The following is a 56,333-nucleotide window of genomic DNA, read 5'->3' on the forward strand; positions in this document are numbered from 1 at the left end:
CACATGGCGTCACGTCGGGCATCTCGTCCAGACCATCCCATCCGACGAATGCGCCAACTACTTCCAAAACGCAGGATACGCTTCCGTCACAAAATGACACGCTCTAAGTCCGTACGGTCCGTGCGGATTTAGGAGTTCATGACCTAGACCGCTTCCAGACCGAGTGGAAACCGGGTGGCCGCTCTTGCCGCTCGGATGGAAACATCCGAGCGGAAAAGGCTCTATTGGACGGTAGCCATCGCCTGCGTGATGTAGAGGTGGGGGATGCCCTCGAACCGGTCGGTGCGCCAGCCGGAAACTTCGTCGGCGAGGCGGCCGGTTCCGCCCATGCGGGCGTGATGAACCGTCACGATCTCCAATTCGCCCTGGCGCGGATGGGAGAGCCAGGCGAAATCCATGGTCCGCATGCTGGACTCCGCAATCAGCAGACGGGAGTCGGACCGGTCAGGCGGGCCGAAGAAGGTGGCCGTCGGATCGAGCTCGCCCGAGCCGTCGCCATCGGCCAGTCCGGCCGTCAACGACGTCGGCACGGACTTCGCGCGCGCCGTGTCGGGGCCGACGATCGCGGCCGTCGCGCTCAACACGTTGTCGGCGGAAGCGTCCGGCGTTCCGCCATCGGCGTAGCCGAACACCGGCAGTTCGCTTTCGGTTCCCGACCGCGCGTCGAGGCTCGCCCTGAGAGAGGCGACGGCTGCCTCGGCTTCCGCGGAGGTGCCGCCGGCAACCTCAGACGAGGCCACGGCGGCTGCCGTGGTCGGTCCGACGGACGGGCGCGGGCGCGGCAAGGAGGCGACCAGCACCTGTTCCGGCGTCGGAGTTGCGGTCGGCTCGCTCTCCGGAGAGGGCAGCGGCACGGCGGGCGCGGCCGGGCTTGCAAACTCCGGACGGATAGTCGGGACCGGCGGCGCAGCGGCAGGCGCCGTGACGGACGCGGTGGCGGTCGTTGTTGCCGGAGCGGGCGTCGGGGTCGGCGTGGGGGCTGCGCGGGTTGCGATGGCCGGCGGCGTGTCGGCGGTGGGCGCGGTCAGATTGACGCCCGGCAGCGACGAGGAGGACGGCCGGCTCGGCGCGCCGCGCTCTTCTGCCGAGACCTGACGCTCCACGGTGTCCTCCACATCGTCGTCATCGCGCTTCAGCAGCGCGGCGATGATGTTGGAGCCGGAGCCGGGTTCGGGCTTCACGCGGGTTTCGCGGCTGCGGTCGCCGCCGGCCGCGCCGCCGCCACCGCCGAACAGGCTGCCGAGACCGCCCCCGGTCCGCGCCGAGGCGACCTGAGTGCTGGAGCGGCGATCGCGCGCGGCGAGTTCGGCCTTGGCGACCTCGTAGCCTTTCAGCGGCTTGCCGTCGCTGGGCAGGTGAACGGTCTTGCCGTCGGGGAACAGGGCGAGAAGCTGGCCGCGGGTCATGCGCGGCCAGGAGCGCACGCTGCCGGTGTCGAGATGGACGAACGGCGTGCGCGACGTCGGGTAGTAGCCGACGCCGCCGATCTGCATCTTGAACGCGGCCTTGCGGATATCGGAGGTCGACACGCCGGGAATGAAGAAGTCGCAGGCTTTGCCGCGCATGTGTTGGCTGAACTTGGCGACCCCGCGCGAGCGTTGGCGCAGCATGTTGTTGGTCGCCGGCGAGCGGTAGCCGGACACGACGTGGATCTGGCGTTTCTTGCCGACGCCCTGCTGGATCTCCCAGAGCAGGTCGAACAGCTCCGGATCCATGTCGATCGATTCGTTGCGCCGCCAATCGCGCAGGAAGCGGTTCAGGTCCTTCAGCGCGGACGGGATGTAGCGACCGTTGCGCTTGTAGGTGATCTTGAGGCTTTCACCGGTGTGGGTGAAGAAAAGGTCGAGCGTGCGCTCGTTGAAAGCTTGCGCGGGGGCGCCGCCGGCCATGAGGCCAAGCGCGACGGCGAAAGCCGCGGCCATGGTCCGCAAGCGGTGCGTCAAGCGCAGGTGAGAAGAGATCCCGTTTGATTGCTGCTGCAAGATGCAGTCCTTAGCTCGCAGGCCACAGCTTCAACCCCGAACCTGGGAGATAGGTCGGAACGGGTTAAGGAGGATTTACCGTAACGAGCCCTTAATGAAAAGGCGAGGGTCGGCACTCTTCCCGCATGGTCGCTTCGGCCGCAGCGCCCTGCTGATGATGCGCTATTTCCCGCGATAGGGGCCGTTTTATGGCGCATGCGCCAAAGGCTTGCGCGACAATTGCGCCGCGCGCGTGCCGGGGCTCTGCAATCGCTAGTTCGAGAGCGCCTTTTCCACTCGCCGGTCGTAGCCGTAAACGTCGCCGAACGCGTCGAGCGTGCCATCGTCTTCGGCCCACAGCGTGAAGTAGGCGAGATGGACGGGAATGTGCCGATCGAGCGTGATGTAGCGTTCGCCGCCGCCGATCAGCTTCTTGATCTGGCTGGCGTTCCAGTGCGGCTCTTCGGCCAGCAGCGCGTCGGCGAAATCGAGCGGCTGGTCGACGCGCACGCAGCCGTGGCTGAACGCGCGTACCGGTTTGGAGAACAGGTTCCGGCTCGGCGTGTCGTGCAGGTAGACCGCGTGCTCGTTGGGGAACATGAACTTGATGTTTCCAAGGGCGTTGCCGCGGCCGGGCTTCTGGCGAATGCGCACGTGGCGCAGGGCCGCCGGCGACCAGGAGATCGACGAGGGGCTGACGACCCGGCCGTTGGAGACGACCTCGTACCCGCGCGAGGCGAAATAGCCCTCCGGATTCTTCTGGATGGAGGACAGCATCTCCTTCGACGCAATCGAATAGGGCACGTTCCAGTAGGGGTTCACCACCAGGTGCTCGATCTCGTCGGAGAAGGTCGGCGTCGGGTTGGACGATTTGCCGACCACCACCCGGCCCTCGTAGGCCAGCGCCCCTTCGCGCTGGATGCGGACTTTGAATTCGGGAATGTTGACGAACACGTAGGTCGCGCCGAGATCGCGCGGCATCCAGCGCCAGCGTTCCATGTTGACCAGGATATCGGCCTCCCGGTCGCGCTCTAGGCCGCGATTCATGACGGCGAGGGTGTTCGGTCCGACAATCCCGTCCGGCCTCAGGCCGTGCTCGCTCTGAAAGGCTTTGACCGCCTCGACCACGCCTTCGTCATAGACGGAAACGTCGCTGCCGCGGTGGAGCGTCGCGCCCAGACGCTGGCGCAGCAGGCCGACCCGCGGATCGCTGTCGCCGAGGCGAAGATTGCGGCCGCTCGGAACCGGTTCCGGTCGTTCGATCTCGGAGGCGCGCTCGGCGGCAAGCGCGGCCTTGAGCGCGCGAAATTGCGGATGGGGAGGGTTGAAGGCATCGAGGGCGTCCACCGGGTTCGACGACGAGGCGACCCGCTTCAGCGACACCAGCGGATCCGGCACGGGCGGTGTCAGCGTGATGATGGACGAGATCCGGCGGGGATCGATTCGCCCGGATTGGGCATCGTGGGCGAAGGCGATCACCGCATCGGAGAGCGAGAGCTCGGTGGTCGCCAGATCGGGGGCATCGGGATGCGGCCCGGTGTCCAGCATCGCCCGGTCGACCTCGTAGGCCTTCGGGTCGAGACCGTCGGTGTCGGCCTTGCTGAGACGGGCGATGACGCTTTCGGCCGCCGGGGTAAGCGCCCCGTCCACGATCCAGACCGGCCGGAAGTCGCGGTCTTCGTAGAAGGCGAGAATCGCATCGCGATAGCGCAGGTCGCTGTCCGCCGCCGCTGTCGGTTCCGTCAGCAAGGCTTCGATCGCGCTCTGGTCGGAGGAGCGCGGGACCAGGTCGACGGCTTCCGGTTCGCGGGTCTCGCTCGCCGTCGGCAGCTCGGCCGGGCCGGTCGGAAGCGCGCTGGCGGCGCTCGGTACGAGCAGCAAAGCGGCCAGGATGCCGGCCCAAATCCCGATGCGCATGGACACGCTCCTCCTCAGGATCGTCTGGATCACGACGAGGTTGGGCCTCAAGGGCGCGTCTTCCCGAAACGTGATCGATTCACATAGGCTTGAGCGGCAGGCGGATGGAAAATCGGCGCCGACTTTTCCACGATCCCACTCAAATCAAACATTGAATAGGGCCTAAGGAGTGAACAACTAGCAACCACTGCATTTTGTGGTGCCGGGGGTTATCGGTCAGTTCTTCGTGAGCATGCGGCTGCTTTCGTCACAGAGTCGGGAAGGAACCGGTCCGTTTCGGACGGGACGTTGGACGCGCGATCGTGCTACCGGATTCACCACCCATCGCATGAGGAAGATTGCAAGATGACGTTGGTCCATCCCCGTTCGCTCGCCGCCTCCGATGCCGCACTCGCCGCCGGCGACACCGGGCGGCTGCCGGAATGGAACCTCGCCGACCTTTATCCGGCGATCGACGCGCCGGAGGTGACCGACGACCTGGCCTCGGTCGCGTCCGATTGCGCCGCCTTCGAGGAGGCCTACAAGGGCAAGCTCGCCGAGCTTGCGGCAGGGCCCAATGGTGGCGCGGCGCTTGCCTCCGTGATCGCCGCTTACGAGGCGATCGACGAGCGTCTCGGGCGTCTTTTCTCCTATGCCGGTCTCGTCTATGCCGGCGACACCACCGACGCCAAGCGGGCGAAGTTCTATGGCGACGTTCAGGACAAGCTGACGGCGGCCACCACCCATCTGCTGTTCTTCACGCTCGAGCTGAACCTGATCGACGAGGCGGTTCTGGACGCCGCGCTGGCCGACCCTGCGCTGGCGCACTACCGGCCTTGGATCGAGGACGTCCGCAAGGAGCGGCCCTACCAGCTCGACGACAAGCTTGAACGGCTGTTCCACGAAAAGTCGGTCACGTCGCGCGGCGCCTTCAATCGGCTGTTCGACGAGACCATGGCGGGCCTGTCGGTCGAGGTCGATGGCGAGACGCTGACCCTGGAGCAGGCGCTCAACAAGCTGCAGGACACCTCCGGCGCGGTGCGCAAGGCGGCCGCCGAGGCGCTGTCCGGTGTGTTCCAGGACAACATCCGCACCTTCACGCTGATCACCAACACGCTCGCCAAGGACAAAGAAATCTCCGACCGCTGGCGCGGTTTCGAGGACGTGGCCGATTCCCGCCACCTCGCCAACCGGGTCGAGCGCGAGGTGGTCGACGCCCTGGTCGCGGCCGTACATGAGGCCTATCCCCGGCTGTCGCACCGCTACTATGCGATGAAGGCCGGCTGGCTGGGCAAGGACAAGCTGGACTTCTGGGACCGCAACGCGCCGCTTCCCGACGCCGACGACCGCATCATCCCCTGGAACGAGGCGCGCGAGCAGGTGCTGTCGGCCTATGGCCGCTTCTCGCCGGACATGGCGGCGCTCGCCGAGCGCTTCTTCGAGAACGGCTGGATCGATGCGCCGCCGCGGCCGGGCAAGGCGCCGGGGGCGTTTGCGCACCCCACGGTGCCGAGCGTGCACCCTTATGTGCTTTTGAACTATCAAGGCCGGACCCGGGACGTCATGACGCTCGCCCATGAGCTCGGGCATGGCGTGCACCAGCTTCTGGCGGCGCCGAACGGGGCGCTGATGGCGCCGACCCCGCTGACGCTTGCGGAAACGGCGAGCGTGTTCGGCGAGATGCTGACCTTCCAGAGCCTGCTCGCCTCCGCCGAGACCAAGGACAAGCGGCGCACCATGCTCGCTGCCAAGGTCGAGGACATGCTGAACACGGTCGTGCGCCAGATCGCCTTCTATACGTTCGAGCGGCGCATCCATCTGGAGCGCCGGGAAGGCGAATTGACCGCCGAGCGGATTGGCGAAATCTGGCTGGAAGTGCAGCGCGAGAGCCTGGGGCCGGCAATCCGCCTGTCGGAAGGCTATGAGACCTACTGGTCCTATATCCCGCACTTCATTCATTCGCCGTTCTATGTCTATGCCTATGCCTTCGGCGACTGTCTGGTGAACTCGCTCTATGCGGTCTACGAAAAGGCCGAGGAGGGCTTCCAGGAGCGCTATTTCGACATGCTGCGCGCCGGCGGCACGAAGCATCACTCGGAACTTCTGGCGCCGTTCGGGCTTGATGCGCGCGACCCGTCCTTCTGGCACAAGGGGCTCGGCGTGATCGAGCGCATGATCGACGAACTGGAAACGGACCGGACCTGACCGATCGGCGGCGTCACCGGGAAATCCTCCGGGGCTGGCGAGACGGGGCTGAAGAGGAGACCTTGAGATGCCGCTGCTTTTCTTCCTGATCCTGATCATTCTGATCGCGACCGTCGGCTTCTGGAAGACGCTGGGTGCGATCATCGGCGCGGCCGCCATGGTCGTGCTTTTGATCTTTTTGGCGGTCGTCGCCGTATTGCTCGGCGGGATCATGCTGATGCGGCGCTAACGGTCGCTTTTCTTGAAGAATCGGCCGGCGAGGACACTGCCAGCCGGCGCGCATCTTTGGTAAGGACGATAGCCAATGTCAGCCGACGACGGGCGACGCGACAGCGAGCGCAATCGCTTCTCCAGCCGGGCCGCGCGCTACGCGCGGGTCGGCACCGGCATGTCGGGCGTCGCCGCCAAGATGATCGGGGCGCGCTTCTTGGGCATGGATCTGGAGCGCGGCGAGCATGCCGGCGAGCTGGCCGCCGCACTTGGCAATCTCAAAGGGCCGCTGATGAAGGTGGCCCAGCTCCTGTCGACCATTCCCGACGCGCTGCCGCCGGAATATGCCGCAGAACTCTCCACCCTGCAGTCGGACGCCCCGCCGATGGGATGGGCGTTCGTGAAACGGCGTATGGCGGCGGAGCTCGGACCCGGCTGGCAGAAGCGGTTCGCCTCTTTCGAGCACGAGCCGGCGGCGGCCGCCTCTCTCGGCCAGGTGCACCGCGCGTTCGCCCACGACGGCACCCGGCTTGCCTGCAAGCTGCAATATCCCGACATGGATTCCGCCGTCGAAGCCGACCTCAAGCAGCTTTCTTGGATCTTTTCCCTGCATCGCCGGATGCGGCCTGCGCTTGATACCACCCAGATCGCGTTCGAGATCGGCGAACGGCTGCGCGAGGAACTCGACTATACCCGGGAAGCTCGCCACGCCCGGCTCTATCAATCGGTGCTATCGGACGAGCCCGGCATCGTCGTGCCGGATGTTCATGCCGATCTCTCCACGCGCCGTTTGCTGACGCTGACCTGGCTCGACGGTCGCCGGCTCCTGGAGTTCAAGGAGCATTCGCTGGAGGACCGCAACCGGCTGGCCGAAACGCTGTTTCGCGCCTGGTGGCGGCCGTTCGCCCGCGTTGGCGTGATCCACGGCGATCCCCACCTCGGCAACTACACCGTCTATGAAGAGGAGGGCTGCCCCGCCGGCATCAACCTGCTCGACTACGGCTGTGTACGGATCTTCCCGCCGGCCTTCATCTCAGGGGTGCTGGAACTCTATCACGGGCTTGCGACCGATGACCGCGACCGCATCGTGGCCGCCTACGAGCGCTGGGGCTTCAAGGGACTTTCCAACGATCTGATCGACGTCCTCAACATCTGGGCGCGTTTCATCTACGGCCCGCTTCTGGATGATCGGGTTCGCACCATCGCCGACGGCACCCGGCCGGGCGAATATGGCCGGCGCGAAGCCTTTTCCGTGCATCAGGCATTGAAGGAAAAGGGGCCGGTGACGATCCCGCGAGAGTTCGTGTTCATGGATCGCGCGGCCATCGGGCTCGGCGCCGTGTTTCTGCACCTCGATGCGGAGCTGAACTTCTGCCGCCTGTTCCAGGACGCGATCGAAGGCGTCGACGAGGCCGGCATCGCGGAGCGTCAGCGCGCGGCGCTGGCCGAAGCCGGACTGCCGAAGCCGGAATGGGATCAGGCCGCGTGACGCTTAGCCGATGGCGTTGAACCGGTTTCCCGTGCGGGATTTGCGGAGCCAGCGCGCGACCGCGCGCCGGCCGGAGGCCGCTCCTGCAGAGCCGCGAGCGTGAGCTCGCTCGCGCAGATTTCTAAGGCTTCCTGGGCGGCAGCGGCGGATAGAAGGATTGGGTGGCGTTCGCGGTCGCGCTGGGTTCGGCCGTTTCCGGCGGGCGGGTCAGCTCCACCTGGGGCGGTTCGCGAAAACGCTGCTCGAACGCCTGTTCGTCGAAGCGTGGCGTGCCGCTGACGGCCTCCGGGGCCTGTCCGGCCTGGCTCGGCGTCGGAACGATTGCGTTCATGGTTCCGTCGCTTCCGCTCTCAGGGGCCGGCACCAACTCCGGGCCTTCGCGCGGGGGTGCGGGCAGCGAGGGGGCTGCCGCTTGCTGGGTGGTCGCCTGCGGGGAGGGCGTCTCGGTGGCTGGCCCGGTGTCGGCCGTGCTGGGCGCCGGTGCGGTCAGAAACAGTGCAATCAGCCCCACCGTGCCCACCACGATGCGCCAATAGGCGAACGGCGCGAAGCCGTGGCGGGTCACGAACGTCAAAAGCGTGCGCACCACAATGATTGCGGCGATCAGCGCGGTGACGAAGCCGACCGCGATCACCACGGCCTGGTCCATCGAGATCAGGTCGCGATTCTTATAGAGATCGTAGGTGAAGGCGCCGGCCATGGTCGGCAGAGCCAGGAAGAAGGAAAACTCGGCGGCCGAACGTTTGTCGGTGCCGAGTACCAGCGCGCCGCCGATGGTGGCGCCTGAGCGCGAGACGCCCGGCACCAGCGCCAAGCACTGGAAGCAGCCGATCGCAAGCGCCAGCCACACCGGATAGGTGTAGGCGTTGGTGTAGCGCGGCCGCAGCGGCATCCGGTCCAGCACGAGCAGGATCACCCCGCCGACGATCAGCGTCACGCAGATCAGCGTGGGTGATTCGAACAGCACGGTCTTGATGAAGTCGTGCAGGAGAACGCCGGCGAAGGCGGCGGGCAGGAACGCCACCACGATGCCGATCAGGAACCGACGGGCGTTCGGATCGGTTGGAAACGCGATCACCATGTGCCACAGCCGGCCGAAATAGACCGAGAGGATCGCGAGGATGGCACCGAGCTGGATCAGAACCTCGAAGGTCTTGCCCTTGCTCTCGAAGCCCAGAAAATGGCCGAGCAGCAAGAGATGTCCGGTCGACGAGACCGGAATGAACTCCGTGAGGCCCTCGACGAAGCCGAGGATCACGGCGTTGATGATGGTATCTGCCTCCATGGGGGCTCCGGACTGGCGGGTGGGGCGATGGAGACCGAGACGGGGCCAGGAGCGAGCTCGGGCCGGTCCTCTATAACGGTGCGCCAGGATCTTCGGTAGCCCATCCGGGCTGCCTCATCATCGCCACCCAAGTGTGGGTTCGATGCAACTCAATTCCTTCTTCTTGGTCTCGCGCCGCGTCGCTAACGGCGCGTTAACGCGTTAGCCCGGATCGATAGGTTCGCTGTCTTCCCCCCAATCGCGACGAGACATGTTCACCCTTTATCACCACCCTTTTTGCCCGACTTCACGCTTCGTCCGCGTCGCGCTTGCCGAGTATGAGGCTCGTTTCGAGCTCGTGGTCGAGCAGACGTGGGCGGGACGGGAAGCCTTCCTGCGCCTTAACCCGGCGGGCGAGGTGCCGGTGGCGATCGAGAACGACGGACCGGCCTTGTGCGGCGCGACGGTGATCATGGAATATCTGGAGGACACCCGCGGCTATGCCGCCGGCAAGCATCGCATGATGCCGGACAATCCCAACGCCAGGGCCGAAGTGCGCCGGCTGTGCGAATGGTTCTTGTTGAAATTCCGCGACGAGGTGTCCGGGCCGTTCGTGTCGGAGCGCATCTTCAAGCTGGAGATGCCGGCCGGAGCAGGGGGCGGTGCGCCCGATTCGGCCTCGCTCAGGACGGCGCGCGCCAACATGCGCCATCATCTGCGCTATCTCGGCTATCTCGTGTCCGAGCGCGACTGGATCGCCGGCGATCAGATCTCGTTCGCCGACCTGGCCGCTGCCACGGCGCTCTCCGCCGTCGACTATCTGGGCGAGGTGCCCTGGCACGAAGACGGCGCGGCCCGGGCCTGGTATGCTCGCATGAAGTCGCGGCCTTCGTTCCGGCCGCTGTTGGCGGAAAGCGTTCGCGGCGTACGTGCCGCCACCCACTACGCCAACCTGGATTTCTAAAGCGATTTCAGGAGGCTGGGAAACCGGCTTGCCGGATCTCTGCCGAAGCGCACCTTGCGCGGTTGTGGCGCAATCCTCACCTTTGGGCCACGAACAACGGGGCGGCGCGCAACCGCCGAACCTGATGACCACACTTGCGGCAGACATGTCCGACCCCCGCCCCGAGCGCGACGACGGCGATCTAGCGGATCTCGTTCGCGAGAAGGCGCGGGCCCAAGGGTTCGATGCGGTTGGTATCGCGTCCGCCGATGTGCTGGCCCCGGAGGTGGCCGAACGCCTCGACACCTTCCTGGCGCTTGGTCGCCACGGCGATATGGGCTGGCTGGAAGACAAGGCCGACCGCCGGCGCGATCCGAAAGCGCTGTGGCCCGAGGCCCGCACGGTGATCATGCTCGGGCTCAACTATGGACCCGAGGAAGACCCGCTCGCCGTTTTGGCCAAGCGCGACCGGGCGGCGATCTCCGTTTATGCGCGCCATCGCGACTATCATGACGTCATCAAGGGCCGGCTGAAGACGCTCGCCGGACAGATTGTCGCCCGTGCGGGCGGCGACGTGAAGGTGTTCGTGGATACCGCCCCGGTGATGGAAAAGCCGCTTGCGGCGGCAGCCGGGCTCGGCTGGCAGGGCAAGCACACCAATCTGGTCTCCCGGGAGCTGGGGTCCTGGCTGTTTCTGGGTGCGATCTTCACCACCGTGGCGCTCCCCCCGGATGACGCGGAGATCGATCACTGCGGCTCCTGCCGGCGCTGTCTCGACATCTGCCCGACCGACGCTTTCCCCGCGCCCTATCAGCTCGATGCGCGCCGCTGCATTTCCTATCTGACGATCGAACATGCCGGACCGATCCCCCGCGATCTCCGTCCGTTGATGGGCAATCGAATCTATGGCTGCGACGATTGCCTGGCCGTATGTCCCTGGAACAAGTTCGCGGCGGCCACGGCGGAAATGAAGCTGGTTGCCCGGCCGGATCTGGTGGAGCCGCCGCTGGCCGAGCTGGTGCGTCTCGACGACGCCGCCTTCCGGGCGCGCTTTTCCGGCTCGCCGATCAAGCGGATCGGCCGCAACCGCTTCGTTCGCAACGTATTGGTCGCCATCGGCAACTCAGGCGACGCCGCACTAGCGCGTGCGGCCGAGCCTCTGCTTGCCGATGACGACGCGATTGTGCGGGCAACGGCGGCTTGGGCGATATCGAGGCTTTTGCCTCGCGGCCAAGTTGCCGCATTATGGGCCCTTCATGCATCCGCAGAAACCAACCCGATCCCGTGCCAAGAATGGGAGGCCGTCCGTTTTGACCACGAGCTCTGAGACCGAGATCGACCCCGCCGTGACCCGCGCCGCACCGGAGATGCGCCTCGTCTGTCTCGGGCTTGGCTATAGCGCACGCGCGCTGGTGGAGCTGCTTGATACCCGCAAGGTCGACGTCACCGGCACGACGCGCTCGCCGGAAAAGGCCGATACGCTGCATCGGCGTGGTATCCGCACCATCGTGTTCGATGGCAAACAGCCGTCCGCCGCGCTCTCGGACGCGATCCGCACCGCCACCCATATCGTCGTGTCGGCGGCGCCGACGTCGGAAGGTGACGCCTTCCTGTGGCATCACGAGCGCGACATCGTGCATGCCGACGGGCTGAAATGGATCGGCTATCTCTCCAGCGTGGGGGTGTATGGCGACCATGACGGCGCCGTCGTGGACGAACGGTCGGTGTGCCGGCCGGCGTCGGAGCGCTCCATGTGGCGGTTGGCGGCGGAGACGGCGTGGACGGCCTGCGGCCACCGCACCGGCGTGCCGGTGAGCTTGCTCCGACTGGGTGGCATCTACGGGCCGGGCCGCAATCAGCTCAAGCAGCTCGCCGACGGCAAGGCCCGGCGGATCATCAAGCCGGGACAGGTGTTCAACCGCATTCATGTGGACGACATCGCCCAGACCGTCGAGCGCGCCATGGAGCGGCCGGCAGCCCGCATTTACAACGTGGTCGACAACAAGCCGTCGCCACCTCAGGAGGTGATCGAGTTCGCCGCCGAACTGATGGGGGTGGAGCCGCCGCCGGCCGTGCCGTTCGAGGAGGCGGATCTGACGCCGATGGCGCGCACCTTCTATGGCGAGGTCAAGCAGGTGTCCAACCGCCGCCTGCACGACGAGCTTGGTATTCATCTCCTCTATCCTACCTATAGGGAAGGCCTTCGGGCGTTGTGGGAAAGCGACCGCTGGCGAGGCTAGACAGCGTTTCCAGGCGAAGTGGGAACCGGTTCGGCGTCCGGAAACGCGCCAAGAGGCTAGACAGCGTTTCCAGGCGGAGTGGGAACTGGTTCGCCGTTCGGAAACGCGCCAAGATGACAGGTTCGAGCCGCTCCGCGCTGCAGTGAGAAGCGGGCCGGCTCTCCCTCGGTGGGAATGGCTCCGGGAAAGGAGTGGATCGTGATGAAACGGCTGGAGAGAAGTGTAAAAGGGCTGGTTCTTGCGGCGGTGATGGCCGTTGCGGTCGCGTCGGGGAGTGCTGAGGTTACCGCGCAGGGCTACGAGCAGCAGCGCATGCAGACTCAACAATATCGCTCTCAGCAAGGGCTGCAGCGCTCCAGCGACCAGTTGAACCAGAGCCTGCGCCAAACCCAGAGCGACCTGAACAACCGAGCCAACACGCAAGGCATGCAGCAGCGCCAACAGATCGAAAACATGCAGCAGCAGCTTCAGCCGTCGCCGCTCAACGGAGTGAAGATCGAGTAGGTGCTGCCGGTCTCGGCTTGGTTGCTTCGCTCACGCCAGCTCGCTTCGCAAGCGCATCGATTGGCCGCTGACTGAGAAATGCGGCGAGGTCGCTTCAGGCTCGTCCATCCTCCGCCCATTCCCGAGCAAGCGGGAATGGGCGGAGTTTGAGGGTAGAGCGTTTCCAGGCGAAGTGAGAACCGGTTGGCCGTTCGGAAAGGCGTCGAAACAATAACTTAGACCCGCTCCGTGATGCCGTGATAAGCGGAAGACGCCGATTTTCGGCGCTTTAAGTCCGGTGATACGAGGCACGAAAAAGCCGCCGCGGAGGCCGCGGCGGCTTTTGTTTTCAGCCAGACTGTTGTGGCGGTGATCAGGACGCTTCGCGGACGCCTTGGGCGTGGATGCGCTTGATCGACAGCTTGTTGAGCGCGGCCACATAGGCCTTGGCGGAGGCGACCAAGGTGTCGACGTCGGCGCCACGGCCGGAGGCGATCCGCCCGTTGTCCTCCAGCCGGACGGAGACCTCGGCCTGGGCGTCGGTGCCCTCGGTGACGGCGTGCACCTGGTAGAGCGACAGCCGGGCGTCGTGGGGCACGATCTGCTTGATGGCGTTGAAGGTCGCGTCGACCGGGCCGGAGCCCTGGGCTTCCTCGGTGATGTGGCGGCCATCCATCTCCATGGTGATGATGGCCTTCTGCGGCGCGCCGGTGCCGGCAATCACCGTCAGCGAAATCACCTTCACGCGCTCGCCCGAGGTCGTGATCTGGTCCTCGACCAGCGCTTCGATGTCCTCGTCGTAGACGTGCTTCTTGCGGTCGGCGAGTTCCTTGAAGCGGTTGAACACGTCGGTGAACGCGTTCTCGCCCAACTCGAAGCCCAGCTCCTTCAGCTTCTCGCGCAGCGCGTGGCGGCCGGAGTGCTTACCCATCACCAGCGAGGTCGCCTTCACGCCCACGTCCTCCGGGCGCATGATCTCATAGGTTTCGGCATTCTTCAGCATGCCGTCCTGGTGGATGCCGGATTCGTGCGCGAACGCGTTCTTGCCGACGATCGCTTTGTTGTACTGCACCGGGAAGCCGGACACGGCGGAGACGAGCTTGGAGGCGCGCGTCAGATAGCTCGGATCGACGTTGGTCTTGTAGGGCAGCACGTCGCCGCGGGTGCGGATCGCCATCACGACTTCTTCCAGCGAGGCGTTGCCCGCGCGCTCGCCCAAGCCGTTGATGGTGCACTCGACCTGTCGCGCGCCGCCGGCGATCCCGCCCAGCGAGTTGGCGACGGCCAGGCCCAAATCGTCATGGCAGTGGACGGAAAAAGTGACGGCGTCGGCGCCGGGCACTTTCTCGATCATCGTGGCGAACATCTGCCGGTACTCGTCGGGCGTGCTGTAGCCCACGGTGTCGGGCAGGTTGATGGTGGTCGCTCCGGCTTTGATGGCGGCCTCCACGCAGCGGCAGAGATAGTCGAGCGGCGTGCGGGTGGCATCCATGCCCGACCACTCGACATCGTCTATCAGGTTGCGCGCGCGGCCGACCGTGGCCGTGATGATCTCCAGCACCTCCTCCTGGCTCTTCATCATCTGGTGTTTCAGATGGATCGGGGAGGTGGAGACGAAGGTGTGGATGCGGCCGCGACGGGCGTCGCGCACGGCCTCGCCGGCGCGGTCGATGTCGGCGGGAATGGCGCGGGCCAGGCCGGCGATGACGGAGCGCTCGGTACGACGCGCGATGGTCTGCACGGCTTCGAAGTCGCCGTTGGAGGCGATCGGGAAGCCGGCCTCGATGATGTCGACACCCATGGCGTCGAGTACCTCGGCGACCTGGATCTTCTCCTCCAGCGTCATCGACGCGCCGGGCGACTGTTCGCCGTCGCGCAACGTGGTGTCGAAGATCTTGATCTCGGCCGGGTCGGCGACCGTGGGGGTTTCGATGGTCATTGTCTGTCCCTCTCGGAAATCGGCCCGCGCAGATCGATGTCCATGCGGCGTGGCCGAAGTGTCTGGGCTTGCCTCGTCAATCCTCCCCTGAGAGCCTGCCCGAAACCGGGCCGCCAGCGCTCAGGGGCAGCTAAGGAGAAGGAGACGGCCGAGCGGAAGGGTCCGGGCGCGGGGAGCGCCCGTCGTCAATGCGGTCCGGAGCTTTTGCGTCTGCTCGACGGTCACGCCGACTTTCCCATTTCGGAGGCCCGGTTTCCGCAACTGAACGCCGCGGTCCAAAGCTCCACTCAATCGCCCGGATGTCAGGTTTCCGAGCATCATCATCCGACATCTACGCAAACTGCACGCAAAGTGCAACAGGCGCGTGCGGCCGGCCCCGAAACTCACGGGTTGTTCGCCTATCCTCGCTCCCCTAGGCTTGTTGTAGTAGATCGAGCCATTTCGCGGGTTTGGCTGAGGGGGAGCTATGTCGTCGATCTTTGCGCACTGGTCCAAGAAAACAGTCGCGGGTGCGATTGGTAATACTCTCGAATGGTATGATTATGCGATCTACGGTTATTTCGCGACGATCATTGCCAAGCAGTTTTTTCCGGCGGGGGATCCGAGCGCGGCATTGATTGCGACCTTCGGCGTTTTTGCTGCCGGATTCTTGATGCGCCCATTCGGAGGCTTGGTGATTGGGCATATCGCCGACAAGCTGGGGCGCAAGCTTGCGCTCACTTTGTCGGTCGCGATGATGGCGATCCCGACCACGCTGATCGCCTTTCTCCCGACCTACGAGCAGATCGGCCTGGCCGCACCCCTGATCCTCACCTTCCTGCGCTTGGTCCAAGGGCTCTCCGTCGGCGGCGAGTACACCGGTTCCGTCACCTACCTGGTGGAGAACGGTCCCAAGGATGGCCGTGGCCTCTCCGGCTCCTTCGGGCTGGTCGGCGCCAACTTCGGCATCCTGATGGGCTCGGCGGCGGGCGCGATCGTTACCGCGCTGGTGCCGGACAGCGAGATAGCGAGCTGGGGTTGGCGGGTGCCGTTCCTGTTCGGGCTCGTGTTGGGCGTCGCCGGAATCTATTTCCGCAGCCATCTCGACGAGGCCGAGGTGGAATGGTCCGATCCGCACGAGGCCGAAGAGGTCGAATTTCCGATCGTCGACGCGATCCGCCACTATTGGCGCGACATGCTGCGGGTGGTCGGCGTCAACGTCCTCAACGGCGTCGGCTTTTACGTCTCCTTCGTCTACCTCACTACCTTTATCGTCGACTTCGACAACGTGAAGGAGGGGACCGCCCTCGACATCAACACGATCACCATTGCGGTCCTGATTTTCCTGATCCCGTTCTTCGCTGCACTCTCCGACAAGATTGGCCGCAAGCCGGTCATGCTTGCCGGTGCCGCCGGCATGATCCTGCTTTCCTATCCGCTGTTCCTGCTGTTGGCGTCCAAGAGCTTCGCGCTCATTCTTCTCGGTCAGCTCGGATTTGCGCTCGTGATGGGCTGCTTCACGGGCCCGCTGCCGACGACCATGACCGAACAGTTTCCGCGCAAGGTGCGGGTGACGGCCTATTCGGTCGCCTTCAACATTCCGCTGGCCCTATTCGGCGGGACCGCACCGATGGTGGTGACCTATCTGATCAGCGAGACCGGCGATCACATGGCCCCGGCCTTCTACGGCATGGCGGCTGCCGTCGTCGCCTTCGCCACGCTTCTGACCATGCGGGAAACCAAGAACCTGCCGCTCAAATAGCGCGGTTCCGCCTTCGAGAGGGTGGCGAACGAGAGGGTGGCGAACCGGGGGGGCATCGGGCCCCGATCCCGTATCGCCTGATGCGCAATCTAAAATTGACAATCGGATTAATCTCGCCAAATTGGATTGCTGCTCTGCACACGGAATCGGATCTCGGACGCGCGCCGTCAACGCGGAACGAGCGGCCGCCGCCAGGGCCTCCGATGTCGAAAACGCCGCTATCTGCCGCAGGTTGACTATTACCGATGCACACTCTGCATGTCAGGCATGCAGGGTTGCTTCTTGTTTGTGCAGCGCAAAAGGTTCAAATTCCTCGCAGCTGATGGATGACACGGGACGCGCTCCTCCCTGCGACCCGTTGATGAAGGCAGCTGTTCCCCTCTGGAAGGTGACGCAGGCGCTTGTCGCTTGCGAAACTGCCGGGCTCTTCGGAGCCCGGCTTTTCTTTTTTCTGGCCTCGAAAAATCGCCAACTTCATGGCCTTCCGGAAAATGGCGGCCTATCCATGCTTCGCCATCGGCCCCCGCTCCCCGGTTCCCGTCGCGACCGGGGTCCCCAGGCTCCTGTTGGCGCTATTCGCCCTACCGTCAACTCTCTATCCGTTGTCGCGGTTGGTCCGTTTGGAATTGATCGCATTCCAGATTTTCGTCCAGAATGGTTGAGGACGAATCCGGGCCGGCCCGATCGTGCGATCGGCACGGGCTCGAGAGGCCGTCTTTTTTGCAAAGCGGAGACGATCGTGACCGGCATGCGGCTAACACTCACTCTCGCCATCGGCCTGCTTTTCTCCGGGAGTGCGCTCGCCGCCGGCGATCCTGCGCACGGCCACCAGCTTGCTCAGCAGTGGTGCGCAAGCTGCCACGTGGTCGATCAGGACCAGGCCACGGCCAGCGCCGACGTTGCGAGCTTCTACACGATCGCCAAATCGGAGAACCTGACCCCGGACGGGCTCTCCGCTTTTCTGGCCGACCCTCATCCGGTGATGCCGAACATGAGCTTGTCGCGCGGCGAGATCGCCGACCTCGTCGCCTATATCGTTTCGCTCAGGGAAAAGTAGCCGGGCATTTGCGCGCGCAACTGCGCAGTCGGGTGCGCAGGCGCTACGCGGGTGCGCAAACCTTGCGCAGAATCAACAGCGATTCCCGCGCGCTCGCCTGGATCGGTAGCCGGCCGATCACGCTGTCGGCGATCTCGCTCGCAAACCGCTCAAGCGTATAGGCGCTGGCGAAGACTGGCTCGTAGCCGCCCTGCAGCAGCGGGGCGATCGCCTGCTGCTCGTTGTAGCAGTCGAACGGCCAGGCGTCCGGGTAAGGGGCTGGCAGGAAGATGTCGTGGAAACCGACATAGGTGCCGGCCGGCAAGGCTGGGAGAATGCGGTTCAGCACGATGTCGACGTCCGTGCCCGGCATCATCACGTGGCTGGAATCGCAAAACAGCAAATCGCCCGCCACCAGCTCGCGGCCGGCAAGGTCGCCGGCTTCTTGAAGCGTCCGCCGGTCGACGGCCACGGCAAGCTTGGAAATATCGGCACGGGGCTTGGGGTCGATCGACCCGATCCAGCTCTCCAACCCGCCGTCACGCACGGCGCGGGTCAGAAAGCGGGTGGAGTGGCCGGAGCCGATCTCCAGGATGCGGCCCGGCCGGCGGGTGCGCACGAAGGTGTAAAGCGCGGCCGCATCGAGCCTCGGAAACCAGTCTTGCTCGAAGCGCGGCTCCGGCGGCGCAAGGCCCGAAATCGCTTCCAGATCGGGGGCGAGCCGATCGATCTCACCGAGAAACGCCGCGAAGGCTTCGTCGTGGGCGGCAAACACTCTGGCAAGCGCATCGTAGCGTTCGCGGCTTGCGCGCCGGGCCAGATCGGCATGGCGATGGGGAATGAAGAAGCCCTTGTCGGCGAGCCCGAGCACTGTTTGCAGGCCGAAGCTCAACCGGCGACGTTCGGACCGTGCCCTAAAATTGCGACGGCTCATCGCTGAGAGGGCCCGCCCGGCTGTTTGGCCGATAGGTAAGGTTCGCAGTAGATCTCGGCGAGATGGTGCATCAGTTGCCTCAGGTCGTCGGAGGCTATGGAATAGTACACCGTCTGGGCATCCCGGCGTCCCGCGACGAGACCGAGCGCGCGCATCTTGGCCAGATGCTGCGACATGGCCGATTGGCTGAGACCGACGTCCTCGGCAAGCACCGTCACCGAGCGCTCACCTTCGAGCAGATGACACAGAACGAGCAGCCGCTTTTGATTGGCGAGCGCGGCCAGCAGCGCGGCAACCTCTTCGGCGCGCTCGGCCAGCACAGATTCCAGGGTGGTTTGCATAGATCATCTCGCCTTGGGCGGAACCGTTGGCGAAGGCGGTAATCGCCATCGGGCCCCGACCGGATCGACTCTGCCTCATGACCGGTCGATCGGAGGGCGTCAAGCCAGACCACGAAAAAACTGTCGGAAATGCTGGGTTGGCGCCTGTCCATTACCCAAAGATTGTCTCGTTCAAGTCAGCTCAATTTGAACGAGAAGGGCTTGCTCGATCGATCGTCTGGCCCCGGCACCGGTCCATGATCTAGAGCGAGGGGACAGGCACTGAAGATGGGCTGGGGAACGAAGTGCCGCCCTCCAGCCCATCCAGATTGACGTCGTCAGGCAGAGACGCGCGGCCGTTCCATCTCGCGGGAGGCCTTCTGCACCGATTTCTGCACCTTTTCGAAGGCGCGGACCTCGATCTGACGAACCCGTTCGCGCGATACGCCGAACTCTTCCGACAAGGTCTCCAGCGTGATCGGATCTTCCGAGAGCCGGCGCGCCTCGAAAATCCGGCGTTCGCGATCGTTCAGGACGCCGAGCGCATCCTTCAGGAGCTGGCGCCGGTTGTCGAGCTCCTCGCTCTCCGCCAGCGTCTGCTCCTGGCTCTGGGAATGATCGTCGACCAGCCAATCCTGCCATTCGCCGGAATCGGCTTCCTGGCGAATCGGCGCGTTAAGCGAGGTATCGCCGGAGAGCCGACGGTTCATCGAGATCACGTCGTCCTCGGTCACCCCGAGGCGCTCGGCGATCTCCGCCACCTGCTCGGGCTTCAGATCGCCCTCTTCCAGGGCCTGGATCTGGCCCTTGACCTTGCGCAGGTTGAAGAACAGCCGTTTCTGGTTGGCCGTGGTGCCCATCTTTACCAGGCTCCACGAGCGCAGGATATATTCCTGGATCGCGGCCTTGATCCACCACATGGCGTAGGTGGCGAGCCGGAACCCTTTTTCCGGATCGAACCGCTTCACGGCCTGCATCAGGCCGACATTGCCTTCCGAGATCACCTCGCCAATTGGCAGGCCGTAGCCGCGATAGCCCATTGCAATCTTGGCAACGAGGCGCAAATGAGAGGTGACCAGCCGCTGGGCGGCATCGGGATCGTCATGCTCAAGATAGCGTTTGGCGAGCATGTACTCTTCCTCCGGCTCCAGCATGGGGAACCGGCGGATTTCTTCAAGATAGCGCGACAGCCCGGTGTCACCGGACGCAATCGCGGGAAGCACGGGTTGGGCCATAGCTATGCGCCCTCCTTCGTCTGGATCGGCGGGGCCGTCTTGCCCCGGACCGACCGGTCGTCATGAATGAAACGCGGCACCTCCCGTGCCGGGTTCCAGCAGGATCCGTCCCCCGAGACGCCTGGAGCCTTCCCGTTCGGATTGGTCCAATCCGAACCAAGGAAATGCTCGGCCTCTTCACGTTCGAGCCGTTTCTTGTCGATCAGGTGAGGTCGCCTGAACGGAAACGGATCTGGTCGCCAAGCGTCCCTTTTGCGGCGAGACGGTGTCTTCGGCGTCTTCTGCAACGCACGCCGAAGAAAAACACTACTCCGAAATGGGTCAAAACCGAGACCGGCCGGGTGCATCGGCCGGCAGTGTGTCCAGCGCCGCCAGCAGCGCGTCGAGATCTGGCGGCAACGGGCTTTCGAACCGGAGCGTCTCTCCCGTCACCGGATGCGCAAAGCCCAGAACGGCTGCGTGTAGCGCCTGACCCGAGAGGGCATCGATCCGCTCGCGTACCGCCGCGGGCAGTCGGTTCGCCTTGGTGCGAAAGCCGGCCCCGTAGAGCGTATCGCCGAGCAGAGGATGGCCTTTCGCGCTCAAGTGCACGCGAATTTGATGAGTCCGCCCCGTTTCCAGCCGGCACGACACCAGGCTTGCAATCGGATCGGACGCCGGAAAGCGCCGGTCGGTGGAATAATGGGTCACGGCAGGCTTGCCGCTGGCGACGATGGCGAAGCGTTGGCGGTGGTTCGGCGCGCGACCGATCGGTGCGTCGATCCGGCCTTCCACCGGCTTCGGCGCGCCCCACGCCAGCGCACGATAGGTGCGCTCCAACGGCCCGGTCCGGCCGTGGTCGGCGAACTGGGCGGCGAGCCCTTGATGGGCGGCGTCGGACTTGGCGACGACGAGCAGGCCTGAGGTTTCCTTGTCGAGACGGTGGACGATTCCCGGTCGCGCAACGCCGCCAATTCCCGAAAGCTCGGACCCGCAATGGGCGAGAAGGGCGTTAACCAGCGTTCCGCTTGCATGGCCGGCGGCCGGATGGACCACCAGACCAGCGGGCTTGTTCACGACGAGGAGATGGGGATCCTCGTAGACGATTTCAAGCGGGATCGCCTCTGCCACCGCGTTCGACGGCTCCGGTGCCGGCAGGGCGACGGCGATCGCAGCGCCGGCCTTCACTTTCCGCTTGGGTTCGGTGACGGTCGCCCCGTCGACATCGACGTGGCCGGCCCGTATAAGCCCCTGCAGCCTGGCCCGGGACAGTTCCGGAACTCGCCGGGCAAGGCATTGATCGAGGCGCTGATCATCATCGGCGTCGTCGACGACGAGAACCACCGGATCAGCGCCCGGGACGAAAGCGGCATCACTCATGACTTCATCCGCACTCGATGACGGACCGGAACCGCCGCTCGATCCGGCGATGGAACGCGTCCAGCGCAAGCTGCGCAAGCTCGTCCTGGTTTCGGGATTGATCATGGCGGCCGGCCTGGTGGCGGTGTTCGCCGCGATCCTCTATCGGCTCTCGGAAGCGGAGAACCGCCGCGCACCGGCCACTGTGACGCTCGACCTCCCGCAGGGGACGACCGTCCAGTCCGCGACCGGCACGGCGGACCGGCTCACATTGGTGGTGGAGAGCCCGGACGGCAAGACCTCGATCGTCGTTTTCGACGCCGCGACCGGCCAGCCCCTGACCACGTTCACGTTGGGCACGGCCGGCCAACCTTCCGTCAAGATCGCCGAATAGGTTGGGTTTTTGGAGCATGTGCCGTTCAAATTAAGTGATCTTGAACGAAAAGGAATGGCTCAAGCTATTGAATCCGGGACCATTTCTTTTCGCTCACATGATTCTATCCGAGCGGAAAGGGCTGCAAGGTCGCTCCCGTTTTGGGCCCATGACACCGTTCTGGACTCGCCCTATCTTCTGCCGAAGCGCAAAATGCAGCGAACCTCATGTTCCCTCGCGCGCGTCTGGAGGGGGCCGGTTTTGCGCCTGGCCGACGGCACTTGTGGGCCAACGTCCATACGAGGGCTGGGTCTCGCAGTTGTGGATTCTCCCGCCACCAATGCGGCATCCGCAATGAGCATCTTGCGTCGCCGCTGTGGCTTCGCTATATCCGCGGTCGGTTTCGAGCGGCAGTGCCGCCGAGAAGCCCCCATCGTCTAGCGGTCCAGGACGCCGCCCTCTCACGGCGGAAACAGGGGTTCGAGTCCCCTTGGGGGTGCCATTCGCACTCATAATGCGCGAATGTTCCGCCGCGATAGCGGCCTCCATTACATCTTTTGATCCGATGATGCGAATGAGGCCGAGCGGCGTTCCACGTGGCCTGAACAGGCTCGCGTATGTTGCGGGCGTGGCTCCGGGAGTTTTCCGCATAAAGGCGTTGAGACAATAACTTAGACCCGCTTCATGAGTCTGAGAAAAGAGGAACGGGTCTAGCCACGCATGTGCGACGTCTGCTCGACCGGTTCCGACCGAGCGCGGGAAAGATCGACGACGTCACCCGTCGACAGTCGCCTCGAACAGACCTTTTCCACCGTGGACGATATCGTAGCGGATGGCTTGCTCGGCCTCGTTCGCATCGCCTGATTTGAGCGCGTGGATGACCTGCTCGTGCGGATGGGTGCCCGAAAAGGGCGAGCCTCTATCGTAGAGGTGCGACAGGATTGGGCCACACCGCATCCACAGCCCTTCAACGATCTCCAGAGTGATCGGAAGTCGGGCCATGCTGCACAGTTTCAGGTGGAATTCCGTGTTCAAGTGGACGGCCTGCAGGAGATCGCCGCCGCTTTGATGCTGCTCGATTATGTTGGCATGGATCTGTTCGAGAGCGGCAATTTCGGCGTCCGTGGCCTTCTGGGCGGCCGATGCGGCGCAGCGGCCTTCCAGGTCCATGCGCAGATCGCGAATTTCCTGTAGCTGGCTGGTGAAGAGCTGCGGAACGACCACCGTGCCGCGGGCATCGAGGGTCAACGCTTCCTTGGAGACGAGGCGCAGCAAGGCTTCGCGCATGGGCGTCGCGCTGATGCCGAAGCGTTTCGACAAAGGGCGGAGTTGCAGCTTTTGGCCCGGACGAAGTTTTCCGTGCATCAGCGCATCGCGGACGCCCTGGTAGGCCTGTTCGCTCAGACTTTCCCGGGAGATCGAGCCTCCCCAATCCTCTTCCGAGGCGGCAGTTTCGGACAAGGCAATCGGCCGCGACGTTGACATGATTTTTTCCGTGTTATAACGAATAACATATTGCAGGTATCGCCATTCAGTGTGACGAGGCGGAAGCGCCTGCGCAAGTCAGTCTTAGGCGACGTCAGATCGCTTGCAATGTCAGGGAGGAATGGCGTGACCCAGTTCCCAAACTTCGTTGGGGGCCAATGGCTGTCGTCCGATGATGCCGCGGAAAACCGGAATCCCTCTGACAAGTCGGACGTAATCGGGCTCTTTGCCAAGGCGGATGCGGAGACCGTTCGTGACGCGATCGGGGCTGCGCGGTCGGCGCTGCCTGAGTGGGCGAACGCCTCGCCGCAGCTTCGCCATGACGTGCTGCTTGCGGCCTCAATGGAGATCCTGCAGCGCCGGGACGAGCTGACGCAGATCCTCTCGCGAGAGGAAGGCAAGGCGCCCAAGGACAGTTTCGGTGAAGTCACGCGCGCCGCGCACGTGCTGTCTTTCTTTGCCGGCGAGGCGCTGCGCCTGAACGGTGAGTTCGCCACCTCGACGCGGCCCGGTATCGAAGCCCATGTGACCCGGGAGCCGGCTGGCGTGGTCGGGATCATCACGCCGTGGAACTTCCCGATTGCGATCCCTGCGTGGAAGATCGCGCCCGCCTTGGCCTACGGCAACACCGTCGTCTTCAAGCCGGCGGGCCTGGTGCCGCATTCGGCCTGGATGTTGGTCGATATTCTTCAGCGCGCCGGCCTTCCGAACGGAGTGCTGAACCTTGTCATGGGATCCGGAGGCGTGGTTGGCGACGCCATTCTTTCGTCCGATGCCGTCGATGCCATTTCCTTCACGGGATCGGTGGCGACGGGTCGGCACGTGGCGGCCAGCTGTATCCAAGGGCCGCGCATGAAGAAGGTCCAGCTCGAGATGGGCGGAAAAAACCCGCTTGTCGTTCTGGATGACGCGAACCTGGAAACAGCGGTCGAGTGTGCAGCCAATTCGGCGTTTTACTCGACCGGACAGAGGTGTACCGCCGCGTCGCGGCTCATCGTGACGGAAGGGATCGCGGATCGCTTCGTCGACCGTCTTCAGACGCGCATGTCGGAGCTGACCGTCGGAAATGCGCTCGACCCGCAAACCGATATCGGTCCGGTCGTCGATGAAAGCCAGCTTGAAAGCAACTTGTCCTATCTGGACGTCGGGCGCGAGGAAGGCGCTCGGGTCGTCGGTGGCGAATTGCTGAATCGAGAAACCCAGGGCAACTTCATGGCGCCCGCCCTGTTTCTGGAGGCGACCAATCGGATGCGGATCTGCCGGGAAGAGATTTTCGGCCCCGTGTCGGCGGTCATCAAGGTTCGCGACTATGACGAAGCGCTCGCGGTGGCCAACGATACCGAATACGGACTTTCGTCCGGCATCTGTACCAACAATCTGAAATATGCCCGCCACTATCGGCGCAATGCGGCAGCGGGCCTGGTCTTCGTCAATCTTCCGATTGCTGGGGTCGATCATCACCTGCCCTTCGGCGGTCGGAAAAACTCCAGCTACGGGCCGCGCGAACAGGGCGCTTATGCGCGCGAATTCTATACCACGGTCAAAACCGCCTATATCGGCGACATGGAATGAGCGACAACGCCTTCGACTATATTATTGTCGGCGGCGGAAATGCCGGCTGCGTCTTGGCCAATCGATTGAGCCAAGACCCGGCTACGCGTGTTTTGCTTCTGGAAGCCGGAACGCGGGCGAATAGTCTCTGGGTTGGTATTCCGGCCGGGTTCACCAAGCTTCTGTCGACGCCGCGCCACAACTGGCTGTTCCAGACCGAGCCGGAAGACAACACCGACAACCGCATCATCAGTATTCCAAAAGGGAAGGGACTGGGCGGATCTACGCTGATCAATGGCATGATCTACGTTCGCGGTCAGCCTCAGGACTACGATGGCTGGGCGCAGAGCGGCGCGCGCGGGTGGTCTTGGTCCGACATGGTGCCTTATTTTGAGAAGGTGGAGAGGCGCAGCGGTGACGACGGCGCGTCGGAAGACGGCGACGGCGTGGTTCCGATCGAACAGGTCGCAAGCCGGCCGGAGATCGCCGAGGCCTTTATCCGGGCCGGCGTGGAAGCAGGATATCCGCAGAATGCCGACTATAACGGCGCGACGCAGGACGGCTTTGGATATTATCAGGTCAACCAGCATAGGGGCCGGCGCGTCAGCGCGGCCGATGCCTACCTCAAGCCGGTCCTCAACCGCCCCAATCTTCGTCTGATCTGTTCCGCGCACGTGACCCGCGTGGTGATCGAGGGCAAGCGGGCGGTCGCGGTGGACGCGCGGGTGCATGGCCGTATGCAGCGGTTTCACGCAGATGGTGAAGTCGTGCTGAGTGCAGGCGCCATCCAGACTCCGCAGCTTCTGGAGCTTTCAGGCATCGGGCGACCGGATATCGTTTCCGCGCTAGGTCTTGAGGTGGTGCGACCATTGCCAAGCGTGGGGGAGAACTACGTCGACCATTTTTGCACCCGGATGAGCTGGCGGGTCAAAGGCACCAAAACGCTCAACGAGCTGACGCGGGGCTTGGCCTTGGTCCGCTCGGTCGCTGAATACGCGGTGAAGCGCACGGGCATCCTGACCTATGCAACGGGCTTGGCCCACGGTTTCCTGCGCACGCGGCCGGGATTGGCGGGGCCGGATGTCCAGTTGTTTTTCATGCACGCCAGCTACGCCAACGCGGCCGAGCGGAAGCTGGACAAGTTTCCGGGCATGACCATTGGCGTGAGTCAGCTTCGGCCGCAATCGCGCGGTTCGATCCACGCGATCAGTCCCGATCCGATGGATGCGCCGATCATTCGCCCCAATTTCCTATCCGCCGAAGATGACCGGATCTGCCTTGTGGACGGGATGAAGCAGACCCGGGCCATCATGGAACAGCCGGCCATGACGCCGTATCGGGAGCACGAGATCGCGCCCGGGCCGGAGTGCTCCAGCGACGAGGATTGGTTGGCATTCGCGCGGGCGAACGGCCAGACGATCTATCACGCGAGCGGCACGTGCCGAATGGGGGTTGATCCGGAAAGCTGCGTCGACGACCGGCTCAGACTTCGCGGCATCGCGGGGCTGCGCGTCGTCGATGCTTCGATCATGCCTTCGATCGTCTCCGGTAACACTCAAGCGGCCGTCTTTGTCATCGCCGAAAAAGGCGCGGACATGATCCTGGAAGACTGGCGCAACGGCCGGCGATCGGGGACGAATATTGGCGGGCACACGACAGCGGGAGGTTTCGATGCTTGAGGTATTTGAAGCACAACAAAAGGTCGCCAAAATAGATGGCGGCGAGATCAACTATGTCGACTTCGGCTCCGGGCCGGCTGTCGTCTTCCTTCATGGATTTCCCGACGGGTGGCGCCTGTGGCGTCACCAGATGGAAGCGCTTTCGAACGCCGGATACCGGGTTATCGCCATGGACCAAAGAGGGTTCGGCGACTCGCACAAGCCCACCGAAGTCCCCGCCTACGAGATGCAGGTTCTGGTTAGCGACGTGGTGGGCTTGATGAGCCATGTCGGCGTCGAACAGGCGGACATCGTCTGCCACGACTGGGGCGCGAACGTCGGCTGGGCGCTTGCGTCCTCAGAGCCGGACAAGGTTCGTCGCTTCGTGCCGATCGCCTCGGGCCATCCCAAGTTCGCGCGAACGATCGAGGGCTTTGAAAAGTCCTGGTACGTCTTCGTTTTTCAGTTCGAGGGCATGGCCGAAAACCTGATGTCGCGCGACAATTTCGCGGTGTTTCGGCAGCTGATGCGGAACCATCCGGAAACCAAGCGCTGGATTGCGGATCTAGAACGTCCGGGCGCGCTGACGGCTGCGATGAACTGGTACCGGGCCAACTACTCGCCGGCGCGCGGGTTCGCGCTGCCGATGGATGTGGGCAGCGTATCCGCCCCGACCATGGGCATCTTCGGCGAGGACGACGTTCTGCTGCAGGAATTGAGGATGATCACATCGAGCCAGCACACGACGGGCGGTTGGCGCTACGAACGCGTGTCGGGCGCCGGGCACTGGGTGCAGCTCGACGATCCGGACTACGTCAACTGGTTGCTGCTCGATTTTCTCGGACGTGCGGACGAGAGGCGGGTCTGATGGATAACGAGCTCGGGATCGGCCCGAAAGGCGAGGTCGCCCACGTCGATCTGTTGCGTCACGGCGAGCAGTTCGCGCCGAAGCTCAGCCATATAACGGACCGGGTCTGGCATCTGGTCGGCGTGCGAAGCATCGCGAATTGCACGATGATCGAGGGTGAAAACGGCATCATCCTGGTCGACAGCGGCTCGTCCATCGACGATGCGGAAGCGTTTCTCGTCGAATTCCGCAAGGTGACCGATAAGCCGATCGTCGCGGTCATCTACACCCATTCGCACTACACGCGTGGGGCGCAGGCCTATGTGGATGATGCCGCACCCCAATCCATTCAGGTCTGGGGCCACGCGAAAGTTCACGAGAATTACACGCGTGGCCGGCCAGAGATCTTTCCGACCTATGTCCGTAAGATCGCCACCCAAATGGGCAATCTGGTCCCGGCGGAGGGGGAGGACGCCGCGCCGAATGCGGGGTTGGGGGGCGAATACCATCTTTCGGCCGGGCGGTACGGCTACGTTAAGCCGACCCATACCGTCGAGACAGCCTCCGACGTTGTGATCGACAGCGTGCCATTTCGGCTGATCCCGGCGATTTCGGACGCGGACGACTGTTTGACCATCTGGCTCCCGGAAGAGCGCGTGGTCATCGAGAACATATTCTGGCGCGTCTATCCCAACTTCGGGGCTATCCGGGGCGAATTCTACCGTCGCCCCACGCTTTGGGCCGACAGCGTCGACGATATCCGTGCGCTGCAGCCGGAGCACATTCTTGGCTGCCACGGCACCCCTTACTCGGGCCGAGACAGAATTGACGCGATGCTGTCCGATTATCGCGACGGGATCCAGTATCTCTACGATCAGACCATTCGCGGGATTAATCAGGGACTGGATCAAAGAGAGTTGTCGGAGACGATCGACCTGCCGGGAAGCCTCAAGAGCAATCCTGTGATGCAGGAACACTACGGCGAATTCCAGTTCGGCGTGCGGGGGGTCTACAACGGGGTCATGGGCTGGTTCGGGACGGACACGTCCACGCTTCATCCCGTCCCGAAGCGGGTCGAGGCCGAACGCATCATTGAGGGGTTCGGTGGACGGGACGCTTTGCGCGCGCAGGTGGACCGATGGTTTGAGCAAGGCGACTTCGCCTGGAGCGCGCAATTGGCGAGCTATCTCGTCACCACCGATCCGCAGAACGAAGAGGACCGACGCAGGAAAGCCCGCTCTCTCAGGGAGATGGGCCGCCACTCCAGATCGTCGATCACCAGGAACTACTATCTGACAGAGGCGCGCGAACTGGAAGGCAAAGTCGACAGCTTCGCACTTCCGCACCGGTCGGTGGCCAAGTTGCTGGAGGGCGGGCCGGAGAGCGCATTCCGGATTTTGAGGTACGAGGTCGACCCGGACCGGGCGGATGGGATCGACCAGACGATCGGCATCCTATTCTCAGATCGCGCCGAGCGCGCCGAACTGACCGTTCGCAATTGCATTCTGATCGTCGATCAGGCGGCGGCGGGGAGCCCGGTCCCGACCTTGGAGCTCCCGTTCGACCGGTTTGCGCGGCTTCTCTGCGGGGAGGTGCGGCTTTCAGATCTGCTGGCTCAGGGTCAGGCGATCATCCATGGCGATCGGTCCGCCGTCGCGGCTGTACTCGCGTGCTTCGATACCCCCCTTTCAGACTGATCCAGGACTAGGAGAGGAACGTCAAGAATGGCTGATGTCGCCAGCAATGGGCTGCGTTTCGAAGGCCAGCGCGCCCTGGTCTCCGCGGGGTCGGGAGGAATCGGCCTTGGCATTGCCAAGCGGCTCGCGGCCGAGGGGGCCGAAGTCGTTGCCCTCGGTCGGACCCAAGAGACCATCGACACAGCCAAACAGCAGGCTGGAACTGACACCATCCGCTTTATCCGCGTCGACTTGTCGGATACCGCCGCTCTCAAGCAGACGATGGGCCCGCTTCTCGAGGACGAGGGATATTTCGACATCCTGGTCAACAACGCGGGCGGGTCGCTGCATACCCCCAAGGCCTTTCTGGAGGCAAGCGACAGAGACTGGGGCCGTGTGATCGAGATGAATATCGGCGTGACCGTCCAACTGACGCGGGCGGTCCTGCCAAGCATGCAGCGCCGGAGCTACGGCCGGATCGTGAACATGGGATCCAAGGCCGGGCGCTACGGGAGCCTGTTCACGGGGGCCAACTATGCCGCCGTCAAGGGGGCCGTGCAGTCGATGACGCTCCAGCTTGCCCAGGAGTTCGGTCCCTTTGGGATCACCTGCAACGCCGTGTGCCCGGGCGCGATTATGACCCCGCGACTGAACCGACTGCTCGATGAGCGGATGACGCCGGAGGAGCGACGAGCCGCCGAGCAGGCGATCCCCATGCGCCGACATGGCACGGTCGAGGACGTGGCCGCAGCCGTGGCCTTCCTGGCCTCGAAAGAGGCGTCCTTCATTACCGGGCAGTTGCTCGACATCAACGGCGGTCAGGCGATGGCGTCATGAGTAGCGAAGAAGGCAAGATCGGCCCTGTTCTCGTGACCGGCAGCGAGGGGTTCATCGGGCGTTCCATCGTCGACGCGCTGTTGGCGCGCCAGGAGACCGTCATCGCCCTCGATCGGGCGCATGCCGAGTGTCCCGCCGCGACGGAAACGCTCATCCGAGTCTCCGGAGACATTCGTGACACGAGCTTTGTTGTCGAGACGGTTCGACAGCACAAGGTGCGGGCAATTCTCAACCTTGCGGCCCTGATTATTCCGGCATGCAAGGCCGATCCGGTTTTGGGCGCCGAAGTCGATATCATCGGCCATATCAATATGTTCGAGGCGGCCCGCGCCGGAAATATCAAACGGGTGGTCTATACGAGCTCGGTCGCATCGAAACCGCGAGCGCCATTCAATTCGCCGGTCAATCTCTACGGGGTCTACAAGCGGACCTGCGAGGACATCGCGAAAGTCTACTTTCTCGACTACGCGATTCCGTCGGTCGGCGTGCGGCCGAACATCGTCTATGGCCCGGGACGGGAGGTCGGGGAAACAGCGTTCGTTTCCAAGGCCGTCGCCGCCGCCGTCGCGGGCGAGCCATTCGAAATGCCGTTTACCGGCGATGTCTGCCTGCAGCACGTTGATGAGATCGTCGACGTCTTGCTGCGATGTCTGTACGCAAGTCCGGACGCTCCCGTTGTTTCGGACATCACGACCGATATTTCCAAGATCGACGATGTCGCAAGTGTTATCGAAGATCTGATTCCGGGTGCGAAAATCGCGTTGTCTGACAAGGTTCGGCCGGCTCCCGCGGATTTGGACAACGAGCCTCTGAGGGAACTACTTGGCGTTTGGCCGTCCATCTCGCTGCGCGAAGGCATCGAGAGAACGAAAAGATCGCTGTCGCAACGCTGAATTTTCGCCGCGCAAGCTTGACAGTTTGCGGTCGAAGATTGTTATAACAAATATCAGATAATAAGAAATCATTGCTGCTGAACCCATGGCCGGAGCCATCCGCCGTGGGAGGTGGGTTGCAAAAGGGAGGAAGAAAATCATGTCAACGAACAGGCAATGGGGAACAGCGCTCGCCGCGCTCCTGGTCGGTCTCGTTCCGGTCTCGGCGCAAGCGGAATTTCCCGAGCGCAGGGTTGAAATTGTGGTGCCGTGGACGGCGGGGGGGTCGACGGGCGCGCATGTCCAGTTGATGTCCAAGCGACTGGAAGAGGTGTTGGGCACCGACATCGTCGTTAGAAATCTCGCGGGCGCTGCTGGTACGATCGGAGCCGCGGAGGTCGCGAACTCGGATCCGGACGGTTACACCCTGCTCGCGACCCCAGCGGGACCCACGACGATCCAGCCGCACCTGCGGCAACTGCCTTACGATCTCGAAGACTTCGACGTCATCTGCCGATACACGAACAATCCGTTCGTTTTCATGGTCGCGGAAGATTCCGAGTACAAGACCATGGAAGAATTCATCGCGGCAGCAAAAGCATCGCCTGGCGAGATGTCCTACGCCACGGCCGGCGTGGGTACGCTCCCGCATATTGTCGGCCTTGCGATCGGTGAAGGATTCGACGCGGAACTCCTTCACCTTCCGACCAGCAGCTCCGCCGACTCCATGAGGGCTCTTCTCGGCGGTCAGGTCACGTCGATGCCGGAGACGGTGGATCATCTTGCCCGCTACGACGCCCGGGGGCTGGCTGTGACGACGCCGGAGCGGCTGGAGGACTATCCCGACATTCCAACCCTGCGCGAACTCGGCGTGGACGCGGTCTTCAACCATTGGCAGGCGCTGTACGTACCGGCCGGAACGCCTGCGGACGTTCAAAAGACGCTGGCTGATGCCTGCGAGGCGGCGTTCGAAGACGAAAAGATCGTCAAGGGGATGGAAGCGATGAACTCCCGGATCTCCGTCCTCACCGGGGAAGAGCTTCAGAAATTTGCCCAAGACGAAAGCGAGCTCAATCGTAAGCTTCTGGTTTCGGCGGGCCTGCTGGAAGAGTGAGCCACAATTGCCGTCTCGTATCCTGAGCGATGCGGGGCGGCTCCCTTGTCTCCATCGGGTCCGTTTTGCGCGTCGGCGGCCGGAGGCTTTGCATGACTATCCGAGAAGAAGTCGCCGTCAGATTGCCCGGGGCCGTCCTCGTTGCCGTCGCGGCGATCCTATTGTGGCACACGTTTGATCCCAGCTACAGCTCTCGTTTGTCGACGCTCAAGTTCGGACCCGTGTTCTTTCCGCGGGTTATCTTGACGGTTTGGCTGCTTCTCTCTCTTCCGTTGATCTTCGTCGTGCCACGGGCATTGCGACGGTCGGTCTTGGAGCATCGGAAGGTCTGGCCAGGCGTTTTCTTCGTTTTCGCACTTGCGATCTATTTATGGTTGCTACCTGGGCTTGGCTATCTCCTCGCAACGTTCCTGTTCGGTGCCGTAGTGCAACTGATCGCCGGGGATCGAAAGCCTCTGAGGTTCGTGTTCTGGTCCGCCGTTCTAACCGTCATGTCCTGGGTCTGTTTTGAGCTTGGGCTCGAAATCATCCTGCCCGCCGGGAAATGGCTCTGATCGGATTTCCTATGGAATATCTCTCGCAAGCCGGTGGACTGATCCTGGATTGGCAGGTGTTGGTTACGATCCTGGCGGGGACCGCGATCGGGCTGGTGGTCGGCGCTCTGCCCGGCTTGGGCTCCGTGGTGGCGGTGACCGTCGTGCTGCCGTTCACCTTTTCGATGGATACGGTGCCCTCGATCGCGCTGCTGGTTGCTGTCTACTGCTCGTCAGTCTTCGGAGGATCCTTTACCGCCGTTCTCCTCAACACACCTGGAACGCCGCAGTCGGCCGCCACTGTTCTCGATGGATACGCGATGACGCGCGCCGGGAAAGGCGATCTGGCGCTGGGGTGGGTGGCGGGCGGATCGCTGGTCGGCGGGCTGGTGTCGACCGTCGTCCTGGTCTTGCTGGCGCCGCAACTTGCCGCAGTGGCGCTGCGATTTGGCCCAATCGAGACGTTCGGGCTGATCTGTCTGGCGCTGACCTGTATATCCGGAGTTTCCGGCAAGAACATTCTGTTGGGGTGGATCGGCGGGTCGATCGGGCTGATGCTCGGGTCCGTCGGGGTCGATCCCCTCTCGGGGCAGACGCGCTTCACCTTCGGCAGCTTCGCCGTCTCCAGCGGGATCGAGATCGTCCCGGTGCTCGTCGGCCTGTTCGCGATTTCCGAAGTGATCTACCGCCTCAATGAATCGGAGGCTTCGCGTGCTGCGGCCAACATCGTGCCCGGTTTCAAGTTGGCTCCGATGAAAGAGTGGCTTCTGCGGTGGAAGACCTTGGTCTCCGGTAGCGTGATCGGTTCCGCCGTCGGAGCGCTTCCCGGCACCGGAGCGGCGACGGCGGCGTTCATTTCCTATGCGGCCGCCAAGCGGTTCGGCCGGTTCCGCAACGATATCGGCAAAGGCGAGCCGGAAGGCATCGTCGCGTCGGAAACGGCGAACAACGCCGTTACCGGCGGCGCGCTGGTGCCCACCCTGGCGCTGGGCATTCCCGGCGATCCGGTCACGGCGGTCATGATGACGGCGCTGATCATCCAGGGCATTCAGCCTGGTACGCGGCTTTTCGTCGATACCCCGGAACTCGTCTACGCAACCTTCCTGCTGTTGATCTTGGCCAATCTGGCAATGTTCCTTTCTGCCGGTGTCTTCAGCCGCGTCTTTAGCCGAATCGTATCGTTCCCGCAGCCGATCCAGCTCTCCATTATTGTCGTTCTCTCGGTGGTCGGCTCTTACGGCGTGCGGGGAAATGTCTTCGACTTGTGGGTCATGATGATGGCCGGAGCGGTTGGCTATCTGTGCCGCATCGCGTCCATTCCGATCGCCCCGATCGTCATCGGCATGGTGCTGGGACCCTTTCTCGAACAGAACTTGCGGCAGGGTCTCATTCTGACGCGAGGCAGTTTCTGGGCGTTCTTCAGTTCGCCGATTGCAGCAGTGCTGATCGGTGGCGCCGCTGTCATCATCCTAACGTCGGTGCTCTTCCTGGTCCGGGATTGGGTCAAAGGAAAGCCGTCTGTCGTGGACACACAAGTCGCCTCTTTTCTTTCACGGCAGGAGCAATCCGATGGCAAACGGCGCTGATGCGCTTTGCGATACTTTCTTGGCCAACGGGATCGACACCTGTTTCGCCAATCCCGGAACCTCGGAGATGCATTTCGTGGCCGCGCTCGATCGCAAGCCGCAGATGCGTTGCTTTCTTGGTCTCTTCGAGGGCGTCGTGACCGGGGCTGCGGACGGGTATGCGCGGATGGCCGGCAAACCGGCCGCGACCCTGCTGCACACCGGCCCCGGATTGGCCAATGGCCTTGCCAATATGCACAATGCTAGGCGGGCCTTTACGCCGATGGTCAACGTGGTTGGCGATCATGCGCACTATCATCTGCCGAACGATGCGGCGCTGACGACGGACATCGAAAGTCTGGCGCGGCCCATGTCGCGTCATGTGCGGCGCATTGCCGGCCCGGAGGATGTCAGTCGGGCGACGGCGGAGTCGATTGCCGCAGCTTCGGCCGCGCCAGGGGGAGTGAGTACGCTCATTCTTCCCGCCGATGCCGCCTGGTCGACAGTCGACCCGGACGCTTCGATCGCCAAGGCCGAATGGCGAGCTGCCGCCGAGGCCGACCCTCAGATGGTCGAGCGCGCCGCGGCCGCCGCGCGCAGTGGCGGGAAACCGATGTTCCTGCTTGCCGGCGACGCCCTCTCGGGCAATGCTTTGAAGAAGGCGGCCGCCATCGCGGAGCGGTTCGGCGGGCGCATCGCTGCGGAGCAGACCAACCGGCGGATCGAGCGAGGTGTCGGCCGACCCCCGGTTGAGCGCATGCCCTATGTGGTCGAGCAGGCGATGGCCTTTCTGGAGGGCGTCACAGACCTCATCCTGGTCGGCTCGAAGACGCCCGTCACATTCTTCGCCTATCCGAATTTGCCGACGAGCCCGGTTCCGCCCGGCTGTCGCGTCACCCGCCTGGCGGAACGGTCGGACGATCTGCCCGGCGCGATCGATCTGCTGGGCCAGGCGCTTGGGCTGAACGACGAGATCGGCTGGTCAGGCGCGCGGACGGAGCCGCCGCCGCTACGTCATGGCGATCTCACCGCCGAGGCGGTTCTCGTTTCCGTCACGCACCTCATGCCGGAAAACGCGATCGTCGCCGACGAGGCCGTGACGTCGGGCCGGAGCTTTTTCAAGCTATCGCATGGTGCGGCGCCACACGATCACATTCAGGTGGCTGGCGGCGCCATCGGCGGGGGATTGCCGCTGGCGCTCGGCGCGGCGATCGCTTGCCCGGATCGGAAGGTCCTCAGCCTGCAGGCGGACGGATCGGGCATGTACACCAACCAGGCACTTTGGAGCATGGCGCGGGAAAACGCGGATGTGTGCGTCGTGGTGTTCGCCAACAGCCGCTACGCCATCCTGCAGGGCGAGTTGAAGAATGTCGGTGCCGACGAACCGGGCGAAAACGCCAACCGCATGCTGCGGTTCGACAGTCCGGCCGTCGACTGGGTGGCCATGGCGAAGTCAATGGGGATGGACGGAGCGCGCGCGGAGACGGCGGAAACCTTCCATGACCTGTTCAAATCGGCGATGGGGCGGCGGGGGCCGTTCTTGATCGAAGCGTGCGTCTAAGAGACAGGTGAGACATGGACTTGGGAATTGCCGGTAAGAGGGCGCTGGTCTGCGCCTCGTCGCGAGGGCTCGGCAGGGGATGCGCCGAAGCGCTCGCCGAGGCCGGCTGCGCACTCGTGATGAACGGCAGAAGCGTGGACGTGCTTCGAAAGACAGCCGATGAAGTCGGCGAAGTCTACGGTACCGATGTGACGGCCGTCGCGGCCGACATCACAAAGCCGGAGGGGCGCGAAGAGGTCCTCTCGCAAGCCGGCGAGATCGACATTCTGGTGACGAATGCCGCCGGTCCTCCGCCCGGCAACTGGATCGATTGGGACCGGGACGATTTCATCTCCGCTTTCGATGCCAACATGCTGACGCCGATCGCGCTGATGCAAGCGTTGATGCCGTCCATGATGGAGCGCAAGTGGGGGCGGGTGGTAAATATCACCTCCGAAGCGGTGAAGTCGCCGCGCCCACGGCTCGGGCTCTCCAATTCCGCCCGCACCGGTCTCACCGGTTTCGTGGCCGGGACCGCGCGGCAGGTGGCCCAGGATGGCGTCATCATCAACAATCTGTTGCCCGGGCTTCATGCGACGGACAGGGCGTCTTCCCTCGACGCCGGTATGGCGAAGAGCGAGGGGATAGACGTCGACGAAGTCACCCGGCGCAAACAGGCCGCCATACCGGCACGTCGTTACGGCTCTCCGGAAGAGTTCGGCCGCGTCTGCGCCTTCCTGTGTTCCACGCATGCCGGATACATCGTCGGCCAGAACATCCTCGTCGACGGTGGGGCCGCGAACATCACGTTCTAAAGGCGTTTTCCACCGATCTCATCGAAAGCGATTTCCCATGAGCAAAGAAGCGTTTGCAGCCGAATTCCGGCAATTCCCAACGTCATGTCTGTCTGACGCCATGGACGAGTTGGGGCTCTACGGGGTTCTGTCCGGCATCCAGCCGCTGCGGCACGAACAGCCACGTATTTCTGGCAAGGCGCTGCCGGTGAGGTTTCAGAGGAAAAGCGGCGATCCCGATGCCTGGCGTTTCGGCGGTGGCGTCGGCAAGCCGCTCGAGCAGGTGCTCAAGACCATGGCCAACGGTCATGTCGTGGTCATGGATCTCGACGGCGCGAGTGATGCATCGGCCTGGGGCGGACTGGCGGCACAGCTTGCTCAGCGCAAGGGCGTGCGCGGAACGGTGCTTTGGGGGACGTGCCGCGATGCCGAGGAGATCCGGGGCTGCGGCTACCCAGTCTGGTCGACAGGCGTCTGCCCGCGCCGCAGCCGAAACGAATTCACGTTCGGGTCGATCAACGAGCCGATCACCATTGGCCGCTGCACGATTGGGCCGGGCGACCTTATCGTTGCCGACGGGTCGGGCGTCGTCTGCATCCCGAAGGACCGGGCCGCCGAAATCCTCAAGCTTGCGCAAAAGATCTCGCACCAGGAAGCCGTTCTGGAAGCGCAGGTTTTGGACGACCGCGTGAGCTCCTGGGATGAGCTCTGAAGGGCGGCATATTCCATGCGATCGCAGGCGCACGAACGTTTGGCTTCAAGTGAGCTTTTCGACGAATACGGTTTGAGATCGCCGGATTTATGGGTCCTGACCCTGGGAGCTTCATGCGTCGGGGGAAGGATCCTATGACGACCAGGATGGCTCAGGAGGCGGTGAGATATCCATGTTAATCCGCACGTCGACACCAGAGTATTGCGAAGATGTGTAAAGGATCGTCGATCCTGAACGGGTTTTCACGATCCGTTCGATCTTGACGACGGGTTGCCCCAATTCGATTCCGAGCGCCTCGGCGAGGCGTTCGTCGGAGATCGAAAACGTCACGACCTGGTTCACGGCGCCGATGAGGTGACGATATTTCTGATCGAGGACCGTGATGACCGGCTTCTGTGTGAAGGCGCTGCTGTCCTTCGCGTAGATCTCGTCGTCGATGTAGATATCGATCAGGCAATAGGGGTGCTTGTCGATCAGGTGGAGGCGTTGCAGGTGCCAAGCGGAAAAGTCGGGCTCGAGATCGAAGCTCGGTGCCGGCGAAATCGACGTGGCGCGCTGCGGCCCTTCGAGCAGCTTGGCTTCGATCGGACGGAGCGAGGCGACCAATTCCGACCAGTTCCCCGGCAACACATGTTCCGGGCGGCTCTCGATCCGATCTGCGACAAACGTTCCGCGCCCTCGATGGCGATGCACGAGCCCGCGCTGCTCCAGAACTTCGAAGGCCTGTCGGATCGTGACGCGGGCAAGGCCCAATTCTGCCTGCAAATCCTTGAGAACGGGCAACTGTTGGCCGGGCAGCCAGACTCCGCGCTCTATTCGGAGGCGGAATTGTTCCGCCACCTGAAGATACAACGGGATTTTGCTTCTGGAAAACGGACTTTCGCTAGAGTTCATGCGCACGTAACCGCCCGTTCAACGCGGTCTGCAGGCGCGAGGCACGGCATCTGGGACGACGCGCAACAGTCGCCCCGTGCCGCCTGTCGCCCAAGGGTTGTCGAACAGCTAAATTCCGGACCCCGCACGGCGTCAATGTTTGAAACCCTTGGCGGTCGCGCGAGCCGTGCTGGTTAGGAAGCCGAGATCGTTGCCCACTGCGACCATGGTGTAACCCGCGGCCAGCGCATCTTGCGCGAGGTCGGGCCGATTGAACAGGATGCCGCACGGAACCTCGATGGCGGCAGAGCGCTTGGCGACCTGCTGAACGATATTGAGGATGTCGGCGTGAGACGGCTGGCCGACAAACCCCATCGAGGCGGAAAGATCGCCCGGTCCGACGAAGACGGCGTCGATGCCCGGTACAGCGGCAATGTCTTCCAATCGGTCGATCGCGTCGCGGCTTTCAAGCTGCACCACGACGCAGATTTCGTCATTGGCGATCTGTGCGTAATCGTCGACCGTCAGATAACGACTGCCGCGATGCATCAGGGCAAAGCCGCGGTGTCCCTGCGGAGGGTAGCGTGTGGCGTCGACGAAAGCTTTCGCATCCTCGACCGTTTCGACCATCGGTACGAGAAAGGACTGCACTCCGATATCGAGCAGGTGTTTCGCATGGGAGGGCTCGCGGTTCGGGACGCGGACGATGGGCATGGTCGGCGTTGAGGCGAGCGCGCGCAGGCTGTTGAGAATCTCGCCGTGACTGTAGAGCCCGTGCTCTCCGTCGATCGTGAGAAAGTCGAATCCAGTCCAGCCCATCGCTTCTACGACATTGGCGGATCCGGACATGCACCATGTCCCGACCATTGCTTCCTTGGCCAGCAGACGTCGCTTGAATTCGTTGGCGATGAGCATCGCTTTACCTCCCATTTCGACCGCAGTGCAGGACTTCGCTGGCTATGGCCGTGATCCGGCGTCCGGACGACCTTGACCGAGCGAGAGTCTCGGAATGTCATCGGTACGCGCGGTTGACAAGTCCTAAAGTCCCACAATAGGGTTTTTTGTGATTTCGACGTTGCCTGCGCCGTTTTCTCGGGTGCCGAGGGGCGGTCACGGTCGATGCGACACAGGATCAGGGACAGCGAGGACAGCCAATGAAGCTGGGGAGTTTCGGCTCGGGCGATCGGGCCACCGAATTTCGGGCAGGTCTGTTTGTAGACGGCGGGGTGATCGATATCGCGGCCGCCCGCCCGGACCTATCCTCAAGCCTGCTTCAGATCCTGCAGTCGGGGGAGGGGGCGATCGAAACGGTTCGCCAGATCGCGCGTGAGGCCGATGAGGGGGCGCTTCCGGCCGGAGCTTTTCTGGAGTCCTCTGGCATCCGGTACGGTGCACCGATCAGGCCCGGGAAGATGATCTGTGTCGGGGGCAACTACGAGGACTATCGTCGAATCCTCAATCTGCCCGAGCTTCCCGTGCCGGCCTTCTTTCTGAAATCTCCCGATTGCGTCGTCGCTCATGACGACAATGTCGAGATCCCGGAAGGCTATGGCGTCTTCTACCAGGAATGGGAGCTTTCCTGCGTCATCGGCCAGAAGTGCCGGCATGTCTCGGAGGACGAGGCGGAGAAGGCGATCTTCGGCTACACGATCGTCAACGACATCACGGGGCACACGCTCGAGAATCTGGGGCCGCGACCTTATCACATGCTCGGCAAGAACATGGAGACGTTCGCGCCGGTCGGCCCTTGGATCCTGGCGAAGGAGGCTCTGCCGAAGAGCGTCTACGACCTTCAGGCCCGACGTTGGCGAAACGGCGAACTCGTGTGCGAGTCCAGCACCCGCGAAATGCGCCGCTCGTTCGCAGAGATCATTTCCTACGTCTCCAATTTCATGACGCTCTATCCCGGCGACATCGTCACCGGTGCGTCGCCGCCGGCTGGACCGATCGAGGCCGGCGATGAAATCGAAGTCGAGTTCGAGGGGGTCGGACGACTTCGGAACCAGGTCGTGCGCGCCGACATCGATCCGAGCTATGGGCGGCTGATCGGAATCGAACAGACCTGACCTCGATCGGGCAAATAAAGGGAGGAAAACATCATGAAAAAACGGATCGCCATACTTGGAAGTGCCGTCGCCTTCTTGGCAACGTCTGGCCTTGCAACGGCGGATACGACGCTTCGCTTCGCCTACGTTCACTCGCCAAAGTCGCCGCCGGGCCACGTGGCCGAGATGTTCCGCGAGAAGGTCGAAGCCAGCACCGACGGCCGCGTGCAGGTGCAGACCTTCCCGTCGAGCCAGCTAGGCAATGACCGTAAGCTGTTCTCCAGCGCGCGAAGCGGTAGTGTCGACGTTGTGATGACGCCCTATCCGATGTTGGCGGATATCGTGCCTGAGCTGTCGATCTACGTCGCGGGCTACATGTTCAACGGCTTCGACGAACAGCAGCAGATCCTGGAGCATCCTGACCTCGGGAAGGCATGGGCCGAGCGCTTGCGCGAGGAGGGGGGACTGCGGGTGCTCTGCAGCTTCCTTTACGGCACGCGCCATCTGACGACGAGCGATACGCCGGTCAAATCCCGAGAAGATCTGGCTGGGCTGAAGATCCGGGCCGTCCCGCACCCGAGTTCGATGTCCGTGGTCCGTGGCCTCGGGGGAACGCCGACGCCGGTTCCTTTTTCGGAGATCTTCCAGGGCCTGCAGCAGGGCGTGATCGATGGGCAGGAGAATCCGCTGTCGACGATCGACAGACAGCGAATCTACGAGGTCCAGGACTATCTGATGCTGACCGGTCATCAACTGGTCGCGCTGCCGGTCGCGATCAATGAGCGCGCCTGGCAAGAGCTTGACGAGCAAGACCGGGACGCGGTGCAAGCCGCCGCCGATGAAAGCTGTGAAGTCGGCACCCGCCTCACTCAGGAGGAAGAGGCGGAACTGGTCAATGCCTTCACGGAGCGCGGTATGCAGGTCATTGCGCCCGAGGACGGCCTCGATCTCGCGGCCTTCAAGGAAGCGGTGCGCGCCGAAGTCGCGGAAACCTTCGACGGTGAGATCTGGCCCGAGGGCACCTCAGACGCCGTCAGCAGCGCCCTTGGACGGTAGGGGGCGTCGCAGGTGAGGGGGAGGCCCTCTCACCTGCCTTCATGAACCCTCACTCGCACCTCAGGTGGTTTCCGTGACCGAGCAGACGGACCTCGACGCGCGACCAACGCGCCGCCGCTTTCGTTCTTATTTCCGGAATGTTGAAATCGACATCGCCGCGGTTTGTCTGTTCTTGTTTATCGCCTTGTCCGCAGCGCAGGTCGTATCGCGATACTTTCTGAACAGCCCCTTGCCGTGGGTTGAGGAAGTGTCGGCCATCATTCTGATCTGGATGACCTTCATCGGTTCGGCATGGCTAGTTCGGAAGGATCAGCACGTTCGCGTGGAGCTTTTGGACGAGATCTGCGGTCAGCGCGTCCGCCTGGTCATGCACACCGTCTACGACACGATCAGCATCGTCTTTCTTCTTCTGCTTGCGGTCGGCGGCTATCAGCTGATCGACAATATGCGCTTCGACAGAACGCCCGCTCTACAAATCCCCTACAGCTACATTGTCGTCATAGTGCCGATTACGGCTTTGCTGATGGCGGCCTACTTCCTTTGGGGGATCTTTGTCAGGTTTCGGGCACAGTTTTCCGGGAATGAACGCTGATGGATCCGTTGCTTCTGGGGCTGCTGATCGTCAGCCTTGTCCTTGTCATGGGTGGGTTTCAGGTCGCCTTCGCGCTCGGCGCGTGCGCGTTCTTCTACCTGATCGTCAATGACTTTCCATTGTCGTTGGCGGCGCAGGAAATGGCGCTGTCTCTCGACAAGTTCACGTTCATGGCCATTCCGCTTTTCATGCTGGCTGGAATGCTCATGAACCTGGGCGGGATTACGCCGCGGATCTTTCGGTTTGCCAATCTCGCCGTTGGCCGTATCCCCGGCGGTCTCGGGCACGTCAACATCGCCGCGAGCCTGATCTTCGCGGGAATGTCGGGCTCGGTGCTTGCCGATGTTGCGGGGCTCGGGCCGATGCAGCTCAAGACGATGAAGGAGAACGGCTACAAGACCGATTTCGCCATCGGTATCACTCTCGCCTCGTCCGCCATCGGACCGATCCTGCCGCCCAGCGTGCCGATGGTTCTGTTTGCGGTCATTGCCGAGGTGTCGGTGGTCGGAATGTTCTTGGGCGGCGTCCTTCCCGCGTTTCTGATCGCCGGATTGCTGATGTGCTATGTCTACATCGTCGGCAAGCGAGAGGGCTATTTTACCACCGCCTGGGGCGGCTGGAGGGCGCTTGCGGGAGCGTTTGTCGTCGCGCTCCCCGCGCTGCTCACCCCGGTCATCATCGTGGGCGGCATGACGTTCGGCGTTTTCAGCCCGACGGAAGCTGCCGCCGCCGCCGTCCTCTACGCCTTCTTCATCGCCGCGGTCATCTACCGGGATCTGCCGTGGCGCGAAGTGCCCCAGCTTTTCCGCAGCGTCGCGATCTCCGCTACCAAGCTGTTGTTCGTGATCACCACCGCGCTTCTGTTCGGATGGGTGTTGACCGTCGGCCAGATGACGCAGGACGTCGCCTCCTATCTCGGAGAGACTTTCGAGAGCGGTTGGTTGTTCCTTCTCGTTCTGATCATCGTGCTGCTGGTGTTGGGCGCCGTGATCGAAAATGCAATTTTGTTGCTGATTCTGGCACCGATGCTCTTGCCGATCGCGGTAAGCAACTATGGCTTCGACCCGATTCATCTGGGCGTCGTCATGGTTTTCGCGATTATGCTCGGCCAATACACGCCGCCTATGGGTCTCTCTCTGTTCATCATCCGCGACCTTACGGGTCTCTCGTTGGTCCGGGTGTCGGTGGCCGTCCTGCCGTTCCTGATCCCACTGATCGCGGCATTGCTGATCATGGCCTATGTGCCGGCGCTGACGCTTTGGCTGCCGCACCTGGCCGGGTTCGGGCAGTAGGAAGACGAGGGAACCCTGGCCCGGTTGGACGCGGCGTCCTACGAGGAGGCCGCGATCGGCCCGGTGTGGCGTGCCGTTTCGTTTGAATGTGAGTGAGGGTCTCATGAGCCAGACAGATCGGGAAAGAGACCTCATCGTGCCTCGCCTGGCACGGATGCGGATCTGGGCCTTTCGTGTACCGATCGACCGACCAGTGTTCACGTCGTTCGGCACGATGAACAGCCGAACCGCCGTTATGGTCGGGGTGGAAGACGAGCACGGAACGGTTGGATGGGGCGAGGCCTGGTGCAATTTCCCCGACTGCGGCGCCGAACACCGGGTCAATCTATTGAGCACCGTGATTGCGCCGCTTGTGCTCGACCGGTCATGGTCATCGCCGATGGCCATGTTCAGCGAACTTTCTGGGCGAACGAGAGTGCTGGCCATCCAAGCGGGTGAGCCAGGCCCGCTTGCGCAATGCATTTCCGCCGTTGATATCGCGATTTGGGATTTGGTCGCTCGCCACCGCCAGGTGACGCTTCGCTCGCTTCTGGGGGAGCGGTCCGTGAGCCGGGTGCCCATCTACGCGAGCGGCATCAATCCAAGCGGCGCAATGGAGGCGATCGAGCGGGCGCGCGCGCAAGGTTTTTCGGCCTTCAAGGTGAAAGTCGGCTTCGGCGAGGAACACGACACGGCCCTCGTTCGTGGCCTCTGTGCCGAGTTGGGTCCGGGCGAGGAGCTGATGCTCGATGCCAATCAGGCGTGGGATGTTGGCGTGGCGCGGCGCATGATCCGAGCGCTCGATGACCTGCCGATTACCTGGCTGGAAGAGCCCGTGCGGGCCGATGTCGCGCTGGAGGATTGGCAGTTGCTTGGCCGCGAAGCGCGGTTCCCGATCGCGGCCGGCGAAAACATCGGATCGATGGCCGGATTCCGGCGCGTGATCGAGGCGGGCTGTCTTGGCGTGATTCAACCGGACATCTGCAAGTGGGGAGGGCTTTCGATGTGCCGGACGGTCGCTGCGGATGTGCAGGCGTCCGGCGCTCGCTACTGTCCCCATTATCTCGGCGGCGGTTTGGGCCTGGTTGCGTCCGCCCATCTTTTGGCGGCCGTCGGTGGGACCGGAATGCTCGAGGTCGACAGCAACGACAATCCGCTCCGGACCTTGATGGCGCAGCCATTTCCTCAAATGGCCGGCGGCGCGATGCAGCTATCGAACGAGCCGGGGCTTGGCGTTGCGCCGGATTTCGCCGAACTCGGCAAGTGGCAGATCATGCAGGAAGAGCGCACTGCGTCCTCGTGAGGCGCTCCTTCGCCACCCAAGACGGAGGGGCGGTCTCTGTGCGACCCCGAACACACTGTCGACCGAGCGCGCGTCTTCAGGGGGCCGTTAGTGCCGAAAGACGTTCGATCGTGTCTGTGTCGAACGGATGAGATCGGCGGGTCGCTTCGTTCACCAGGACGATCACGCTTTTGGCGGTGGCTGCGCAGGTCGTATCTTGGAAGAGGCCCTGCTCCAGCTTCAGGGAGCTTCGACCGATACCGGCAACCCGCGTTCCAATCGAGACCGTCCCGGGCCAGGTCACTTCGGACAGAAAGTCGATATAGAGGCTTGCGATCACGAAGGCGAAGCCGGGTTCGATGAGGGGTCGCTCGGGATCGTAGAGAAATTGAACCCGGCCGGTTTCGAAGAAAGTCGAAAACACCGCATTGTTCACGTGCCCCTGCCGGTCCGTGTCCGCGTAGCGCAACGTGTCATGTGCGTGCAGCGGAAAATCTGAAAGGTTAAGCGCCTCGGACATGGATCCCATTCTTTGAAATGACAACCGTTTGAGTGTCCGTTCGAAAACGCGCCCCTTGGCGCATTTCCTTTTGCTCTAACGGCGCGGCTCCCGTCCACCCACAATGATTACCCTGATCGGGTGGCCCGAAGACGGAGTGGTCGTCAGTTTATATATCCGGACTTCCGGATTTTATGAGTCCATGACCTAGGAAATGTGGTTTCCATTTTTCCGCCGGGGAATGCGGTCTTCTCTCCGACCATATATTCCGACGTTTCCTGCAAGAGGCATGTCGCGCAAAAAACTCGGCGGACAAGGACCGACGCTCAAAGGGCGCTCGGCGATCGAGCATGTCTTCGCGTGGCAGAAGAGCCGATGGCTTTGTTTGTGTAGACCATCGGCACCGGCTCTCCAAGCGATGAATGCAGCCCACGGGACCCGGTCTGGTTCATCAACGCAGATCGTCGGGCAGCAAATCCTCCGGGATGTTCTGGTAGCAGACCGGACGCAGAAAGCGGCGGATAGCGAGGGTGCCCACGGAGGTGGTCGACGGGTTGGTGCTGGCCGGGTAGGGGCCGCCGTGCATCATGGCGTCGGCGACTTCGACCCCGGTGGGAAAGCCGTTGGCCAGAATCCGGCCGGCCTTGCGCTCCAGGACGGGCACCAGTTTTCCGGCGGCCTTGTGGTCGCCACCGTCCATCTGCAGCGTGCAGGTGAGCTGTCCGTCCATGGCTCGGGCGATGTCCAGCATTTGCTCGACGCCTCTCACGCGCACCAGAAGGCCGAACGGACCGAACACCTCCTCGGAGAGTTCTGGGTTGGCAAGCAGCGTATCGCCGTCGGTCACGTAGAAGTCGGGGGCGGCGGTGCGCCCCGAGCCGTCGGACTGGAGCTTCGCGCGGACCGTGTTGACGTTCCTGAGCGTGTCGCGCCCCTTACGATAGGCCTCCGCGATTCCCTCCGACAACATTGGTTGCGGCTGGGTCTCGCCGAGGGCTTCGGCGGCCGCGGTCTCGAACGCATCGGCCGGTGCTCCGTCCTCGATCAGCACGATGCCGGGATTGGTGCAGAACTGGCCGACGCCCATGCACAACGATCCCGCCCAGGCCTTGCCGATGTCGCTTCCGCGAGCTTTGGCGGCCTCCGGCAGCACGAAGACCGGGTTGATCGAGCCGAGTTCGCCGAAGAACGGGATCGGCTTGTCGCGCTGGTTGGCGAGGTCGAACAGGGCCCGGCCGCCGCGCAGCGAACCGGTGAAGCCGACGGCCGTGATCAGCGGATGTTGGACCAGGGCTGTGCCGGCCTCGTTGGTATTGGATTGGATCAGCGAGAAGACGCCTGGATGCTGCCCGGTCGACTTGATCGCCGCATCGATGGCGTCCGCGACGATCTCCCCGGTTCCGGGGTGGCTCGGATGGCCTTTCACCACGACCGGGCAACCGGCGGCCAGCGCGGAGGCGGTATCGCCGCCGGCCGTGGAGAAGGCGAGCGGGAAGTTGGAGGCGCCGAACACGGCGACGGGGCCGAGCGGGCGCTGGATCAGGCGGAGATCCGGGCGGGGTCCGGCCGGGCGGTCCGGCAGGGCTTCGTCGTGGCGCTGGTCGAGATAATCTCCGGCGCGGATGTGCTTGGCGAACAGGCGGAGCTGGCCGGTCGTGCGGCCCCGCTCGCCCTGGAGCCGTCCCTCCGGCAGACCGGTCTCGCGGGTGCCGATATCGGTGATCTGCTCGCCGCGTGCCTCGATCTCGTCGGCTATCGCGTCGAGGAAGTCGGCACGGGCCGCCCGGCTGGAAGACCCGTAGACCCAGAAGGCCTCTTCGGCCGCCTTGACCGCCGCGTCGACGTCGGCGGCGGTCCCGAGGGCAAATTCACTCGCGGATCCGCTGACCGGCTGGGAGGCGAAGGTGCTGTTTGCGGAGCGCCAGTCGCCTGCGATCAGGTGCTTTCCGTTGGGCGTAAAGCTCATAACGTGCTCCTTGAAAAATGAGGGCGGGACGACCCTGTGGGATGACCGCGCACTACCGGCCGGTGCGCCGGCGCCACTCCTCGAATTTGGCTTGGTTCTCGTCTTTGGTGCAGGGATAGAGACCGATGATCGCCGCGCCGGCGTGCACCTGTTCCAGGACAAAATCCTCGAACGTCTCCATGCCGGTGCATTCGTCGGCGATTTCGTCGGCAAGGTGGGCGGGGATCACCATCACGCCGTCGCCGTCTCCCACCATCACGTCGCCGGGAAAGACGGGTGCGTCGCCGCAGGCGATCGGCACGTTGATGTCGAGCGCCTCGTGCAGGGTCAGATTGGTCGGTGCCGAGGGTTTGGCGCAGTAGGACGGCATGTCGAGGGCGCCGATCCCCTCCGCGTCGCGAATGCCGCCGTCGGAGACGACACCCGCCACGCCGCGGATGGCGAGGCGTGTGATGAGGATCGACCCGGCGGTCGCCGCACGCGCGTCTTTGCGTGCGTCCATGACCAGAACCCATCCTTGCGGGCAGGTTTCCACGGCGACGCGCTGCGGATGCTCCGGATCGCGAAACACGGTGATGGGGTTGCGGTCTTCGCGGGCAGGAATGTAGCGCAGCGTGAACGCCTGCCCGACCATGTTCTCCGGCTTGCGCGAAACCGGCACGACGTCCTGGACGAACTGATTGCGCAGGCCGCGCTTATAGAGCGCCGTCGCGATCGAAGCGGTCGAGACCTTCTTGAGTTTGGCTTTGGTCTCTTCGGAGAGAACGTAGTCGCTCATGCTGTCCTCGGAGGTCATGGCATCCTCAGAAAATGTCGGGTTCTCCGGCCGCTCGGCCGAAATCCGACTGCAGGAAGTCAAAGTCACAGCCCTGATCGGCCTGCGTCACGTGCTGGCAGAACATGTATCCATAGCCGCGTTGGAAGCGGGCCTGCGGCTGTTTCCATGCGGCGCGGCGGCGGGTGAGTTCGTGCTCTTCGACCAGCATGTCCAACCGGCGGTTCGGCAGGTCGAGGCGCACCGTGTCGCCGGTTTTCAGAAGTGCCAGCGGTCCACCGACGAAGCTCTCCGGCGCGACATGGAGGATGCAGGCGCCGTAGGAGGTGCCGGACATCCGTGCGTCGGAGATCCGCAACATGTCTCGATATCCTTGGCGGACCAGGGCCTTGGGTATCGGCAACATGCCCCATTCCGGGAAGCCGGGGCCGCCGAGCGGTCCGGCGTTGCGCAGAACCAGGACATGGTCCGGGCCAACGTTCAGGGTCTCGTCTTCGACCGCCGCTTTCATCTCCGGGTAGCTGTCGAAGACGAGTGCCGGCCCTTCGTGCACATGGAACTTCGGATCGCAGGCGGCCGGCTTGATGACGGCTCCGTCCGGGCAGAGGTTGCCCCTTAGGACGGCGAGGGATCCTTCTTTGTAGACCGGGTTGGACAGGGGGCGGATGACATCGTCGTTGTAGACTTCCGCACCCTCGAGATTCTCGCCGAGGGTCCTGCCGGTGACCGTCAGTGCCGACCCGTCGAGCTGATCCCCGAGCTGCCTCATCAGAGCCCGTAGGCCGCCGGCATAGTAGAAGTCCTCCATCAGATACTGGCTGCCGGAGGGTCGGATATTGGCGACGAGCGGCGTGGAGCGGCCGAGTTCGTCAAGGTCGTCGAGCGTGAGGTCGACGCCGGCTCGCCGGGCGATGGCGATCAGGTGGACGACCGCGTTGGTGGAGCAGCCGGTCGCCATGGCGACGATGGCGGCGTTCCGGCACGCGGCGTCGGTGACGATCCGGTCCGGAGTCAGGTCCTCCCAGACCATGTCCACGATACGCCGGCCACAGGCGGCCGACATGCGTTGGTGGCTGGAATCGACCGCCGGGATCGAGGACGCGCCGGGCAGGCTCAGTCCCAGCGCGTCGGCGATCGCCATCATCGTCGCCGCGGTTCCCATCGTCATGCAGGTTCCCGCCGAGCGGGCGATGCCGCCTTGGATACCCACCCATTTGGCTTCGCTGAGGTTGCCGGCGCGGCGCTCGTCCCAGTATTTCCAAGCGTCCGACCCGGAGCCCAGGATTTTGCCGGCATAGTTGCCGCGCAGCATCGGACCGGCGGGCAGATAGATCATCGGCACGCCTGCCGAAATCGCCCCCATGACGAGGCCGGGCGTGGTCTTGTCGCAACCGCCCATCAGCACCACGCCGTCGAGCGGATGGGAGCGGATGATTTCCTCGGTCTCGATCGCCAGCAGGTTGCGATAGAGCATCGACGTGGGCTTGGTGAAGCTCTCGTCGACCGAAAGCGCGGGCATTTCCACGGCGAACCCGCCGGCCTGGGTGACGCCGCGCTTCACGTTCTGCACGCGCTCGGGAAAATGCGAGTGGCAGGTGTTCAGCTCGGACCAGGTGCTGAGAACGCCGATCACGGGTTTGTCGCGGAAGTCCTCCTCCGAATAGCCAAGCTGCATCATTCGGGAGCGATGCCCGAAGCTGCGCAGATCGTCGGGAGCGAACCAGCGCGCGGAGCGCAGGTCTTTGGGGTCTGTCTTACTCATAACGCTATCCAGTGAAGGCGAAGATCAGCCAACAGACGAAGGCTGTGAGAAGGACGCCGAACAGCTCCGGCCAATTGCCGAAGTCGTGCCGGTCGCTGCGTTCTTCTTCGCTGTACTCGGTCGCGGAGACCTCTTCGTCCTGATGGGTGTAGCGGGGATCGCTCATGATTTTCCGTTCCTCCTCAATCCAGCAGCGAGGGCAGCCAGAGCGCCAGCTCGGGGAAGAAGAGAACCAGGAAAAGTCCAGTCGTCTGCAGTGCGATGAACGGCAGAACGGCGACGAAGATTTCCTGCAGCTCGATTCCTTTCGGCGCCACGGACTTAAGGAAGAAGCAGGCCGGGCCGAACGGCGGCGAGAGGTAGTAGATCTGGATGTTCATGGCGAAGAGCACGCCGAACCAGACCGGATCGAAGCCGAGATCGGAGACCACGGGTGCGAAGATCGGCACCGTGATGAAGATGATCGCGATCCACTCCAGAAAGGTGCCGAGCAGCATGACGATCAGCATCATCACGACGATCACCCAAATCGGGTCGACGTCGAGCGAGGTCAGGATGCCTTGCAGGAAGTCGCCGCCGCCAATGCGGTTGTAGATGCCGATCAGCGACACGGCCCCGAGCACCAGCCAGACGATCGAGCCGACGGTAAGAACCGTTTGCCGCATGGCGTCGCGCGCCATCGCCCAGTTGAGTTCCTTGCGCACGGCCGCCACGGCCAGGGCCCCGACGGCGCCGATGGCGGCGGCCTCCGTCACTGTGGCCACGCCGGAGTAGATGACCCCGAGAACCGTTGCGATCAGAGCCGCCGGAAGGACGGCGCCTTTCAGGAATTTCAGCCGCTGGAAGAAGGGCAGTCCGGTCTCCGGGATGTCGAAGATCGGTGCCATCTCCGGGTTGAGGCGCACGCGAACCAAAATGTAGCAGATGAACAGGCTCGCCAGGATCAGGCCGGGCACGGCCGATGCTGCGAACAGCTCGGTGATGGAGACCTGCGCGGCGAGGCCATACATGATCAGGACCACCGATGGCGGAATGAGCGTTGCCAGGGCGCCGGCCCCGCAGATGATGCCGATCGACAGTTTCCGGTCATAGCCGAGCCGGAGCATCTGCGGCAGCGCGATAAGTCCGAGCATGACGATCTCGCCGCCCATGATGCCGGACATGGCGGCCAGGACGACGGCGACGACGCAGGTCTGCACCGCCACGGAACCGCGAAAGCGCCCGCCCATGATCGCCATGGAATCGAACAGCGACTTGGCGATGCCCGAGCGTTCGAGAACATTCGCCATGAAGACGAAGAAGGGGACGGCGATCAGCTCGTATTTGTGCAGCACCTCGCTGACATTCGCCGAGACGATGAAGAAGCCGGCGCGTTCGCCGAAATAGAGGAGCGCTGTGCCCAGCGAGACGGTTAGCGTGGTGATGCCAAGCGGCACCCCGAGCGCCATCAGCGCGAGCAGCGCCGCGACGATCAGAAAGGTGATCGATTCAATGCCCACCGGAAGCCTCCCGGTCCGTGCCGAGCGCCCAATGGATGAGGTTGGAGAGAAGCTGCAGCAGATAGAGAATGCAGCCCACCACCAGCAGGGCTTTCAGATAGGTTGGCTGGATGGAGTTCATCGCAGTGCCGGAATGCTCGACGCGATCGATCGCCTTGACCGCCGGATCCCACAGCGCCAGCGTCAACACGAAAATTGCCCCGGCGGCGACGAGCATCTGGAACAGGCGGAAATAGTGCCAGGTGCGGGGGCCGACCACGAGCTCAAGCATGGTTATGGAGATGTGGCGGCTGCGTTCGGTCACGTAGCCGACCGACAACACCCACGCGCTGGCGCATAGCGCCATGGCCAACTCCGTCGACCAGATGGTCGGGCTGTCGAAGCCGTAGCGCAGCACGACCTCCAGTGCCGAGACCGCGATGCAGGCGAAGAGAAACACGCTGCACGCCTGGCCGAGGAAGACGCTGACGCGGTCCATCAGCTCGGTATAGGTGGAAAGTATCCGTCTCATGGATGGCGCCTTGGCTGTCACACCCGAAAGGCGCGCCGCCGCACAAGAAAGTCCGGCGGAGCACGGGAAGGCGGTCGGGAGGTCATCGCGATCGGGCGAGGTTGCGGGATCGCGTGGCGACGACTTCCCTGTCGACATCTTGGGCAGGTCCGTCTTATCCGGATCGCTTCGATCCGGACGGGACATGCTCGGACTATTGAATCTGGAGCCATTTCTTGCCGCTCAGATGTTTCCATCCGAGCGGAAAAGGCTCTAGTCTTTGAAGAGACCGATCTCGGTCATGTAGTCGATGTTGGCCTGAAGGGCTTCTTGGGCGAGGGCCGATTTCTGAGCGTAGGCTTCCCACTGCTCGCGGGCCACTTCGCGTAGCTGGTCGCGGTCTTCCTGGGACCAGTTGATGACTTCGATGTCGTCGCTGGCGTCATCCCGCTCGGCGAGTTCCCGATCTTTCTTGGAAACCTCTTCCGTCATCGCGTACATCGCGTCGTACCACCATGTCCGCAGGGCCGTCCGGTCTTCCTCCGACAGCGACTTCCAGGTCTCGGTGTTGATGGTGAACTGCATCGACGGCATGGAGTGAATGCCGGGATAGAGCGGATAGGGCGCCACGTCGTGGAGGCCGGTGGCGTCGTTGTTCACATAGGCCGATGCGTCGGCTGCATCGACGATCCCCTTTTCCAGGGCGCCGAAGACTTCCGAGAAGGGGATGGCGACCGGCGAGGCGCCGGCGGCCTGGAAGACGGCCGCCGCCAGGCCCTCCGGCGAGCGGATCTTCTTGCCTTCCAGGTCCTCGAAGGTGCGGATCGGGACGCGGGCGACGAGCGCTTCACGGGAGTAGGGCCCACAGGCCACCACGGTGACTTCGCCACCCGTGACCGAGTCGGCCGCCTTTTGCATCATCTCTTCCCCGCCGCCGTCGCGGCAGAAACCAATCATCTGCTCCGGCGTATCGTAGCCGGAGATCAGGTCGCCCATGATCGCATAGGCCGGCTCCAGACCGGCGAAATAGTTCACGGAGGTGAAATCGCCGTCAATGACGCCGGCGGCCACCGCCTCGGGTGTGTCCCGCGACGGGACCACCGAGCCGCTCGGCGTGAGTTCCACCTCGACCCGCCCGTCCGTCCTTTCCTGGATCTTCGGCAGCCAATTGTCGGTCAAATACTTGGTCGAGAAGTCGCCGGCGTTGAACGACGTTTGAATGGTCAGCGTTTCCGCATGGGTGGCGCCGGCAAAGACGACCGCCGCGGACGCAGCCAGTGCGAACCGAGCAATGTTCATTGTTTCCTCCCTTCGAAATTCCACGGGCGCATATTAGCGTCTCACATCTGATGCACTAATATATTAGTGTATTGGCGTCAAGTTGGGTATTATATGGCCAACAAATCGCTGGATTCGGCGAAAGGTGGACCATGAGCGATGCGGTGATGACGAGGACGATGGGGACAGGTGAGCCTGTCAGAGGCTCACCTGTCCGGCGTATGTCGGCCAGCGACCAGATCCATCACGCTCTGCGCGAGCGCATCGTGTCGCTCGAGTTGAAGCCGGGGCAGAATCTCTCTCGGGGGGAGACTGCGGAATTCTATGGCGTCAGCCAGACGCCCGTTCGCGACGCGATGCTGAAGCTCGAACAGGACGGCCTGCTGGTCATCTATCCGCAATCCAAGACCGAAGTCTCCAAGATCGACGTCGGCCAGGCGCGCGAGACGCAGTTTCTTCGCCTCTCCATCGAGTTGGAAGTGACGCGCCGCCTGGCGGCTTTGGTCGATAAGGCACCATTGGCTTCGACCCGACAGATCCTCTCACGGCAGGAAAATGCGCTCCAGGACGGGGATCTAGAGCTCTTTGCGCAGTTGGATCGGCGCTTTCATCTGTCGCTGTGCGAAGCGACGGGGGTCGCCAACCTCTGGCGGTTGGTGGCCGCGCGTTCGGGCCATATCGATCGTTTGCGCAATCTCAACCTGCCCGAACCGGGGAAGACGGCGAATATCGTCTTCTATCACCGCCAGATACTCGAGGCCCTCGAAGCCGGGGACAAGGTGGCCGTCGAAGTGGCAGTCCGAGAGCATCTGTCTGGGACGCTCGCCGCGGTCGAGGAGATCATGGCGCGGCATCCGGAGTATTTCTGACGCAAGCCGGCGATGCGACACATCCCACAGTCGAGAGGGCTGCCGTCAGGGGCGGCCTCACCCCGGCTGCGACTTTCGGATGAGGAAGCCGGAGCGGGCGACCTCCTCCTCCACGATGTCGACGAACGACATGAGCTGTTCGTCGGTCAAGTCGATGGCCATACCGGTGATGGTGATCGCGCCCAGGAAGGTCGCGTCGCTTTCGAACAGCGAAATGCCGATCGAAGCGAAGTGTTTGTTCCGCTCGCCGTGTGAGATGTAGTAGCCGTCCGCGCGGATGCGGGCGTTCAGCTCGCTGTCCGGCCCGGTGAACGCCTCCAGCACGCGCGCGGCAGCGCCGCCTTCGCGCATCGCCACCGATGCCCCCACCTCGACATAAAAGCGGAAATCCCGGCGTGCCTGGTCGCGAACGAGGCACAGCCGTTCGTCGTTGGAGCGGACGAAGAAGGAGGTCGTTAGCCCGGTCCGCTGGCTGATCTGCTGAACCGGCGCCTCAAGGCGCGTAATGATGTTCGACGTGGCCCGGAACAGGGCCGAAAGCCGCAGATTCGCCGGTCCCGGCGAGTAGCTGCCGTCGCTGTTTTTCTGCAGGTAGCCATGCTCGACCAGGGTGCGCAATGCGCGCAGCGCCGTCGCCTTGTCGAGTCCACTCTCCTCGGAGAGATCCTTGAGATGCCGGCGCGGATGATCCTGGGTGAAGCACTCCAGCAATCGCAGTCCACGCTCCAGAACGCCGGTCGGCGGTTTTCGGGTCGATTCCATGCAGGTTCCTCTTCTCGCGCTTGACAGCTTCTGGTCGGATTGTTTTAATCAATGATACGCATTTCATTGTATAAAACAAGAGTAACGAGGAAGCTCCAATGGCTAACCGCTACTATGATGCCGACGACGCCCGTCACCGGATGGAGATGTCGAAGCTTGCCCCGGCCGACTTCAAGGCCTGGATGGAGCTGAATCAGATTCCCGGCAAGGACCACGGCACAATCCCGCCGCGCACCCGCGAGATCGTGGCGATCGCGGTCGCACATGCCACCGGCTGCCCCTACTGCATCGAATCCCACGTCAAGAAGGCGAAGGCGCTCGGCGTGACGAAAGAGGAGGTCGCGGAAGCCGTGCTCCTCTCTGCCGCTCTGTGCGCTGGCGCCGCCGCTGCGCATGGCGGTCTCGCCATGAAGTTCTTCGAGGCTGAATAGCGGCATCCGAGCGCTTCTGGAGAACGAAATGAGCGTATCCGTCTTCGACATGACGACGATGCAGCATCTGTGGAGCACCCCGGAGCTGCGCGAGATTTTTTGCGAAACCAACCGGCTGCAGAAGTGGCTGGATTTCGAGGCCGCGCTTGCCAAGGTGCAGGCGCGTCTCGGCCTCATTCCGCAAGCGGCCGCCGACGAGATCGTCGCGGCCTGCCGGATCGAGACGATCGACCTGGAAGCGGTCGCCGCCGACGTCCGCCGTATCAAGCACACGCTCGTGCCCCTCTTGAAACAGGTTCAGAAGAATCTCTCTAAGGATGGCGCGGAATATCTGCACTACGGTGCGACGACGCAGGACGTGGTGGATACCGGGCTCATCCTTCAGTTGAAGGAGGCCGACGCGATCTTTCGGCGGGATCTGGCGGCAGTCGGTCGCGAGTTGGCCCGGCTTGCCGGCGAGCATCGCGACACCGTCATGGTCGGCCGGACCCACGGCGTCCAGGCACTGCCGATCACCTTCGGCCACAAGTGCGCCATTTGGCTCGACGAGCTGTCGCGCCACGCGCGTCGCCTCGACGAGTGCGCGCCGCGTGTCTTCGTCTGCATGGTCGTCGGCGCCGTCGGGTCGCAGGCCTCCTACGGTCCTCGTGCTCATGAGATCGAAAAGGGTGTCGCCGAGGAGCTCGGCCTGGGCGCCACGGACATTAGCTGGGCTCCGTCGCGCGACCGGGTCGCTGAGTACGTCACGCTGCTGGCGATGATCGCCGGAACGCTCTCCAAGATCGGCAACGAGCTGTTCAACATGCAGCGCAACGAGTTCGCCGAGGTCGAAGAGGGCTTTACGGAAGGCAAGCTCGGCTCCTCGACCATGCCCCACAAGCGCAACCCGGTTGCCGCCGAGAATGTCGCGATGCTGTCGCGCAGCGTCCGCTACAACGCCGCGATGATGCTCGAGGCCATGGTGCAGGAGCATGAGCGCGACGGGATCGCCTGGAAATCCGAATGGAAGTCCGTTCCGGAAACCTGCCTCGTGACCGGCGCGATCCTGTTCCAGGCGGCCGGACTTCTGAAGGGGCTGCGCGTCAACCAGGATGCGATGGCCCGCAACGTCGACATGATGAAGGGCTACCTGCTCTCTGAACGGGTGATGCTCGAGCTCGGTGACAAGGTCGGCAAGAATACCGCTCACGAGTGGCTTTACGAGGCTTCCATGAGCGGCATCGAGAAAGGCTTGAGCTTCGCCGATGCGCTCAGGGCCCACCACGAGGTGGCCGACGTCTTCACCGACGAGGAAATCGAAAAGCTGACCGAGCCGTCCCGCTATCTCGGCGCGGTGGGCGAAAGCATCGATCGCGTCCTCGCGCGGGAAACCGGCGCGGCGTGGCTCGCCGCATAGTGAGCTTCGAGCCCGCGGACACGCGGGCCGAAAAAGAAGATCCGGACAACCGGACGACAATATTAGTCCAATCGTGGAGGAAATGATGAAGAGACTTCTGCTCGTTGCCGCCGGCGTTTGCGCGTTGGCGATTCCCGCTCAGGCTTTTCCCGACAAGCCGATCGAACTGGTCGTTCCGTTCTCTCCCGGCGGCGGCAGCGACGTGTCGGCCCGTATCTTCGCCGGTTGTCTCGAAGACAAGCTGCCGGTCAAGGTTCTGGTGAAGAACATCACCGGTGCGCGGGGCAAGATCGCCGAGGTCGAGGTGCGCGATGCGCGTCCCGACGGCACCAAGCTCCTGTGGGCTCACCAGGGCATGGACATGGCCAAGCCCACTGGTCGTTCCGACTACAACTATACCGCGTTCGCGCCGGTCGCGAGCTCTGTCGTGATGAACTACGGCATCTTCTCCGGCAAGGGCAGCGGCATCGACAGCGTCGAAACGCTGACCGAGAAGGTGAAGGCCAATCCCGGCGAGGTCACGGTCGGCACGGCTTTGAACGGCTTCTCCCATTTCGCCGTGCTCGACTTCATGGATGCCGCTGGCCTCTCGGTCGATGAGCTGAAGACGATCCCGATGTCCGGCGACAAGACGCGCATCGTCGCGACCATCCAGGGCAACCTCACCCTCGTTCCGACGGCCGTTGGTGCCGCCGC

Annotated in this window: 50 protein-coding genes, 1 tRNA gene and 1 pseudogene (1 of these 52 running past the window's edge); 32 read left to right on the plus strand and 20 right to left on the minus strand. The window is 63.4% G+C overall.

The window, feature by feature from the left end; all coding sequences use genetic code 11:
- Window positions 1-221: 221 nt before the first annotated feature.
- A complete protein-coding gene (locus HNS03_RS15245; RefSeq protein WP_367196421.1) occupies window positions 222-1,922 on the minus strand; it encodes a DUF882 domain-containing protein in 1,701 nt (566 codons plus the stop codon).
- Between the two features lie 312 nt (window positions 1,923-2,234).
- Window positions 2,235-3,878, minus strand: coding sequence for a murein L,D-transpeptidase (locus HNS03_RS15250; protein ID WP_367196423.1), 1,644 nt, complete (start codon window positions 3,876-3,878; stop codon window positions 2,235-2,237).
- A 345-nt stretch (window positions 3,879-4,223) separates the two neighbouring features.
- Between HNS03_RS15250 and HNS03_RS15255 the strand changes: the two genes are divergently transcribed.
- From HNS03_RS15255 to HNS03_RS15265, 3 genes are all read left to right on the plus strand, one after another.
- Window positions 4,224-6,062, plus strand: a complete 1,839-nt coding sequence (locus tag HNS03_RS15255) for a M3 family oligoendopeptidase (protein ID WP_367196425.1) — start codon at window positions 4,224-4,226, stop codon at window positions 6,060-6,062.
- Between the two features lie 67 nt (window positions 6,063-6,129).
- Complete coding sequence (locus HNS03_RS15260; protein WP_367196427.1) at window positions 6,130-6,291, plus strand: hypothetical protein; 162 nt, start codon at window positions 6,130-6,132, stop codon at window positions 6,289-6,291.
- 75 nt (window positions 6,292-6,366) lie between these two features.
- Window positions 6,367-7,761, plus strand: coding sequence for an ABC1 kinase family protein (locus tag HNS03_RS15265; protein WP_367196429.1), 1,395 nt, complete (start codon window positions 6,367-6,369; stop codon window positions 7,759-7,761).
- A gap of 487 nt (window positions 7,762-8,248) precedes the next feature.
- On the opposite strand, the pseudogene HNS03_RS15270 reads toward HNS03_RS15265, so the two are convergent.
- Window positions 8,249-9,046 (minus strand): annotated as a pseudogene (locus tag HNS03_RS15270) (undecaprenyl-diphosphate phosphatase); the annotation flags it as partial.
- Between the two features lie 250 nt (window positions 9,047-9,296).
- Here HNS03_RS15270 and HNS03_RS15275 point away from each other — a divergent pair.
- The 4 genes from HNS03_RS15275 (at window position 9,297) to HNS03_RS15290 (ending at window position 12,712) form a co-directional block, all read left to right on the plus strand.
- Window positions 9,297-9,989: a glutathione S-transferase family protein gene (locus tag HNS03_RS15275; RefSeq protein ID WP_367196431.1), complete on the plus strand. Its 693-nt coding sequence runs from the start codon at window positions 9,297-9,299 to the stop codon at window positions 9,987-9,989.
- A 145-nt stretch (window positions 9,990-10,134) separates the two neighbouring features.
- Window positions 10,135-11,295: a tRNA epoxyqueuosine(34) reductase QueG gene (gene queG, locus HNS03_RS15280; protein WP_367196598.1), complete on the plus strand. Its 1,161-nt coding sequence runs from the start codon at window positions 10,135-10,137 to the stop codon at window positions 11,293-11,295.
- Window positions 11,279-12,208, plus strand: coding sequence for an SDR family oxidoreductase (locus tag HNS03_RS15285; protein WP_367196433.1), 930 nt, complete (start codon window positions 11,279-11,281; stop codon window positions 12,206-12,208). Before queG ends, HNS03_RS15285 begins: the two co-directional genes overlap by 17 nt.
- Window positions 12,209-12,409: 201 nt before the next feature.
- Entirely contained in the window at window positions 12,410-12,712 is a 303-nt protein-coding gene (locus HNS03_RS15290; RefSeq protein ID WP_367196435.1) for a hypothetical protein, read from the plus strand.
- A gap of 352 nt (window positions 12,713-13,064) precedes the next feature.
- On the opposite strand, the gene HNS03_RS15295 is transcribed toward HNS03_RS15290, so the two are convergent.
- The gene (locus HNS03_RS15295) at window positions 13,065-14,630 is read right to left on the minus strand and encodes a 2-isopropylmalate synthase (RefSeq protein WP_367196437.1); all 1,566 of its coding nucleotides are present in this window, start codon (window positions 14,628-14,630) and stop codon (window positions 13,065-13,067) included.
- A gap of 466 nt (window positions 14,631-15,096) precedes the next feature.
- Here HNS03_RS15295 and HNS03_RS15300 point away from each other — a divergent pair, with 466 nt between their 5' ends.
- Window positions 15,097-16,371 (plus strand): MFS transporter, encoded by a 1,275-nt coding sequence (locus HNS03_RS15300; protein WP_367196439.1) that lies wholly within the window; start codon window positions 15,097-15,099, stop codon window positions 16,369-16,371.
- A gap of 748 nt (window positions 16,372-17,119) precedes the next feature.
- The gene (locus HNS03_RS15305; protein ID WP_367196599.1) at window positions 17,120-17,428 is read left to right on the plus strand and encodes a cytochrome c family protein; all 309 of its coding nucleotides are present in this window, start codon (window positions 17,120-17,122) and stop codon (window positions 17,426-17,428) included.
- 43 nt (window positions 17,429-17,471) lie between these two features.
- Here HNS03_RS15305 and HNS03_RS15310 read toward each other — a convergent pair whose 3' ends face one another.
- The 4 genes from HNS03_RS15310 to HNS03_RS15325 all read right to left on the minus strand — a co-directional run bounded on the left by HNS03_RS15310 (window position 17,472) and on the right by HNS03_RS15325 (window position 21,255).
- Window positions 17,472-18,341, minus strand: coding sequence for a class I SAM-dependent methyltransferase (locus tag HNS03_RS15310; RefSeq protein WP_367196441.1), 870 nt, complete (start codon window positions 18,339-18,341; stop codon window positions 17,472-17,474).
- The gene (locus tag HNS03_RS15315) at window positions 18,338-18,682 is read right to left on the minus strand and encodes an ArsR/SmtB family transcription factor (protein ID WP_367196443.1); all 345 of its coding nucleotides are present in this window, start codon (window positions 18,680-18,682) and stop codon (window positions 18,338-18,340) included. The genes HNS03_RS15310 and HNS03_RS15315 overlap by 4 nt, the downstream gene beginning before the upstream one ends.
- Window positions 18,683-18,999: 317 nt before the next feature.
- Window positions 19,000-19,896 carry an RNA polymerase sigma factor RpoH gene (gene rpoH, locus HNS03_RS15320; RefSeq protein WP_367196445.1) on the minus strand — a complete coding sequence of 299 codons (897 nt, stop codon included), beginning with the start codon at window positions 19,894-19,896 and terminating at the stop codon, window positions 19,000-19,002.
- Window positions 19,897-20,217: 321 nt separating this feature from the next.
- Complete coding sequence (locus tag HNS03_RS15325) at window positions 20,218-21,255, minus strand: RluA family pseudouridine synthase (protein WP_367196447.1); 1,038 nt, start codon at window positions 21,253-21,255, stop codon at window positions 20,218-20,220.
- Between HNS03_RS15325 and HNS03_RS15330 the strand changes: the two genes are divergently transcribed.
- A complete protein-coding gene (locus HNS03_RS15330) occupies window positions 21,254-21,628 on the plus strand; it encodes a DUF6476 family protein (protein ID WP_367196449.1) in 375 nt (124 codons plus the stop codon). The genes HNS03_RS15325 and HNS03_RS15330 overlap by 2 nt on opposite strands.
- Window positions 21,629-22,033: 405 nt before the next feature.
- Window positions 22,034-22,109: transfer RNA gene (locus HNS03_RS15335), tRNA-Glu, on the plus strand.
- Between the two features lie 272 nt (window positions 22,110-22,381).
- Here the strand turns inward: HNS03_RS15335 and HNS03_RS15340 are convergent.
- Window positions 22,382-23,092 (minus strand): GntR family transcriptional regulator, encoded by a 711-nt coding sequence (locus HNS03_RS15340; protein ID WP_367196451.1) that lies wholly within the window; start codon window positions 23,090-23,092, stop codon window positions 22,382-22,384.
- 126 nt (window positions 23,093-23,218) lie between these two features.
- On the opposite strand from HNS03_RS15340, the gene HNS03_RS15345 reads away from it, so the two are divergent.
- The 12 genes from HNS03_RS15345 to HNS03_RS15400 all read left to right on the plus strand — a co-directional run bounded on the left by HNS03_RS15345 (window position 23,219) and on the right by HNS03_RS15400 (window position 36,791).
- Window positions 23,219-24,664 carry an aldehyde dehydrogenase family protein gene (locus tag HNS03_RS15345; protein ID WP_367196453.1) on the plus strand — a complete coding sequence of 482 codons (1,446 nt, stop codon included), beginning with the start codon at window positions 23,219-23,221 and terminating at the stop codon, window positions 24,662-24,664.
- Window positions 24,661-26,322, plus strand: coding sequence for a GMC family oxidoreductase (locus tag HNS03_RS15350; protein ID WP_367196455.1), 1,662 nt, complete (start codon window positions 24,661-24,663; stop codon window positions 26,320-26,322). The genes HNS03_RS15345 and HNS03_RS15350 overlap by 4 nt, the downstream gene beginning before the upstream one ends.
- Window positions 26,315-27,169: an alpha/beta fold hydrolase gene (locus HNS03_RS15355; RefSeq protein ID WP_367196457.1), complete on the plus strand. Its 855-nt coding sequence runs from the start codon at window positions 26,315-26,317 to the stop codon at window positions 27,167-27,169. The genes HNS03_RS15350 and HNS03_RS15355 overlap by 8 nt, the downstream gene beginning before the upstream one ends.
- Window positions 27,169-28,845, plus strand: a complete 1,677-nt coding sequence (locus HNS03_RS15360; protein ID WP_367196459.1) for an alkyl sulfatase dimerization domain-containing protein — start codon at window positions 27,169-27,171, stop codon at window positions 28,843-28,845. Before HNS03_RS15355 ends, HNS03_RS15360 begins: the two co-directional genes overlap by 1 nt.
- A gap of 27 nt (window positions 28,846-28,872) precedes the next feature.
- Entirely contained in the window at window positions 28,873-29,661 is a 789-nt protein-coding gene (locus HNS03_RS15365) for an SDR family NAD(P)-dependent oxidoreductase (protein ID WP_367196461.1), read from the plus strand.
- A 32-nt stretch (window positions 29,662-29,693) separates the two neighbouring features.
- Entirely contained in the window at window positions 29,694-30,554 is an 861-nt protein-coding gene (locus tag HNS03_RS15370; protein WP_367196463.1) for an NAD-dependent epimerase/dehydratase family protein, read from the plus strand.
- Between the two features lie 85 nt (window positions 30,555-30,639).
- Window positions 30,640-31,647, plus strand: a complete 1,008-nt coding sequence (locus HNS03_RS15375; RefSeq protein ID WP_367196465.1) for a Bug family tripartite tricarboxylate transporter substrate binding protein — start codon at window positions 30,640-30,642, stop codon at window positions 31,645-31,647.
- Between the two features lie 122 nt (window positions 31,648-31,769).
- Window positions 31,770-32,201 (plus strand): tripartite tricarboxylate transporter TctB family protein, encoded by a 432-nt coding sequence (locus tag HNS03_RS15380; protein WP_367196467.1) that lies wholly within the window; start codon window positions 31,770-31,772, stop codon window positions 32,199-32,201.
- Window positions 32,202-32,212: 11 nt separating this feature from the next.
- Window positions 32,213-33,766, plus strand: a complete 1,554-nt coding sequence (locus tag HNS03_RS15385; RefSeq protein WP_367196469.1) for a tripartite tricarboxylate transporter permease — start codon at window positions 32,213-32,215, stop codon at window positions 33,764-33,766.
- Window positions 33,750-35,306, plus strand: a complete 1,557-nt coding sequence (locus tag HNS03_RS15390) for an acetolactate synthase large subunit (protein ID WP_367196471.1) — start codon at window positions 33,750-33,752, stop codon at window positions 35,304-35,306. Before HNS03_RS15385 ends, HNS03_RS15390 begins: the two co-directional genes overlap by 17 nt.
- Before the next feature lie 14 nt (window positions 35,307-35,320).
- Window positions 35,321-36,100, plus strand: coding sequence for an SDR family oxidoreductase (locus HNS03_RS15395; RefSeq protein WP_367196473.1), 780 nt, complete (start codon window positions 35,321-35,323; stop codon window positions 36,098-36,100).
- Window positions 36,101-36,137: 37 nt separating this feature from the next.
- Window positions 36,138-36,791, plus strand: coding sequence for an RraA family protein (locus HNS03_RS15400; protein ID WP_367196475.1), 654 nt, complete (start codon window positions 36,138-36,140; stop codon window positions 36,789-36,791).
- Window positions 36,792-36,923: 132 nt separating this feature from the next.
- Here HNS03_RS15400 and HNS03_RS15405 read toward each other — a convergent pair whose 3' ends face one another.
- Window positions 36,924-37,643 (minus strand): GntR family transcriptional regulator, encoded by a 720-nt coding sequence (locus HNS03_RS15405; protein ID WP_367196477.1) that lies wholly within the window; start codon window positions 37,641-37,643, stop codon window positions 36,924-36,926.
- A gap of 174 nt (window positions 37,644-37,817) precedes the next feature.
- The gene (locus tag HNS03_RS15410; protein ID WP_367196479.1) at window positions 37,818-38,579 is read right to left on the minus strand and encodes an HpcH/HpaI aldolase/citrate lyase family protein; all 762 of its coding nucleotides are present in this window, start codon (window positions 38,577-38,579) and stop codon (window positions 37,818-37,820) included.
- 239 nt (window positions 38,580-38,818) lie between these two features.
- On the opposite strand from HNS03_RS15410, the gene HNS03_RS15415 reads away from it, so the two are divergent.
- From HNS03_RS15415 to HNS03_RS15435, 5 genes are all read left to right on the plus strand, one after another.
- Window positions 38,819-39,730, plus strand: a complete 912-nt coding sequence (locus HNS03_RS15415; protein ID WP_367196481.1) for a fumarylacetoacetate hydrolase family protein — start codon at window positions 38,819-38,821, stop codon at window positions 39,728-39,730.
- 33 nt (window positions 39,731-39,763) lie between these two features.
- A complete protein-coding gene (locus HNS03_RS15420) occupies window positions 39,764-40,765 on the plus strand; it encodes a TRAP transporter substrate-binding protein (RefSeq protein WP_367196482.1) in 1,002 nt (333 codons plus the stop codon).
- 73 nt (window positions 40,766-40,838) lie between these two features.
- Window positions 40,839-41,357: a TRAP transporter small permease gene (locus HNS03_RS15425; RefSeq protein ID WP_367196484.1), complete on the plus strand. Its 519-nt coding sequence runs from the start codon at window positions 40,839-40,841 to the stop codon at window positions 41,355-41,357.
- A complete protein-coding gene (locus HNS03_RS15430; RefSeq protein ID WP_367196485.1) occupies window positions 41,357-42,649 on the plus strand; it encodes a TRAP transporter large permease in 1,293 nt (430 codons plus the stop codon). Before HNS03_RS15425 ends, HNS03_RS15430 begins: the two co-directional genes overlap by 1 nt.
- A 103-nt stretch (window positions 42,650-42,752) precedes the next feature.
- A complete protein-coding gene (locus HNS03_RS15435; RefSeq protein ID WP_367196487.1) occupies window positions 42,753-43,931 on the plus strand; it encodes a mandelate racemase/muconate lactonizing enzyme family protein in 1,179 nt (392 codons plus the stop codon).
- A gap of 76 nt (window positions 43,932-44,007) precedes the next feature.
- Here HNS03_RS15435 and HNS03_RS15440 read toward each other — a convergent pair whose 3' ends face one another.
- The 8 genes from HNS03_RS15440 to dctP form a co-directional block, all read right to left on the minus strand.
- Entirely contained in the window at window positions 44,008-44,430 is a 423-nt protein-coding gene (locus tag HNS03_RS15440) for an acyl-CoA thioesterase (protein ID WP_367196488.1), read from the minus strand.
- Window positions 44,431-44,860: 430 nt separating this feature from the next.
- Entirely contained in the window at window positions 44,861-46,375 is a 1,515-nt protein-coding gene (locus tag HNS03_RS15445) for an aldehyde dehydrogenase (NADP(+)) (protein ID WP_367196490.1), read from the minus strand.
- 52 nt (window positions 46,376-46,427) lie between these two features.
- Window positions 46,428-47,153: a ribonuclease activity regulator RraA gene (locus tag HNS03_RS15450; protein WP_367196601.1), complete on the minus strand. Its 726-nt coding sequence runs from the start codon at window positions 47,151-47,153 to the stop codon at window positions 46,428-46,430.
- A gap of 25 nt (window positions 47,154-47,178) precedes the next feature.
- Window positions 47,179-48,912, minus strand: a complete 1,734-nt coding sequence (araD, locus tag HNS03_RS15455) for an L-arabinonate dehydratase (RefSeq protein WP_367196492.1) — start codon at window positions 48,910-48,912, stop codon at window positions 47,179-47,181.
- A 4-nt stretch (window positions 48,913-48,916) separates the two neighbouring features.
- Window positions 48,917-49,078, minus strand: coding sequence for a hypothetical protein (locus tag HNS03_RS15460; protein WP_367196493.1), 162 nt, complete (start codon window positions 49,076-49,078; stop codon window positions 48,917-48,919).
- A 16-nt stretch (window positions 49,079-49,094) separates the two neighbouring features.
- Window positions 49,095-50,411: a TRAP transporter large permease subunit gene (locus tag HNS03_RS15465; RefSeq protein ID WP_367196495.1), complete on the minus strand. Its 1,317-nt coding sequence runs from the start codon at window positions 50,409-50,411 to the stop codon at window positions 49,095-49,097.
- Complete coding sequence (locus HNS03_RS15470; RefSeq protein ID WP_367196497.1) at window positions 50,401-50,922, minus strand: TRAP transporter small permease subunit; 522 nt, start codon at window positions 50,920-50,922, stop codon at window positions 50,401-50,403. The genes HNS03_RS15465 and HNS03_RS15470 overlap by 11 nt, the downstream gene beginning before the upstream one ends.
- A 252-nt stretch (window positions 50,923-51,174) precedes the next feature.
- Entirely contained in the window at window positions 51,175-52,200 is a 1,026-nt protein-coding gene (gene dctP, locus HNS03_RS15475; protein WP_367196499.1) for a TRAP transporter substrate-binding protein DctP, read from the minus strand.
- A gap of 131 nt (window positions 52,201-52,331) precedes the next feature.
- On the opposite strand from dctP, the gene HNS03_RS15480 reads away from it, so the two are divergent.
- Window positions 52,332-53,048, plus strand: a complete 717-nt coding sequence (locus tag HNS03_RS15480; RefSeq protein WP_367196500.1) for a GntR family transcriptional regulator — start codon at window positions 52,332-52,334, stop codon at window positions 53,046-53,048.
- Window positions 53,049-53,105: 57 nt separating this feature from the next.
- Here HNS03_RS15480 and HNS03_RS15485 read toward each other — a convergent pair whose 3' ends face one another.
- Window positions 53,106-53,810 (minus strand): IclR family transcriptional regulator, encoded by a 705-nt coding sequence (locus HNS03_RS15485; RefSeq protein ID WP_367196501.1) that lies wholly within the window; start codon window positions 53,808-53,810, stop codon window positions 53,106-53,108.
- A 98-nt stretch (window positions 53,811-53,908) separates the two neighbouring features.
- Here HNS03_RS15485 and HNS03_RS15490 point away from each other — a divergent pair, with 98 nt between their 5' ends.
- The 3 genes from HNS03_RS15490 to HNS03_RS15500 all read left to right on the plus strand — a co-directional run.
- Window positions 53,909-54,241: a carboxymuconolactone decarboxylase family protein gene (locus HNS03_RS15490; RefSeq protein WP_367196503.1), complete on the plus strand. Its 333-nt coding sequence runs from the start codon at window positions 53,909-53,911 to the stop codon at window positions 54,239-54,241.
- 28 nt (window positions 54,242-54,269) lie between these two features.
- Window positions 54,270-55,637 carry an adenylosuccinate lyase gene (purB, locus tag HNS03_RS15495; protein ID WP_367196505.1) on the plus strand — a complete coding sequence of 456 codons (1,368 nt, stop codon included), beginning with the start codon at window positions 54,270-54,272 and terminating at the stop codon, window positions 55,635-55,637.
- A gap of 85 nt (window positions 55,638-55,722) precedes the next feature.
- Window positions 55,723-56,333, plus strand: the 5' portion of a protein-coding gene (locus HNS03_RS15500; RefSeq protein ID WP_367196507.1) for a Bug family tripartite tricarboxylate transporter substrate binding protein. It continues 340 nt past the right edge of the window; 611 of the gene's 951 nt are visible here — the first part of the coding sequence; it begins with the start codon at window positions 55,723-55,725; its stop codon lies off the right edge, out of view.

This window comes from Amorphus sp. 3PC139-8 (assembly GCF_040750475.1).
Lineage (GTDB): Bacteria > Pseudomonadota > Alphaproteobacteria > Rhizobiales > Amorphaceae > Amorphus.

Bases quoted from the DNA above. Each gene is read 5' to 3' on its own strand.
- HNS03_RS15245 (WP_367196421.1), bottom strand. From the start codon at position 1,922: ATGGCCGCGGCTTTCGCCGTCGCGCTTGGCCTCATGGCCGGCGGCGCC.
- HNS03_RS15250 (WP_367196423.1), bottom strand. From the start codon at position 3,878: ATGCGCATCGGGATTTGGGCCGGCATCCTGGCCGCTTTGCTGCTCGTA.
- HNS03_RS15255 (WP_367196425.1), top strand. From the start codon at position 4,224: ATGACGTTGGTCCATCCCCGTTCGCTCGCCGCCTCCGATGCCGCACTC.
- HNS03_RS15260 (WP_367196427.1), top strand. From the start codon at position 6,130: ATGCCGCTGCTTTTCTTCCTGATCCTGATCATTCTGATCGCGACCGTC.
- HNS03_RS15265 (WP_367196429.1), top strand. From the start codon at position 6,367: ATGTCAGCCGACGACGGGCGACGCGACAGCGAGCGCAATCGCTTCTCC.
- HNS03_RS15275 (WP_367196431.1), top strand. From the start codon at position 9,297: ATGTTCACCCTTTATCACCACCCTTTTTGCCCGACTTCACGCTTCGTC.
- queG (WP_367196598.1), top strand. From the start codon at position 10,135: ATGTCCGACCCCCGCCCCGAGCGCGACGACGGCGATCTAGCGGATCTC.
- HNS03_RS15290 (WP_367196435.1), top strand. From the start codon at position 12,410: ATGAAACGGCTGGAGAGAAGTGTAAAAGGGCTGGTTCTTGCGGCGGTG.
- HNS03_RS15295 (WP_367196437.1), bottom strand. From the start codon at position 14,630: ATGACCATCGAAACCCCCACGGTCGCCGACCCGGCCGAGATCAAGATC.
- HNS03_RS15300 (WP_367196439.1), top strand. From the start codon at position 15,097: ATGTCGTCGATCTTTGCGCACTGGTCCAAGAAAACAGTCGCGGGTGCG.
- HNS03_RS15305 (WP_367196599.1), top strand. From the start codon at position 17,120: ATGCGGCTAACACTCACTCTCGCCATCGGCCTGCTTTTCTCCGGGAGT.
- HNS03_RS15310 (WP_367196441.1), bottom strand. From the start codon at position 18,341: ATGAGCCGTCGCAATTTTAGGGCACGGTCCGAACGTCGCCGGTTGAGC.
- HNS03_RS15315 (WP_367196443.1), bottom strand. From the start codon at position 18,682: ATGCAAACCACCCTGGAATCTGTGCTGGCCGAGCGCGCCGAAGAGGTT.
- rpoH (WP_367196445.1), bottom strand. From the start codon at position 19,896: ATGGCCCAACCCGTGCTTCCCGCGATTGCGTCCGGTGACACCGGGCTG.
- HNS03_RS15330 (WP_367196449.1), top strand. From the start codon at position 21,254: ATGACTTCATCCGCACTCGATGACGGACCGGAACCGCCGCTCGATCCG.
- HNS03_RS15325 (WP_367196447.1), bottom strand. From the start codon at position 21,255: ATGAGTGATGCCGCTTTCGTCCCGGGCGCTGATCCGGTGGTTCTCGTC.
- HNS03_RS15340 (WP_367196451.1), bottom strand. From the start codon at position 23,092: ATGTCAACGTCGCGGCCGATTGCCTTGTCCGAAACTGCCGCCTCGGAA.
- HNS03_RS15350 (WP_367196455.1), top strand. From the start codon at position 24,661: ATGAGCGACAACGCCTTCGACTATATTATTGTCGGCGGCGGAAATGCC.
- HNS03_RS15355 (WP_367196457.1), top strand. From the start codon at position 26,315: ATGCTTGAGGTATTTGAAGCACAACAAAAGGTCGCCAAAATAGATGGC.
- HNS03_RS15360 (WP_367196459.1), top strand. From the start codon at position 27,169: ATGGATAACGAGCTCGGGATCGGCCCGAAAGGCGAGGTCGCCCACGTC.
- HNS03_RS15365 (WP_367196461.1), top strand. From the start codon at position 28,873: ATGGCTGATGTCGCCAGCAATGGGCTGCGTTTCGAAGGCCAGCGCGCC.
- HNS03_RS15375 (WP_367196465.1), top strand. From the start codon at position 30,640: ATGGCCGGAGCCATCCGCCGTGGGAGGTGGGTTGCAAAAGGGAGGAAG.
- HNS03_RS15385 (WP_367196469.1), top strand. From the start codon at position 32,213: ATGGAATATCTCTCGCAAGCCGGTGGACTGATCCTGGATTGGCAGGTG.
- HNS03_RS15390 (WP_367196471.1), top strand. From the start codon at position 33,750: ATGGCAAACGGCGCTGATGCGCTTTGCGATACTTTCTTGGCCAACGGG.
- HNS03_RS15395 (WP_367196473.1), top strand. From the start codon at position 35,321: ATGGACTTGGGAATTGCCGGTAAGAGGGCGCTGGTCTGCGCCTCGTCG.
- HNS03_RS15400 (WP_367196475.1), top strand. From the start codon at position 36,138: ATGAGCAAAGAAGCGTTTGCAGCCGAATTCCGGCAATTCCCAACGTCA.
- HNS03_RS15410 (WP_367196479.1), bottom strand. From the start codon at position 38,579: ATGCTCATCGCCAACGAATTCAAGCGACGTCTGCTGGCCAAGGAAGCA.
- HNS03_RS15415 (WP_367196481.1), top strand. From the start codon at position 38,819: ATGAAGCTGGGGAGTTTCGGCTCGGGCGATCGGGCCACCGAATTTCGG.
- HNS03_RS15420 (WP_367196482.1), top strand. From the start codon at position 39,764: ATGAAAAAACGGATCGCCATACTTGGAAGTGCCGTCGCCTTCTTGGCA.
- HNS03_RS15430 (WP_367196485.1), top strand. From the start codon at position 41,357: ATGGATCCGTTGCTTCTGGGGCTGCTGATCGTCAGCCTTGTCCTTGTC.
- HNS03_RS15435 (WP_367196487.1), top strand. From the start codon at position 42,753: ATGAGCCAGACAGATCGGGAAAGAGACCTCATCGTGCCTCGCCTGGCA.
- HNS03_RS15440 (WP_367196488.1), bottom strand. From the start codon at position 44,430: ATGTCCGAGGCGCTTAACCTTTCAGATTTTCCGCTGCACGCACATGAC.
- HNS03_RS15445 (WP_367196490.1), bottom strand. From the start codon at position 46,375: ATGAGCTTTACGCCCAACGGAAAGCACCTGATCGCAGGCGACTGGCGC.
- HNS03_RS15450 (WP_367196601.1), bottom strand. From the start codon at position 47,153: ATGAGCGACTACGTTCTCTCCGAAGAGACCAAAGCCAAACTCAAGAAG.
- araD (WP_367196492.1), bottom strand. From the start codon at position 48,912: ATGAGTAAGACAGACCCCAAAGACCTGCGCTCCGCGCGCTGGTTCGCT.
- HNS03_RS15460 (WP_367196493.1), bottom strand. From the start codon at position 49,078: ATGAGCGATCCCCGCTACACCCATCAGGACGAAGAGGTCTCCGCGACC.
- HNS03_RS15470 (WP_367196497.1), bottom strand. From the start codon at position 50,922: ATGAGACGGATACTTTCCACCTATACCGAGCTGATGGACCGCGTCAGC.
- dctP (WP_367196499.1), bottom strand. From the start codon at position 52,200: ATGAACATTGCTCGGTTCGCACTGGCTGCGTCCGCGGCGGTCGTCTTT.
- HNS03_RS15480 (WP_367196500.1), top strand. From the start codon at position 52,332: ATGAGCGATGCGGTGATGACGAGGACGATGGGGACAGGTGAGCCTGTC.
- HNS03_RS15485 (WP_367196501.1), bottom strand. From the start codon at position 53,810: ATGGAATCGACCCGAAAACCGCCGACCGGCGTTCTGGAGCGTGGACTG.
- HNS03_RS15490 (WP_367196503.1), top strand. From the start codon at position 53,909: ATGGCTAACCGCTACTATGATGCCGACGACGCCCGTCACCGGATGGAG.
- purB (WP_367196505.1), top strand. From the start codon at position 54,270: ATGAGCGTATCCGTCTTCGACATGACGACGATGCAGCATCTGTGGAGC.